Source organism: Olsenella kribbiana, from assembly GCF_036408795.1.
GTDB lineage: Bacteria > Actinomycetota > Coriobacteriia > Coriobacteriales > Atopobiaceae > Olsenella_L > Olsenella_L kribbiana.
Genome location: NZ_JAZGJP010000004.1, coordinates 113984 through 171654 on the forward strand (window position 1 = coordinate 113984; position 57671 = coordinate 171654).

The 57671-nt window shown below is 60.2% G+C and carries 50 protein-coding genes (2 of these 50 running past the window's edge); 24 read left to right on the plus strand and 26 right to left on the minus strand.

The features are described from left to right. A protein-coding gene (locus VXJ24_RS04230; RefSeq protein ID WP_330971673.1) for a vWA domain-containing protein crosses the window boundary here: on the minus strand, positions 1-1412 show its 5' portion. 199 nt of this gene lie to the left of the window's left edge; the window shows 1412 of its 1611 coding nt (coding positions 1-1412); its start codon is at positions 1410-1412; the stop codon falls past the left edge of the window. 6 nt (positions 1413-1418) lie between these two features. Then, entirely contained in the window at positions 1419-2603 is a 1185-nt protein-coding gene (locus VXJ24_RS04235) for a hypothetical protein (protein WP_330971674.1), read from the minus strand. 150 nt (positions 2604-2753) lie between these two features. On the opposite strand from VXJ24_RS04235, the gene VXJ24_RS04240 reads away from it, so the two are divergent. Beyond that, positions 2754-3215, plus strand: coding sequence for a PH domain-containing protein (locus VXJ24_RS04240; RefSeq protein WP_330971675.1), 462 nt, complete (start codon positions 2754-2756; stop codon positions 3213-3215). Positions 3216-3224: 9 nt separating this feature from the next. Beyond that, positions 3225-3710 carry a GNAT family N-acetyltransferase gene (locus VXJ24_RS04245; protein WP_330971676.1) on the plus strand — a complete coding sequence of 162 codons (486 nt, stop codon included), beginning with the start codon at positions 3225-3227 and terminating at the stop codon, positions 3708-3710. Between the two features lie 16 nt (positions 3711-3726). Here the strand turns inward: VXJ24_RS04245 and VXJ24_RS04250 are convergent, their stop codons facing one another. Then, positions 3727-4590 carry an HAD family hydrolase gene (locus VXJ24_RS04250; RefSeq protein ID WP_330971677.1) on the minus strand — a complete coding sequence of 288 codons (864 nt, stop codon included), beginning with the start codon at positions 4588-4590 and terminating at the stop codon, positions 3727-3729. 174 nt (positions 4591-4764) lie between these two features. Here VXJ24_RS04250 and larAH6 point away from each other — a divergent pair, with 174 nt between their 5' ends. From larAH6 to VXJ24_RS04265, 3 genes are all read left to right on the plus strand, one after another. Then, positions 4765-6018, plus strand: coding sequence for a nickel-dependent malate racemase, LarAH6 family (larAH6, locus tag VXJ24_RS04255; protein WP_330971678.1), 1254 nt, complete (start codon positions 4765-4767; stop codon positions 6016-6018). Between the two features lie 226 nt (positions 6019-6244). Continuing rightward, complete coding sequence (locus tag VXJ24_RS04260) at positions 6245-6652, plus strand: helix-turn-helix transcriptional regulator (RefSeq protein ID WP_330971679.1); 408 nt, start codon at positions 6245-6247, stop codon at positions 6650-6652. A gap of 86 nt (positions 6653-6738) precedes the next feature. Next, entirely contained in the window at positions 6739-9327 is a 2589-nt protein-coding gene (locus tag VXJ24_RS04265) for a DEAD/DEAH box helicase (protein ID WP_330971680.1), read from the plus strand. A gap of 100 nt (positions 9328-9427) precedes the next feature. On the opposite strand, the gene VXJ24_RS04270 is transcribed toward VXJ24_RS04265, so the two are convergent. Next, entirely contained in the window at positions 9428-10846 is a 1419-nt protein-coding gene (locus VXJ24_RS04270; protein ID WP_330971681.1) for a PTS transporter subunit EIIC, read from the minus strand. A 214-nt stretch (positions 10847-11060) separates the two neighbouring features. After that, on the minus strand, positions 11061-12047 hold the full coding sequence (locus tag VXJ24_RS04275) for a LacI family DNA-binding transcriptional regulator (RefSeq protein ID WP_330971682.1): 987 nt from the start codon (positions 12045-12047) through the stop codon (positions 11061-11063). A gap of 169 nt (positions 12048-12216) precedes the next feature. Here VXJ24_RS04275 and VXJ24_RS04280 point away from each other — a divergent pair, with 169 nt between their 5' ends. Further along, the gene (locus VXJ24_RS04280; RefSeq protein ID WP_330971683.1) at positions 12217-13647 is read left to right on the plus strand and encodes a glycoside hydrolase family 32 protein; all 1431 of its coding nucleotides are present in this window, start codon (positions 12217-12219) and stop codon (positions 13645-13647) included. Positions 13648-13724: 77 nt separating this feature from the next. Here VXJ24_RS04280 and ettA read toward each other — a convergent pair whose 3' ends face one another. Continuing rightward, the gene (gene ettA / locus VXJ24_RS04285) at positions 13725-15404 is read right to left on the minus strand and encodes an energy-dependent translational throttle protein EttA (RefSeq protein ID WP_330971684.1); all 1680 of its coding nucleotides are present in this window, start codon (positions 15402-15404) and stop codon (positions 13725-13727) included. A 177-nt stretch (positions 15405-15581) separates the two neighbouring features. Between ettA and VXJ24_RS04290 the strand changes: the two genes are divergently transcribed. The 4 genes from VXJ24_RS04290 to VXJ24_RS04305 all read left to right on the plus strand — a co-directional run bounded on the left by VXJ24_RS04290 (position 15582) and on the right by VXJ24_RS04305 (position 20972). After that, the gene (locus VXJ24_RS04290; protein ID WP_330971685.1) at positions 15582-16592 is read left to right on the plus strand and encodes an asparaginase; all 1011 of its coding nucleotides are present in this window, start codon (positions 15582-15584) and stop codon (positions 16590-16592) included. Between the two features lie 223 nt (positions 16593-16815). After that, entirely contained in the window at positions 16816-18492 is a 1677-nt protein-coding gene (locus VXJ24_RS04295) for a putative manganese-dependent inorganic diphosphatase (RefSeq protein ID WP_330971686.1), read from the plus strand. Between the two features lie 143 nt (positions 18493-18635). Then, the gene (gene trmB / locus VXJ24_RS04300; protein ID WP_330971687.1) at positions 18636-19487 is read left to right on the plus strand and encodes a tRNA (guanine(46)-N(7))-methyltransferase TrmB; all 852 of its coding nucleotides are present in this window, start codon (positions 18636-18638) and stop codon (positions 19485-19487) included. A 231-nt stretch (positions 19488-19718) separates the two neighbouring features. Then, the gene (locus VXJ24_RS04305; RefSeq protein WP_330971688.1) at positions 19719-20972 is read left to right on the plus strand and encodes an ATP-binding protein; all 1254 of its coding nucleotides are present in this window, start codon (positions 19719-19721) and stop codon (positions 20970-20972) included. 844 nt (positions 20973-21816) lie between these two features. Here VXJ24_RS04305 and VXJ24_RS04310 read toward each other — a convergent pair. Then, complete coding sequence (locus VXJ24_RS04310; RefSeq protein WP_330971689.1) at positions 21817-23799, minus strand: heavy metal translocating P-type ATPase; 1983 nt, start codon at positions 23797-23799, stop codon at positions 21817-21819. Between the two features lie 551 nt (positions 23800-24350). Between VXJ24_RS04310 and VXJ24_RS04315 the strand changes: the two genes are divergently transcribed. Then, positions 24351-24662 (plus strand): hypothetical protein, encoded by a 312-nt coding sequence (locus tag VXJ24_RS04315; protein ID WP_330971690.1) that lies wholly within the window; start codon positions 24351-24353, stop codon positions 24660-24662. Positions 24663-24732: 70 nt separating this feature from the next. Here VXJ24_RS04315 and VXJ24_RS04320 read toward each other — a convergent pair whose 3' ends face one another. Together VXJ24_RS04320 and VXJ24_RS04325 are read right to left on the minus strand one after the other, a co-directional pair. Further along, entirely contained in the window at positions 24733-26637 is a 1905-nt protein-coding gene (locus tag VXJ24_RS04320) for a hypothetical protein (protein WP_330971691.1), read from the minus strand. 30 nt (positions 26638-26667) lie between these two features. Further along, positions 26668-27144, minus strand: a complete 477-nt coding sequence (locus VXJ24_RS04325; RefSeq protein WP_330971692.1) for a hypothetical protein — start codon at positions 27142-27144, stop codon at positions 26668-26670. A gap of 162 nt (positions 27145-27306) precedes the next feature. Here VXJ24_RS04325 and VXJ24_RS04330 point away from each other — a divergent pair, with 162 nt between their 5' ends. Then, positions 27307-28521: an NADP-dependent isocitrate dehydrogenase gene (locus tag VXJ24_RS04330; protein WP_330971693.1), complete on the plus strand. Its 1215-nt coding sequence runs from the start codon at positions 27307-27309 to the stop codon at positions 28519-28521. 124 nt (positions 28522-28645) lie between these two features. Here VXJ24_RS04330 and VXJ24_RS04335 read toward each other — a convergent pair whose 3' ends face one another. Both VXJ24_RS04335 and VXJ24_RS04340 read right to left on the minus strand, forming a co-directional pair. After that, positions 28646-29449 (minus strand): class I SAM-dependent methyltransferase, encoded by an 804-nt coding sequence (locus VXJ24_RS04335; RefSeq protein ID WP_330971694.1) that lies wholly within the window; start codon positions 29447-29449, stop codon positions 28646-28648. After that, complete coding sequence (locus VXJ24_RS04340; protein ID WP_330971695.1) at positions 29446-29784, minus strand: nucleoside triphosphate pyrophosphohydrolase family protein; 339 nt, start codon at positions 29782-29784, stop codon at positions 29446-29448. Before VXJ24_RS04340 ends, VXJ24_RS04335 begins: the two co-directional genes overlap by 4 nt. A gap of 216 nt (positions 29785-30000) precedes the next feature. Here VXJ24_RS04340 and VXJ24_RS04345 point away from each other — a divergent pair, with 216 nt between their 5' ends. The 6 genes from VXJ24_RS04345 to VXJ24_RS04370 all read left to right on the plus strand — a co-directional run bounded on the left by VXJ24_RS04345 (position 30001) and on the right by VXJ24_RS04370 (position 35176). Next, positions 30001-30513: a nitroreductase family protein gene (locus VXJ24_RS04345; protein WP_330971696.1), complete on the plus strand. Its 513-nt coding sequence runs from the start codon at positions 30001-30003 to the stop codon at positions 30511-30513. 49 nt (positions 30514-30562) lie between these two features. Beyond that, a complete protein-coding gene (locus VXJ24_RS04350) occupies positions 30563-30991 on the plus strand; it encodes an iron chaperone (protein WP_330971697.1) in 429 nt (142 codons plus the stop codon). 9 nt (positions 30992-31000) lie between these two features. After that, positions 31001-31144: a hypothetical protein gene (locus VXJ24_RS04355; RefSeq protein ID WP_330971698.1), complete on the plus strand. Its 144-nt coding sequence runs from the start codon at positions 31001-31003 to the stop codon at positions 31142-31144. A gap of 311 nt (positions 31145-31455) precedes the next feature. Beyond that, positions 31456-32823, plus strand: coding sequence for a dicarboxylate/amino acid:cation symporter (locus VXJ24_RS04360; RefSeq protein WP_330971699.1), 1368 nt, complete (start codon positions 31456-31458; stop codon positions 32821-32823). A gap of 114 nt (positions 32824-32937) precedes the next feature. Continuing rightward, positions 32938-33267 (plus strand): hypothetical protein, encoded by a 330-nt coding sequence (locus tag VXJ24_RS04365; RefSeq protein WP_330971700.1) that lies wholly within the window; start codon positions 32938-32940, stop codon positions 33265-33267. A gap of 79 nt (positions 33268-33346) precedes the next feature. Then, positions 33347-35176, plus strand: coding sequence for an elongator complex protein 3 (locus VXJ24_RS04370; RefSeq protein ID WP_330971701.1), 1830 nt, complete (start codon positions 33347-33349; stop codon positions 35174-35176). A gap of 53 nt (positions 35177-35229) precedes the next feature. On the opposite strand, the gene VXJ24_RS04375 is transcribed toward VXJ24_RS04370, so the two are convergent. The 8 genes from VXJ24_RS04375 to VXJ24_RS04410 all read right to left on the minus strand — a co-directional run bounded on the left by VXJ24_RS04375 (position 35230) and on the right by VXJ24_RS04410 (position 43030). Further along, positions 35230-36531 carry a glutamate-5-semialdehyde dehydrogenase gene (locus tag VXJ24_RS04375; RefSeq protein WP_330971702.1) on the minus strand — a complete coding sequence of 434 codons (1302 nt, stop codon included), beginning with the start codon at positions 36529-36531 and terminating at the stop codon, positions 35230-35232. A gap of 207 nt (positions 36532-36738) precedes the next feature. Next, positions 36739-37908 (minus strand): N-acetylglucosamine-6-phosphate deacetylase, encoded by a 1170-nt coding sequence (gene nagA / locus VXJ24_RS04380; protein ID WP_330971703.1) that lies wholly within the window; start codon positions 37906-37908, stop codon positions 36739-36741. A 40-nt stretch (positions 37909-37948) separates the two neighbouring features. Continuing rightward, the gene (locus VXJ24_RS04385; protein WP_330971704.1) at positions 37949-39124 is read right to left on the minus strand and encodes an SIS domain-containing protein; all 1176 of its coding nucleotides are present in this window, start codon (positions 39122-39124) and stop codon (positions 37949-37951) included. A 25-nt stretch (positions 39125-39149) separates the two neighbouring features. Beyond that, positions 39150-39878: a GntR family transcriptional regulator gene (locus VXJ24_RS04390; RefSeq protein WP_330971705.1), complete on the minus strand. Its 729-nt coding sequence runs from the start codon at positions 39876-39878 to the stop codon at positions 39150-39152. Positions 39879-40036: 158 nt separating this feature from the next. Beyond that, positions 40037-41137, minus strand: coding sequence for a PTS system mannose/fructose/sorbose family transporter subunit IID (locus tag VXJ24_RS04395; protein ID WP_330971706.1), 1101 nt, complete (start codon positions 41135-41137; stop codon positions 40037-40039). Next, positions 41127-41930 (minus strand): PTS mannose/fructose/sorbose/N-acetylgalactosamine transporter subunit IIC, encoded by an 804-nt coding sequence (locus tag VXJ24_RS04400; RefSeq protein ID WP_330971707.1) that lies wholly within the window; start codon positions 41928-41930, stop codon positions 41127-41129. Before VXJ24_RS04400 ends, VXJ24_RS04395 begins: the two co-directional genes overlap by 11 nt. A gap of 121 nt (positions 41931-42051) precedes the next feature. Then, positions 42052-42534 carry a PTS galactosamine transporter subunit IIB gene (agaB, locus tag VXJ24_RS04405; RefSeq protein ID WP_330971708.1) on the minus strand — a complete coding sequence of 161 codons (483 nt, stop codon included), beginning with the start codon at positions 42532-42534 and terminating at the stop codon, positions 42052-42054. 58 nt (positions 42535-42592) lie between these two features. Beyond that, entirely contained in the window at positions 42593-43030 is a 438-nt protein-coding gene (locus tag VXJ24_RS04410) for a PTS sugar transporter subunit IIA (RefSeq protein WP_330971709.1), read from the minus strand. Positions 43031-43426: 396 nt separating this feature from the next. Here VXJ24_RS04410 and VXJ24_RS04415 point away from each other — a divergent pair, with 396 nt between their 5' ends. The 3 genes from VXJ24_RS04415 (at position 43427) to VXJ24_RS04425 (ending at position 47256) form a co-directional block, all read left to right on the plus strand. Continuing rightward, entirely contained in the window at positions 43427-44362 is a 936-nt protein-coding gene (locus VXJ24_RS04415; protein ID WP_330971710.1) for a 1-phosphofructokinase family hexose kinase, read from the plus strand. A 77-nt stretch (positions 44363-44439) separates the two neighbouring features. Beyond that, on the plus strand, positions 44440-45291 hold the full coding sequence (locus VXJ24_RS04420) for a class II fructose-bisphosphate aldolase (RefSeq protein WP_330971711.1): 852 nt from the start codon (positions 44440-44442) through the stop codon (positions 45289-45291). Positions 45292-45498: 207 nt separating this feature from the next. Next, positions 45499-47256 (plus strand): DEAD/DEAH box helicase, encoded by a 1758-nt coding sequence (locus VXJ24_RS04425; RefSeq protein WP_330971712.1) that lies wholly within the window; start codon positions 45499-45501, stop codon positions 47254-47256. A gap of 75 nt (positions 47257-47331) precedes the next feature. On the opposite strand, the gene VXJ24_RS04430 is transcribed toward VXJ24_RS04425, so the two are convergent. After that, positions 47332-47802 carry a deoxycytidylate deaminase gene (locus VXJ24_RS04430; protein WP_330971713.1) on the minus strand — a complete coding sequence of 157 codons (471 nt, stop codon included), beginning with the start codon at positions 47800-47802 and terminating at the stop codon, positions 47332-47334. Positions 47803-48158: 356 nt separating this feature from the next. Between VXJ24_RS04430 and eno the strand changes: the two genes are divergently transcribed. Further along, positions 48159-49448, plus strand: a complete 1290-nt coding sequence (gene eno / locus VXJ24_RS04435; RefSeq protein ID WP_330971714.1) for a phosphopyruvate hydratase — start codon at positions 48159-48161, stop codon at positions 49446-49448. A gap of 104 nt (positions 49449-49552) precedes the next feature. Here eno and VXJ24_RS04440 read toward each other — a convergent pair whose 3' ends face one another. Beyond that, positions 49553-50374 (minus strand): Cof-type HAD-IIB family hydrolase, encoded by an 822-nt coding sequence (locus VXJ24_RS04440; RefSeq protein ID WP_330971715.1) that lies wholly within the window; start codon positions 50372-50374, stop codon positions 49553-49555. Between the two features lie 193 nt (positions 50375-50567). Between VXJ24_RS04440 and VXJ24_RS04445 the strand changes: the two genes are divergently transcribed. Beyond that, complete coding sequence (locus tag VXJ24_RS04445; RefSeq protein WP_330971716.1) at positions 50568-51083, plus strand: ferritin; 516 nt, start codon at positions 50568-50570, stop codon at positions 51081-51083. Between the two features lie 66 nt (positions 51084-51149). On the opposite strand, the gene VXJ24_RS04450 is transcribed toward VXJ24_RS04445, so the two are convergent. Both VXJ24_RS04450 and VXJ24_RS04455 read right to left on the minus strand, forming a co-directional pair. Further along, a complete protein-coding gene (locus VXJ24_RS04450; RefSeq protein WP_330971717.1) occupies positions 51150-52466 on the minus strand; it encodes an ATP-binding protein in 1317 nt (438 codons plus the stop codon). Beyond that, entirely contained in the window at positions 52466-53179 is a 714-nt protein-coding gene (locus VXJ24_RS04455) for a LytR/AlgR family response regulator transcription factor (RefSeq protein ID WP_330971718.1), read from the minus strand. The genes VXJ24_RS04450 and VXJ24_RS04455 overlap by 1 nt, the downstream gene beginning before the upstream one ends. Positions 53180-53330: 151 nt before the next feature. Between VXJ24_RS04455 and VXJ24_RS04460 the strand changes: the two genes are divergently transcribed. After that, complete coding sequence (locus VXJ24_RS04460; RefSeq protein WP_330971719.1) at positions 53331-56153, plus strand: beta-glucosidase; 2823 nt, start codon at positions 53331-53333, stop codon at positions 56151-56153. 268 nt (positions 56154-56421) lie between these two features. Here VXJ24_RS04460 and VXJ24_RS04465 read toward each other — a convergent pair whose 3' ends face one another. The 3 genes in view from VXJ24_RS04465 to VXJ24_RS04475 are tightly spaced (at most 33 nt apart) and all read right to left on the minus strand, a layout consistent with a single transcriptional unit that may run on beyond the window. Beyond that, a complete protein-coding gene (locus VXJ24_RS04465) occupies positions 56422-56784 on the minus strand; it encodes a nitrous oxide-stimulated promoter family protein (protein WP_330971720.1) in 363 nt (120 codons plus the stop codon). Beyond that, positions 56781-57176, minus strand: coding sequence for a YbaN family protein (locus VXJ24_RS04470; RefSeq protein WP_330971721.1), 396 nt, complete (start codon positions 57174-57176; stop codon positions 56781-56783). The genes VXJ24_RS04465 and VXJ24_RS04470 overlap by 4 nt, the downstream gene beginning before the upstream one ends. Before the next feature lie 33 nt (positions 57177-57209). Further along, on the minus strand, positions 57210-57671 hold the 3' portion of the coding sequence (locus VXJ24_RS04475; protein ID WP_330971722.1) for an amino acid ABC transporter ATP-binding/permease protein. 1200 nt of this gene lie beyond the right edge of the window; only the last 462 of its 1662 coding nucleotides appear in the window; its start codon lies beyond the right edge, outside the window; its stop codon occupies positions 57210-57212.

The following is a 57671-nucleotide window of genomic DNA, read 5'->3' on the forward strand; positions in this document are numbered from 1 at the left end:
ACCGTCCCGTCGAGGTGGCGGAACTCGCCTTCGCGGATGAGCCTGTCGATGTAGTCGAAGGCAGGGCGGAAGTCGGTGCCGCCGAAGCCCTTGACCGTGACATGGTCTGACCATTTCGCAAGATCTTCGGGTGTCGAGATCTTCGTATCGGACTCGACGCCGGCATCCGCCTCGATGATGTGGATGTTCGTGCGCTCCGTGAAGGTCGAGTCGGCATGCAGCACATCGAAGGCCGTGTCCACGAAGCGCTGGATCGTGTCCCCTGCGACAGAGCCCGACGTGTCGAGCACGATCGCAAACTCCCGAATCCTCTTCTCGTCGCGATATTCGAGCGGCTCGATCAGAGGGACGTTGCCGTAGAGCGCAAGCCCATACGTATAGAAGACATAGTCGAACTCGTCGTCCGATGTATGCAGGGATTCCTGCATCACGGCAAACTTGCGCAGGAACTCGCGGAAGTCCTGGGGACGGTGCGTCCTGATCTCGAGCTCGTTCGTGAGGTCGCCGAGCTGCTCTCCGCGCTCGCGCGAGAGCGTATGGAGGTCCACATTGATGGACTTTGCGACCTGCTGCCACTTGTCTCGCTCATGCTCGCGCTCACGCTCGCCGAGGCCGCCTGCTTGGCGCACAAGCGCCTCGTTCTCCGCTTCACCGCCATTCCCTGAAGCCTGCTGTGACTGCTGCCGGGTCTTCCGTGCGCTGCCTTCGCGCTCCTCTCCCGAACCCTGGTTGGGGGCATGACGCTCCTCGTACTCTGTCGGTGCATGGGAGGAGGAGCCTTCCTTCTGCTGTCCCCCGTTTTCAGGAGATGAGGCAGGGGCTGCATACCAGAGGTCATGGTTGTCCACATGGAAGATGGATCCCCAGGCACTCATGAGGTCGTGGTAGTAGCCCCGGCGCAGCGCCCTATAGAGCCTGTCTGTGGAAAGCGGCCCACGGAGGTCCTTCTTCAGGTGCTCGAGCACGACCGAGATGGCCTCGCCCCTGTCTCCTTCACGGGCACCGCAGATCTCGGCGGCCAGGCTCTCGGCGATGATGTCAGAGGCAAGGTCCCAGGGGAAGCGCTCCACGCGGTCATCGACGAAAGGATGCATCAGGATGCAGTGCATGAGGACATGCACGATATCGTGGATCGGAGGCTTCCTTGTCTTCGCGAACGTCGCAAGCACGCGTGTCGGCTCGATGTAGAGCGTCTGGCCATCCGTCGCAAACGGCTCGATCATGAGGGCAGGCGAGATATCGCTCTTGAGCTGGCCTATGGCAGGAGCAAGGAAATGGCTGTCGCTCACGACGAGGCCTTCAGCCAGATCGACGACCTTGCGCGCAAGCTCGTAGCGCTCGTGTGTCTTCTGTTCCGCCTCTTCGAAGGCTGCCTTCTCTTCCGGGGTGAGCCCCTCCATCGCATCTGCCATGGCAGCCTACAGGAGAAGATCCGAAAGGTCGCCGAGATCGCCCTCGTCGTCCTGAGGCGCCTCTTTCTGCTCGGGCTCCTCTTCGGCCTTTGCATCCTCGACAGACTTGGCCGTATCGGAGAGGTCCTGCCGAAGCGTCAGAAGCCAGGCTGCAATCTCTGCATGCCCCGCCTCGGATGCTGCATCGATGGCACGGTCGAGGTTTGCGGGCGTGTAGGTATTCTGCCAGCCAAGGAGATCTTCGAGCTGGTCGAAGCAGGCGCCTTCTGCAAGCACAGAGAGAAGCACCCCATTCTGGTACTCCGTCCCCGGTGTGAGGTGTGCGACCATGCGGCGCACGAGCCCGACATTCTTCTTGAGCCAGCTCTGCGAGCACAGCCTGTCATAGAAGACTTCAGGCGCCTTTTCGCAGGTCCAGACAATCAGGCGCTCATCCTGGTTCGGGACGACCATGCGGCCCAGGAGCTCCGGCATGCGCTCCGTGCCGCCAAGATGCTGGCGCCAGAGCTCGAGCAGGGCATCTGCCAGCTCGAGGCAGGACTCTGCCGTACCCGGCACATAGGAGGCCGGATAGGCATAGGCACGCGAGGCGCAGGCAAGCGCCGCGCGGAAGATATCGTCGAAGACGACGGGAATGAAGCTCTGGTCGTTTGCAAGCTTCGCCACGAGCTCGCAGGAACGTCTCACATCGGTGCCGCGCGAGTAGTCTGCGCCGACCAGCTCCTCGGATGGCCCGAAGGTACGGAAGATCTCAGAGGTGACCGAACGTCCCTGCGGGTCTTCGAAGAGCTTGGGAGAGGACCCCGTCATGTCGCCACGCGTCAGGTCGTGCATCAGGAGCGAGCGCTCAGGAAGGCTCTCGGGAATCTCTGGATCTTCGAGCAGGTTCACGCGGCGTGCCTTGAGGTCATAGGCGATGTCCTCGCGGTCGCAGCGAAGGGCCAGGGCAAGTGCCCAGCCGCAGTACGGGATGGGACCGAGGTCTGCGATGATTGCATCGACAACCTCCCGCGATGCCCAGACGCAGGCACGCTCGAGGAAGTCGACAAGCTCCTTCGGCGTGGCATAGCTGCGCAGCGGCACGAGCTCCTTGATGGCAGAGAGAGCCTCCTCATCCGTGCCCGACACCAATGCCATGCGAAGCTCTGCTGCAAGGCGCTTGTAGTGCCTCTTCTCCACGGAGAGTTCCATATCCAACCCCATTTCAAGCCGCTTGGTGCGGCAGACGCTGCCTTCTGTAGAATGGTAGCCAATCCCAAAGTCCTTGGATAGTGATACCCGCTCATGGGCATCCTCATGAGGAAGAGTCGGATGAGTGGCGAAGAAAGGAAGCATGGACACATGGCAGAAGCGAGCGAAAGCACAGGAGCAGCTGTCGTCGTGACCGAGCGCGTGCGCTCGAATCTCATGTGGGCGCTAGGTGTCGCTGCCTCAGGCGCCGTCACGATCTGGCTTCTTCTCTTCCCGCTGTTCTCGAGCTCGGTCTGGCTTGTCTGGATCCGCTGGATCGGCATCCCGCTTGTCTGCGCCTTCGAGGTCATGGCGCTCATCCAGGTCCTCAACTACTTCAACAGAAGGCTCGAAGTCAGAGATGGGGGCGTCTCCTATACGAACTGCCTCAAGCGCACAAGATCCTACAGCTGGGACGAGATCGTGGCCTACGATATACGCGAGAAGTCCCACGCGCTCGAGCTCGTCCTTGGAGGGCACCCCAGGACCTTCCATGAGTCGAGCACGAACTTCGACGCCTTCGTCGACTCCGTAATGGACCACACCGAGCTCATTGCCCTGTCAGACCGTTAGGAGAAGCACGTGCAGATACGCCGCGCCACCGAAGAGGATATCGAAGGAATCATGGAGCTGCTCGTCCAGGTCTGCAATGTCCATGCAGAAGGACGTCCCGACCTCTTCATCCCGGATACGAGGAAGTATACGGAAGATGAGCTCAAGGCACTTATCAAGGACCCTGCACATCCCATCTTCGTCGCGGTGGACGAAAACAGGCAGGAAGGCACCCATGAGCTTCTGGGCCATGCCTTCTGCGAGCTCCAGGATCTGACCAGCGCCCCCAACATGCGCCAGGACCGCGAGCTCTACCTCGACGACCTCTGCGTGAACGAGCGCTGCCGCGGCCAGCATGTGGGAGAGCATCTCTGGGAGGCAGTCTGTGCCTACGCGAAAGAGCAGGGCTGCTACCGCGTGACGCTCCATGTCTGGTCCTGCAACCCGAAGGCAGAAGGCTTCTACGAGCACCTGGGCCTCAAGCCCTACCTCATCGGTATGGAGCACATCCTCTAGCTTCAGGCGCCAAGCTTCAGTTCCTGCGAGCATCCTCTTCGAGCATGAACTCGGGGAGGGTGTTTCTCTCTGCAGCCTGCGCGATATCCTCGAGCGCCACAGCTACCCCGTCATCTGCGCAGGCACCGATATGGTAGCGGGCAAGCGCTGCCACTTCCTTCGTTGCATTCGCGACGGCGACAGAGTTCGTGACCTCGCGGAAGATGGGCACATCGTTTGCGGCGTCGCCGAAGACGACGACTTCCTCGTCGGAAAGTCCAAGCTTGTCCATCAGGACATGGAGGCCCGATGCCTTGCTGACACCGTGGGGCACGATATCGTACCAGTTGGGCGTCGGCGAGACGATATCGAACTCGGGAAAGGCGGGGCTGAGCTTCGTATCGATGAAGCGGCAGGCAGGACGTCCCGATGTGGCGGCAAGCGTCGCTGCGATGAGCGGCACCTCCGGCACCTGCTCTGCCACCTGCGGCGTGAACTTGAAGCGCTCCCGGTATACCGGCACCTGCTCGGGGTCTGCTGCAATGACCCAGACCGGATTCGTCATGTCGGTATCTGCCGGATAGGCCACGAGGAATACATCCGGCACGCTCTTGAGCATCTCGGCCATGCGCTCGAGCGGATCATGCTCGATCAGGGACAGCGAGACGATCTCGCCGTCGATCATGACCTTCTTGCCGCTCGACATGACCCCTGTCTGGAAGGCAGAGGCATCGCCCTGGAAAAAGCGCAGCAGCTCATGGTAGTCACGTCCCGTGGAAGGCCCGAACTCGACACCTGCCGCCCGTGCATCCGCAATCGCCTCGAGCGTGCGCTTCGAGACATGCGGGTTCCCGAAGGGAATGAGGGTGTTGTCCATGTCGGAGAGGGCAAGGCGTATCACGGATGTCTCCTTCGGAAAGCTTCTTATGGTCTTGTTCTTCCTGCATTGTAGCGAGGCCACAGGCCCCGTTTCACGCAGGGCCTGGCAAGCATTCTGTAAACTCACAGCGCATCCACCAGGAAAGCCTCAGGATCGGCCTGTATGCTGGTCGAAACAGGACAGAAGGGATGAGGCATGAGGACGGAGCTCGGAATCGGCACGCGCAGCCAGACCATAGAGATAGATGATGCAGAGCTCATCGAGGTGATGCATGCCAATGCGGTCGAGGCAGAAAAGCCCGGCGAAGGGCTTGTGAGAGACGCCCTTTCCTCCCCTGTCGGCACAGCTCGCCTCAAGGACATCGTCCATCCAGGACAGAAGGTCTGCCTCATCGCAAGCGACTGCACCCGCCCCTGCCCCACGCCCGAGCTCCTCACTCCCGTCATGCAGGAGCTCCACGAGGCAGGCATCCCCGACAAGGATGTCTTTGTCGCAATAGCGCTTGGCTCCCACAGGCCCCAGACCGAGGAAGAGCTTGCCCACATCATGGGTCCCTGGAAGGGAAAGCTCGCTGTCGTGAACGGCAGCACGTCCTTCAGGCACTTCGGCACGACCAAGGCGGGCACCCCGGTCGACATTATCGAAGAGGTCGCGGATGCCGATGTGAGGGTCGGCCTCGGCAATGTGGAGTACCACTACTTTGCCGGCTACTCGGGCGGCGCCAAGGCCATCATGCCGGGCTGCTCCACCTTCGAAGCCATCCAGGCAAACCATTCCTTGATGCTTAGCCCAGAAGCCCACGCTGGCAACATGGAGAGCCCCGTAAGGCTCGATCTCGAGGAAGCCTGCCGCATGGTCGGCCTCGATTTCATCGTGAATGTCGTCCTCGACGAGGACAGGCACATCGTCTATGCCGCAGCAGGAGACTTCGTGGCTGCCCAGCGCGATGCCTGCCACCATCTCGACGATCTCTACGGGTGCGAACTCCACGAGGAGGCAGACATCGTGGTCGTCTCCCAGGGAGGAGCTCCGAAGGATCTCAATCTCTACCAGCTCCAGAAGGCGCTCGACAACGCGAAGCACCCGGTGCGCGACGGCGGGACGATCGTGCTCGTGGGTTCCTGTCAGGAAGGCTTCGGCCAGCCGACCTTCGAGCAGTGGATGCGCGAAGCAGCGACTCCTCATGAGGTGGTGGAGCGCCTGAAGAAGACGTTCGTGCTCGGTGGCCACAAGGCAGCAGCCGTGGCCCAGATAGAGGAGCGCTGCGACATCTATCTTGTCTCCGACATGCCGGATGCCGAGGTCAGAGCTGCGTTCATGACACCATTTGCAACAGCACAGGAAGCCCTCGATGCAGCGTGTGCAAAGACGCTCCGCGAGCTTGGACGCGCACCCCGCATCCTCGTTATGCCTCACGGAGGCTCGACCCTCCCGCTCATGCGCCTCTAGCCACACCATTCAAGGCAACGAATGCGGCCGCTCTGGATTCTCAGTCCGGAGCGGCTTTTCATGCGGCTGCTCTTTCTTGCCACCTCTCCTATTCATATGCCTACTTTGCGTATGCTTTGCAGCATATTTATGCGTTTGCCTACTCTGCGTAGGCTTTTGTTCTGGCGTTCGCTCATCATTTCTGGTCTTCTGTGATTGAAATTCCAGATTCGGTACAGGAGCGGACATGGCAGAAGGCGGGGCACAGGAAGACAAGAAGGAGCCGATCGCCCCGGCGAAGCAACCGAACAATCTGCGTGAAATCAGGAAAGCTCGCAACCTCTCCACGACGCAGCTCGGGGACTATATCGGTGTCACCAAAGGAGAAGTGGAGCACTGGGAAGCCGGCCGCCGTGATATGAATGCAAGCCAGCTCGTGAAAGCTGCCGAGCTGCTGGGCTGCACACCAAACGATATCCTTGGATACAGCAAAGAGGGGGATCTCCCGGGCATTCTGAGGGTCGTGAAACCTGAGGCCGAAGAAATCATCGACCTCTATCTCGACAACGACCTTGTCGTGCAGGCGGATGTGAAGAACATCCTTCTCCGCCATGCCAAGCACCCGCAGAAGTTCGAGAAGCGCCACAAGGACTAGGCTGTCCCCCCACCGGCAGACTCCAGACCCCTTAGAATGGAAGGGCTGAACAAATCTATTCCATCCAAGGAGCTGCAACACCCCTGATGTCTGACATGAATATTCCGGTCGAAGAGGCCGATGAAGGACCGAACGGACCTGGCTCTCTCGGCAGGCTCGGACCTGACTGGTCGCAAGAAGACCCCCATATCCCGACCGATGAATCCCTCGAGACCTTCCTTTCCTGGGTCGAATCCCGTGGCATGGAGCTCTGGCCTCACCAGGAAGAGGCCCTGCTCGATATTGCCGCAGGCGACCATGTGATCCTGGGCACGCCCACAGGCTCCGGCAAGTCCATGGTGGCACTCGGCATGTGCTTCATGGCATTATGCGCTGGAGAGCGGAGCTACTACACCGCCCCTATCAAGGCACTTGTCTCTGAGAAGTTCTTCCAGATGGTCGATATCTTCGGGAAGGACAATGTCGGCATGATCACGGGCGATACCGTGATCAATCCCGAGGCGCCAATCATCTGCTGCACGGCAGAGATCCTCGCACAGGATGCCCTGCGCTTCGGCGAGGACGCCGATATCGGCTATGCCGCGATGGACGAGTTCCACTTCTATGCCGACCGCGATCGTGGCTGGGCCTGGCAGGTGCCGCTCTTGACCCTCCCCCATGTCCACTTCCTCCTCATGAGCGCGACGCTCGGCGATGTGACGGCAATCCACGACAAGATCGAGGACCTGACCGGACGCACCGTCGACGTTATAGCCAATGCGCCGCGTCCCGTGCCTCTCCACTACCAGTTTGTGGACACAGCACTCGAAGCCACCGTCGAGCTTGCCCTCAAGAGCGGCGATGCGCCGCTCTATATCGTGCACTTCGCCCAGGATGCCGCCTTCAAGAGCGCCCAGGCACTTGCGAGCTACGGCGTCAGCACGAAGGAGCAGAGGGATGCCGTAAAGGATGCTATCAAGGGCACCCGCTTCACGACGAACTTCGGCAAGGCGCTGAAGCGGCTTCTGCTCTGTGGCGTCGGCGTCCACCATGCCGGCATGCTCCCGAGATACCGTCTCCTTGTGGAGAAGCTTGCGCAGCAGGGCCTTCTTCCTGTCATCTGCGGCACCGACACCCTCGGTGTCGGCATCAATGTCCCGATCCATACCGTGCTTCTGACACAGCTCACGAAGTTCGATGGACGCCGCATGCGCAGGCTCAATGCGCGCGAGTTCCACCAGATTGCAGGCCGTGCCGGACGTTCTGGCTTCGATACGAAAGGCGTCGTCCTCGCCGAGGCGACCGAATACGATATCGAGAAGGCACGCGCGCTCCTCAAGGCGGGAGGTGACCCGAAGAAGGCCCGCAAGATCAAGACGAAGACACCTCCTGAAGGCTTTGTCGGCTGGAACGAGCAGACGTTCAAGCGTCTCATCGACGCAGAGCCCGAGACGCTCGTGCCGCATCTCAGAATCACGAACTCCATGGTGCTCGCAGAGATAGAGCAGGGCGGAGATGCGCTTGCGCGCATGCACAAGCTCGTCGAAGATTCTGCCCAGACGCCGGAGCAGAAGGAGAAGCTCTCCGAGCGCACCGACGAGATCTTCGCGACGCTTCTCGATGCCGGTGTCATCACCTGCACCACAGAAGACGGCCATGATTCCTACTCGACGCTTGTCGACCTGCCGGACGACTTTGCACTCGACCAGCCGCTCTCGCCGTTCCTGCTCGCAGCGCTCGAGCTCCTGGATCCCGAATCTCCCACCTACGATATGGACCTCATCTCGATGGTCGAGGCGACGCTCGAAGACCCGCACCAGATTCTCCGTGCCCAGGAGCGCGAAGCAAGGGCACACGCAATCGCCGAGATGAAGGCCGACGGCATCGAGTACGAAGAGCGCATGGAGCGTGTCCAGGAAGTGACGTATCCGAAGCCTCTGGAAGATCTCCTCTCCCAGGCCTTTGCCGAGTACTGCAAGAAGGTCCCCTGGGCTGCCGACTACGAGCTCTCGCCGAAGAGCGTCCTGCGCGACATGATCGAATCTGCCTCTGACTTCAAGAGCTACATCCAACGCTACAACATCGCCCGCTCCGAAGGCACGCTCTTGCGCTACCTCTCCGAGGCCTACCGTGCGCTTGACCGCACCGTGCCGCTCGACAAGCGCGACGACTATCTCAAGGACATCATCAGCTGGCTTGGTCTCATGGTCCGCTCCATCGACTCCTCCCTCTTCGACGAATGGGAGGCATCAGGAGCACTTCCCGAAGAGGAGGCTCCCGAGGCCCCGGACGAGATTGTCCACGACCGGCGCGGCCTCACGCTGCTCGTGCGCAATGCGCTCTGGCAGCGGGTGCGCCTGGCCCAGGCGGGAGACGCCGAAGCGCTGGGAGCGCTCGATGCCGACTACGGCTATCGCGAGGTCGTATGGCGACGCATCCTCGAAAGCTACCACGAGCAGCACGAGGACATCCTCCTCGATGCAGATGCCCACTCCTCGAAGTTCTTCGAGCTCTCAGAGGACAGGGAGAAGTCCGACCACATCTGGCAGGTCCATCAGATATTCAGCGACACCGAAGGCGACCACGACTTCGGCATCCTCGCCGATGTAGACCTCGACCTCACGCAGGAGGAAGGAGAGGTCCGCTTCAGGGCCTACAAGGTCGGCTTCATCGAGGACCTGCTCCAGGAAGGATAGGCCCTCATCGGCACGCATGCCCAAAGACAGCAGAAGAGCTGCTGCCCCTTCTGGGACAGCGGCTCTTCCATGCGTACGTTCTGGTAGGAAACTGCTGGTCTTAGGCCTCTTCCTCCCGGTAGATGGCCGAGGTGAGTCCGAAGGCAACGCCGAAGGCGACAGCGAACATGATGATGTACTGGACAGGCTGCGTGATGCAGAGCAGGATGCCGAAGATGCCCGTGACGCCCGTGCCGGATGCGGCGAGGTGGAAGATGAAGCAGCAGAGAGCGCCGCATGCAGAACCGATCATGCCGCAGACGAACGGCTTCATCTTCGGGAGGTTGACGCCGAAGATGGCAGGCTCGGTGATGCCGAGGAGGCAGGAGATGCCGGAAGGAACGGCGAGGGACTTCGTCTTCTCGGACTTCGTGCGCAGGGCGACAGCCAGGCAGGCACCGCCCTGGGAGATGTTGGCAGCGCTTGCGATCGGCAGCCAGTAGGTGACGCCGTACTGGGCGAGCATGGAGACATCGATTGCGGTGTACATCTGGTGCAGGCCGGTGACGACAGACGGGGAGTAGATAAGGCCGATAACGATATAGCCGATGCCCAGAGGCACGGAGAGCAGCCACATGAGCAGGCCGAGGATTGCATTCTCGAGCCAGACGAAGATCGGGCCGATGAAGAGGATCGTGATGTAGGCAGCAAGGGAGACAGAGACGAGCGGCGTCACGAACAGGTCGAACATCTCGGGGACGGCCTTGTGGAGACGCTTCTCGAAGAAGCAGAGGATCCAGACGCCGACGAGGATGGGGATGACATGGCCCTGATAGCCGACCCAGTCGATCGAGTAGACGCCGGGGATGACATCGAGGGTGATCATCGTGCCGTTCGCGATTGCCGCGGAGGCGCTATAGGCATTGATGAAGTCGGAGCTGATGAGCAGGGCGCCGAGCGATGCTCCGAGGTAGGGGTTGCCGCCGAAGACCGTGGCCGCAGAGAAGCCGAGGAGAATCTGGAGGTTGCCGAGTGCGCAGGCGTTGATCAGCGATGCGATGCGCCACCAGACGGAGGTGGTGTCGAGCGCGAAGAAGCCGGCGCCGCCGTCTGCGACAGGCGTACCCATGTACTGGATGGCAGACATGACGCCCATGAGCATGCCGGATGCGACGATGGCCGGGATGATCGGCACGAAGACGTCGGAGAGGACCTTGATGGCACGCTGGAAGGCGTTGCCCTGCTTGGCTGCCGCTTCCTTCGCCTCTGCCTTCGAAGCGGCGCTCACACCGGACTGCTTAATGAACTCGTCGTAGACCTTGTCGACCGTGCCCGTGCCATAGATGATCTGGAGCTGGCCGGATGCCTCGAAGTTGCCCTTGGCACCGACGGCGTTCTCGAGCTTCTCCTTGTCGATCTTGTCATTGTCGGCGATGACCAGGCGCAGACGCGTTGCACAGTGGGCGGCAGACACGATGTTGTCTTTGCCGCCAACGGCCTCGAGGGCCTCCTTGGCAGCTTGTGCGTAATCAAGAGCCATGCGTGCTTCCCTTCTCTTCTTCCCTATCCCCAATTGCTTGAGCACGTTTGTGAAATCGTTCTCACATGGATATGAAACCGCACGAACAGAAAAAACACCAGAGCTTCCTGACTGCTGAGCGTGAACGGCATGTTTTCGTCGGCGAGCGGTATCAGTGACAGAAAATCGGTCTTGAAATTGCTTAAGAAGAGCCCAAAAGCTGGGAACGTTAACCCTAGGAGCGGGTGGAATTGCGGATCTGGATGTCGTAGCCCATACGAATCTCGCGCGAGACTTCGGGGGCTCCCTGCATGGCCTGGAGCAGGATGCGGGCGGCTTCCCTGCCGGCCGTCTTGTAGTGGTGATGGATCGTCGTGAGCGTCGGCGTCACGACACGTGACAGGTCCCCATCGCCCACGCCGGTGATCTGCACATCTTCCGGCACGCGCTTCCCGTACTCCTTTGCGCACGTCATGGCGCCATATGCGATGTTGTCAGAGGCACAGACGAGCGTGTCGCACTCAGGGTAGGCATCGAATATCTTCTCTGCGCACAGATAGCCCGAATCGAGCGTGAAGGCGCTCACGGCCTGCGCTTGGGGCGGCACCTCGACCCCGGCATCCCGGCAGGCATCGAGAAAGCCTCTGTGACGGCCCTTGCCTGCGGATTCGTCCTCTTCGAGAACGCCGATATAGGCTGGATGCTCTCCGTGCTTCAGGACCTTCCTGACGAGCCAGTACATGGAGCGATAGTCGTCATTGTAGACAGACGTATGTCCCTCGAGGTCCTGCCCGAGCACGACAAGCGGGCACTTCAAGGCCGCTATTGCATCGAGATGGGCCTGGTCGAAGACCGTGGCGATGAAGATGAGGCCGTCGACCTGGTTCCTGTTCGCGAAGAGCTGAAGATATGACACCTCGGCATCCTTGTTGTTGTTCGTGTCTGCCAGAAGCATCTGATAGGGCGTATCGGCAAAGGAGAGGGAGATGCCTGCCAGCATGCGGCCGACGGCATACGAGTTCACCTTCGGAAGGATCACGCCGACGAGGTTCGTCTTGCCGGTACGCAGCGTCTGCGCCTGCTGGGAAGGGACGTATCCCGTCTGCTCGACGACCTTCGCGATCGTTCGGCGCTTCTCTTCCGAGACATAGCCATTGTTGAAGTAGCGCGACACCGTGGCGCGGGAAACCCCCGCCATCTTCGCGATCGTGTTGATATCCACATGTCCTCCCGCACCGTTCCGAGCGTCCATTCTATGTCCTGAAGGCACCTGCGCCGGAACAATCCGCTTGCAAGATACGTACCACATTTTCATAGAAATATGAGAACGATTTCACTATAGTGTGGATGAACGGTCATAAGCATTGGTCCGACGCAAGGAGAGTGTCCGCATGTCTACTGCACTTGAACGCGATCTCGACAGGCTGCGCCAGGAGAAGGAACAGGGCGCCACGCACGGCGAATGGGGCGAGCTCTTCCACTTGATGCCTCCCGTGGGCTGGCTGAACGACCCCAACGGCCTCTGCCAGTATCAGGGCCGCTACCGTGCCTATTTCCAGTACGCACCCTTCGATGTGAACGGCGGCGTCAAGTGCTGGGGCTACCAAACAAGCACCGACCTGCTCCAGTGGCACTATGAAGGCTGCCCTCTCTACCCCGACCAGCCATCCGATGTCTCGGGCGTCTATTCGGGAAGCGCGCTTGTCCAGCCTGACGGCATCCATATCTTCTATACCGGCAACGTGAAGCTCGAAGACCGGGATGGCTACGACTACATCCGCACGGGCCGCGAGGCGAACACGATCCACACCGTCACGACAGATGGCCTCCATTTCGGGCCGAAGCGCGTCGTGATGAGAAACTCTGACTACCCCGAAGACGACACCTGCCACGTACGCGACCCCAAGGTCTGGCAGGACGGAGGCGGCTTCTGGATGGTGCAGGGCGCAAGGCGCTCCGACGATGTCGGAGAGATCCTCCTCTTCCACGCAGACGACCTCGACCGCTGGGCGCTCGCGAAGCGCCTGACGACCGATAAGCCTTTCGGCTTCATGTGGGAGTGCCCCGACTACTTCGATCTCACAGACAAGGCCGGCGAGACCCACCACATCCTCTCGACCTCGCCGCAGGGCCTTTCCGGCGGTGCCTGGGACAGGCGCAATGTCTACCAGTCCGGCTTCTTCGAGCTCTCCGCTCCCATCCAGGAAGATCTCTCGTTCTCGGGCTTCACGCTCTGGGACGCCGGCTTCGACTTCTATGCGCCACAGACGTTTGCGGCAGATGACGGACGCCGTATCCTGATTGGCTGGATGGGCATGCCCGATACGCCGAGCGTCACGAACCTCACAATCGCTGACGGCTGGCAGCACTGCTTCACGCTGCCCCGCGAGATCTCCTTCGAGGATGGCCAGGTCGTCCAGAAGCCTGTCCGCGAGCTTGCCGCCCACCGCACAGACGAGCAGTCCGCACAAGGCTCCTTCGTCGATATGGGTACCCCTGCCTTCGACTGCGAGATCGAGAATGCAAATCAGCCCTTCACGGCAACCATTGCCCATGAGCTCAAGCTCTCCTGGGACGGACATGTGTTCAGGATGGCATTCGAAGATCCGTCCATGGACTCTGTCGGTGCCGGGAGGGCCGAGCGCTTCGAAGAGCTTCCTGAGCTCTCAGGCCTCCGCATCGTCACGGACGCCTCTTCTGTCGAGGTCTTCCTCGAAGGCGTCCCGTACACGTTCTCGACGCGCTTCTATCCGAAGCAGCATTCCTTCATCGTGGACGCAGCACCCGAGGTGAAGACCACCTTCTGGAGCCTCTCCTTCTAGATTCTGTCCAGAGACGCGCAAAGGCCGGCATCCCTCCAGATGCCGGCCTTCTTCATTCTTGAAGCTGTCCTCGACGCCTAGTCGCGCGTGAGCTTGCGGTGGATGCAGTGCGGGCGTGAGGCGTCAGGCCCGAGCCTCTTCTCGCGGTTCTCCTGGTAGGCCTCGAAGTTGCCCTCGAACCAGTACCAGGCACCCGGATTTTCATCCGTGCCCTCCCAGGCAAGGATGTGCGTCGCGACACGGTCCATGAACCAGCGGTCGTGGCTCGTGATGACAGCGCAGCCAGCAAACTCCTGGAGCGCCTCTTCAAGGGATTCCAGGGTCTCCGTATCGAGGTCGTTTGTCGGCTCGTCGAGCAGGAGCAGGTTTCCGCCCTGACGAAGCGTCAATGCAAGATTCAGGCGGTTCCTCTCGCCGCCCGAAAGGACGCCGGCACGCTTCTGCTGGTCCTGGCCCTTGAAGCCGAAGGCGCTCACATAGGCACGGCTCGGCACCTCGGTCTCGCCGACGATGATCGTGTCGTTGCCATCAGAGACGACCTCCCAGACATTCTTGTCAGGATCGATGCCTGCGCGCATCTGGTCGACATAGGAGAGCTTCACGGTCTCGCCGAGCTCGAGCGAGCCCCCTGTAGGCTGCTCCTGCCCGACGATCATCTTGAAGAGCGTGGACTTGCCGACGCCGTTCGGACCGATCACGCCGACAATGCCATTCCGGGGAAGGCTGAAGGTGAGATCGTCGATCAGCACACGGTCGCCGAAGGACTTCGAGAGGTGCGTGGCCTCGAGGACCTTGGAGCCGAGGCGCGGGCCTGCCGGGATATGGATCTCCGTGAAGTCGACGGTGCGGATGTTCTTGGACTCTGCCTCCATCTGCTCGTAGGCAGCAAGACGTGCCTTGCTCTTGGCCTGTCGGGCCTTCGCGCCGGAGCGCACCCACTGGAGCTCGCTCTTCATCTTCTTGGCACGCTTCGCGTTCTGCTTGCCTTCCATCTCGAGGCGGGCTGCCTTCGTCTCGAGGTAGGTCGAGTAGTTGCCCTTGTAGGGATAGAGCGTGCCACGGTCGACCTCGCAGATCCACTCGGCGACGTCGTCCAAGAAGTAGCGGTCATGCGTGACGGCGAGGACTGCTCCTGGATAGTTCTTGAGGTACTGCTCGAGCCAGAGGACAGACTCGGCATCGAGGTGGTTTGTCGGCTCGTCGAGAAGCAGCAGGTCCGGTGCCTCGAGAAGGAGCCTGCAGAGGGCGACACGCCTTCTCTCGCCGCCGGAGAGATGCGTGACCGGCTCGTCTGGATCGGGGCACTGGAGGGCATCCATAGCCTGCGAGAGCTGGCTTTCGAGGTCCCAGCCATTCGCCGCGTCGATCTCGTCCTGGAGGCGTCCCATCTCGGCCATCAGAGAATCGAAGTCGGCATCAGGCGACGCCATCTCCTCGCCGATCTGGTTGAAGCGGTCGATCTTTCCGAGCAGGTCGCCGTATGCCATCTTGATGTTCTCGATCACGGTCTTGTCTTCGTCGAGCGGCGGCTCCTGCTCAAGAAGTCCCACCGTGTAGCCCGGCGTCAGGCGCGCCTCGCCGGCAGACACGTCCTCAAGCCCTGCCATGATCTTCAGGAGCGTGGACTTGCCCATGCCATTCGGGCCGACGACGCCGATCTTGGCGCCCGGGAAGAATCCCATCGTCACGTCGTCCAGGATGACCTTGCCCTGGAATGCCTTGCGGGCCTGATGCATCTGGTAGATGAACTCTGCCACAGGACCATCACGTCCTTCCGGTTCTGAGGAGCGCACCGCTCCCTTGTCTATCGATATCCATTTCATTGTACGGGAGCCATACATCCAGCCTGAAGCGTCTGCTCCCGAATGCGCAGAAGGCACGCAAGAGGGAAGCAAACCCGCTAGAATGGGCCCGGCTCTACCAGAAAGGATGCTATGAAGCGCATACTCATCGTCGCGACCGGCGGCACCATCGCCTCGCTCCCCCACGACACGGGACTTGCCCCGGGACTCACAGGCACAGAGCTCGTCGAGCGTGTCCCGCAGCTCGCAGAGCTGGCAGAGCTCGATATCGTGCAGCCCATGAACATAGACAGCACGAACATGCGCCCGCGCGACTGGCTCCAGATTGCAGACACGATAGCTGCGCACTACGAGGAGTATGACGGGTTCGTCGTGCTGCACGGGACCGACACGATGGCATACACGGCAGCAGCGCTCTCCTATCTGCTTGAGGACTCGCCGAAGCCGATCGTGCTCACCGGCTCCCAGCAGCCGATGGCAGCGCCCTTCACAGATGCAAAGCTCAACCTCTACCAGTCCGTCCTCTTTGCCACAGACGACTCGGCCCGAGAGGTCACGATCGTCTTCAATGGCAAGGCCATCGCCGGCACGCGTGCCCACAAGCAGCGCACGATGAGCTACAACGCCTTCACGAGCATGAACTATCCGACACTTGCCTACATCCGGCAGAACCGGGTCATCTGGAGCGGCCTTGCAAAGCCCGCCTCGAAGGAGGGGCTCCACCTCAGGCGCTACTTCGCGCTCGACGAGCGTGTGCTCGTCTTGAAGCTCACGCCCGAGCTCAGGCCTTCGATTTTCCATCTTCTCGAGCGCGACTACGACGCTGTGATCTTGGAGACCTTCGGCATCGGCGGCATCCCCGACTACGACGGAGACGCCTTCCAGGAAGCGATCTTTTCCTGGGTAGCGTCCGGCAGGACCTGCGTGCTCACGACCCAGGTGCCCGAAGAGGGGCTCGACCTCGGCGTCTACGAGGTTGGCCATGCATTCCAGGACCGACCAGGAATACTGCTCGGCGGGGACATGACGACAGAGGCGCTTGTCGCAAAGACGATGTGGGCCCTGGGCACGGGAACCTCGACCGAAGAGATCGCACAGCTCTTCTATCAGGAAATCAACCACGACCGGACGCCTGCTGCCTAAGCCCCTTAACAGATGCACGTTCTGCATGAACAAGTTGTGATAATTGGTCCTTCCTCATCCATTTGAGACGCACGCCGACCCGCTCGCGGGCAGTTGGTGCTAACAATGGAGCACACACATATACTGAGCCTTGAATCATGTGCCTTCTGGAAAGCAGCAGAGCAGGGCTGAGCATATGCCATCTGCCTACCCGCTCCGCACAAGACGACAAGGAGTCACGCACATGTCCGAACCCGAGACCATCCGCAAGGTCAATGTAATCGGCCACCTCCATCCGGATACGGACAGCATCTGTTCCGCAATCTCCTACGCCTACCTCAAGAACCAGCTTGGAGATACGTACTACGAAGCACGCCGCGCCGGAGCCGTGAACCGCGAGACCGCCTTCGTGCTCGATCACTTCGGCTTCGAGGAGCCGCCTCTGATCACGAGCGTGCGTCCGCAGATCAAGGACATCTCCTACCAGAAGGTGCCCGGCATCGACTCCGAGATGTCGCTGTTCGCTGCCTGGAACACGATGGGCACGGGCAAGGTCGATACCCTCTGCATCACGGACGACGAGAAGAAGATGCTCGGCATCATCGCCGTCAAGGATATCGCCAACGCGAACATGGACATCTTCGACACGCTGGTCGTGAGCAATGCGAAGACGAAGTATGCCAACATCGTCGAAACGCTCAAGGGCGAGCTCGTGCTCGGCGACCCCGAGGGGGAAGTGACCCGGGGCAACGTGCGCGTCGGCACCTCCCCTGAGATGATGGAAGGCCTCATCGAGCCGGGCGACATCGTGCTCGTCACGAACCGCTACGAGACCCAGCGCTTCGCCGTCGAATCTGGCATCGGCCTTCTCATCATCTGCAACGGCGCCCAGGTGAGCCACGTCGTGCAGCAGGCAGCAGCGGCAAACAGCTGCGCCATCATCACGACGCCGTATGACACCTATGCAGCAGCACGCCTCGTCTCCATGTCCATCCCGGTCCGCGCCAAGATGCTTCCGGCCGACAAGGTCCTGCGCTTCAGCGTGAACACGACCGTCGACGACGCCCGCAAGGCAATGTCCTCCTCCCGCCACCGCTACTTCCCGGTCCTCGACGAGGACGGCTGCTATTCCGGCATGGTCTCGAGCTCCAACCTCCTCTCTGCGCGCAAGAAGCATGTGATCCTCGTCGACCACAACGAGCGCAGCCAGGCGGTCGACGGCCTCGAGCAGGCCACGATCATGGAGATCATCGACCATCACCGCATCGGCACGATCGAGACCGAGGCCCCTGCCTACTTCAGGAATGTCCCGGTGGGCTGCACCTGCACGATCGTCTACGACATCTACCAGGAGAGGGGCATCGATATCCCGGCCAACATCGCTGGCCTCATGCTCTCTGCCATCCTCTCCGACACGCTCGCCTTCCGCTCCCCGACCTGCACGCCGAGGGACGTCTATGTGGGCAAGGAGCTCGCAAAGATTGCCGGTGTCGATATCGACACGTATGCTGACCAGATGTTCGATGCCGGTGCCGACCTCACGGGCCGCACGGCAGAGGAAGTCTTCGGCTCCGACTTCAAGGTCTTCAGCCGCGGCCATGTCCGCTTCGGCGTCGGCCAGGGCTCGTTCATGACAGAAGGATCGAGGAAGGCCGCAGAGGCCCTTGTCGGACCGTACCTGCCGGATGGCGCCTCCGCCAACGATATCCCGATGGTGTTCTACATGTTCACGGACGTGAAGTCCCAGACGACGGAGCTCCTCTACTCCGGCCCGAACACCGAGGCCATCGTCTCGCGCGCCTTCGGCGTGAAGCCCGTTGACGGCATTGCCACGCTTCCGGGCGTCGTCTCCCGCAAGAAGCAGGTCATTCCTGCCCTCATGAGCACGCTCCAGGCCATGCAGGAGGAAGACGGCGAGTAGCTGCCGCATTCGCATATGCCACACCAGAACCCCGCAGCAGCCGCTGCGGGGTTCTTTCTCTGTACGTTCAGGAACAAGAAGCTCAGGCACTCCTCCGTGCATTAGCATGCAGAAGGAAAATCGCGTTCCAGACAAGGAGTCCCATGCACAAGCTTCACAAGGTCCATGCCCGCATGCCCAAGCACTTCGTGCTCGAGGAGCGGCTTGCTAGATATGCCGACGCAATCGAGACCGAGCCCCGGAAATATGCCGGCAGATGGGCAGAAGCCTGCCATCCGCTCGACGAGAGCGGACTTGGGCGCTTCAGCAAGGTAGAGCTCGACCTCGGCTGCGGCAAGGGCGCCTTTGCCTGCGGGATGGCAAAGATGCACCCTGATACGCTCTATATCGGCATCGACACCGAACCTGTCTGCATCGCCTATGCCGCGCAGCTTGCCTTGGAAGAGAAGCTCCCCAACACCCTCTTCGTGCCTGGCATGGGAAACGATGTGCCTGAGTTCTTTGGAGAAGGCGAGCTCTCCTGCATCCACATCAACTTCCCGACACCCTTCCCGAAGAAGCGCTTCGCCGAATACCGCCTCACGATCCTGGACCGCCTCATGGACTACCGCCGTGTCCTTGCTCCCGGCGCCCCGATTGTCCTCAAGACCGACTCCCAGCCCTTCTTCGACTTCACGCTCACGCAGTTGCCGCTTGCGAACTACCGCCTCGTCTGGAAGACAGACGATACGAGAAGCAAGCTTCCCGACGAGCCGGTGACAGGCTATGAGGAGAGGCTCACGGCACAGGGCGCGAAGGTCCTGGGCCTCTGCGCCATCCCGGAAGATCCGGCACCCACCAATCCTGTGCAGACCGCGGAGCTCTCCCTCTCGAGATACCTGCCGCATGACCTGGAGAATATGAACTACGTGCCGTATGGCATGGAGAACACGGTCAGGAACATGAGAGACTACAAGAAGAAGCACGGCGAGGGCTACTATGTCCACAACAGGTAGCTGAACTGGCAGCAATCATTGCCCGAAGCCCGCACCGGAACGCTTCCGATGCGGGCTTTGCCTTGACCAGGCAATGTCATAGATTCCCATTTTGCAAAAGTGGCGCATATACCGTTTTCATTAAATAGGCATCTTTGTTATCGTCTGGCATTCAGCTTGCCCATATGTTCCTGTTATGAGGTATATTTATCGTAACTGGCACATGTTCCACTTTTATGAAATAAGGCACGGATGGAAATCAGAAGAGACCGGTACCTCAAACGTCTGCAGGTCCGCATGCACAACGGCATGATCAAGGTGATAACCGGTGCCCGCCGATGCGGCAAATCATACCTAGTCTTCAAACTCTTCCGGAACTGGCTCATCGATCAAGGCATTCCTCAAGACCACATTGTCGAGATGGCATTCGATATGCGCGAGAATGCAGCATTCCGCAGCCCTGATTACTTCCTGTCCTGGGCAAAGGAGCAGATGCAGGGAGAAGGTTTCTATTACCTTCTGCTCGATGAGGTGCAGATGCTCGATAGCTTCGAGGAAGTCCTCAATTCCTTGCTGCACATCGACAACATCGATGTATATGTCACCGGCAGCAATTCAAAGTTCCTTTCAAGCGATGTGATTACCGAATTCCGTGGCCGCGGTGATGAAGTACGAATTCAGCCACTGAGCTTCTCCGAGTTCATGCAGACCTATAGCGGAAACAGATATGATGCCTGGGCGGAATACCTCATGTACGGCGGGATGCCGCTGGCAGCTACCATGCAGACGGATGAGCAGAAAGCATCCTATCTGCAGGCACTTTTCACCGAGACGTACCTCAAAGACATCCTCGACCACAACCGAATCAAGAACAGCGTCGAGCTCGATGAGCTTGTAGACGTGCTTGCCTCTTCCGTTGGCTCGCTTACCAATCCCACCAAGATTGCAGCGACGTTCAGGAGTGTCCATGGATCAACACTCAGTCCGAGCACCGTGCAGGCATACATCGGGTATCTCGAAGATTCATTCCTGATTGAAGAGGCAGTCCGCTTCGATGTAAAAGGACGTCACTATATCGGTTCCCCCAAGAAATACTATTTCGAGGACGTAGGACTTCGCAATGCACGCCTTGGCTTCAGACAGGTCGAAGAGACTCATCTGATGGAAAACATCATCTTCAACGAACTGCGTTCGAGAGGAATGCTTGTAGATGTCGGCGTCGTTCCCGTGCGCGAACGAAATGATGCAGGCATTCTGAAACGCAAGCAGCTTGAAATAGATTTCGTCGCCACCCGGGGCAGCAGCAAGTACTACATTCAGTCAGCCTACGCACTGCCTGACGAGGAGAAACGTCATCAGGAAGAGGCTTCCCTTGTAAGAGTGCCAGACTCCTTCCGCAAGATCATTCTTGTAGGGACGCCGACCAAGACGTGGCATGATGAGCAAGGAATCACTTTCATGAACGTGCTCGATTTCCTGCTGGATGAGAAGAGCCTTGAGAGATAGGGATTTTATTTATCGAAACTGGTACACGTGCCAGTTTCGTGAAGTGGCATCGAGATAAACAGTATCCGCCCCGTCAAGAGGACAGGGTGGACACAAGATATGCTTCCATCGACCATCTTCAAACGGATTCTCAGAACAGAGGCAGCGTTCTTGCCATAGCCGCAGCACGTTCATGACGGAGCAGGGACGCGCACGGATCCATGCTGAACAGCCTCGCAATACAGGCCGACACCGGCAGCGGCGAGACCGTCTCAAGAACCGCCAGCACCAGATGGACAACCATTGCTATCGCCCATCGGGGGAAGCGTCTTCATCGCTGCGTCCTTGCGGTGCCACCGGCAGCATTGATGAGGACTACGACCTCCTTCTATATTGACGGCGTATATTCCTGCTTGAATTCGGTGCCTTGGTTCTCGAATCGCACCATGCTTCTATCTTTCTCTTTCTTTCCCCATGTGAGAAAGAAAGAGAAAGAAACGTCAAGGCCGAGCTGCATAGACTGGCACATGCTCCTCTTCGTGGGACAGACTACGGCAATGGATGCTCTGTGGGCTAGCAGGACGGACGCAAGACCAGCTTCATGCACCGCTGTGCCCTCCCTGTACCTTTCTGCCTGAAGGCAAGTGTCCTCTGGGCTTCGTTTCACGAAAGCGGCACTTGTTCTGCTTTTGTGAAATAGAAGCAACCAAGCTGCCAGAGCTGCTCCGCATGCCAGCAGATTCACCGATGTCTGCCATCGAGCGATACCGGCACCTATGCCACTTTCAATAAATGGAGAAGCGGCAAGACAATGCCCGCCCTGCCAGAGCAGCAGGGCGGGCATCTTGCGGCTAGGATCTCTGTGCTACTTCAGGGCCCTGGTCGCATTGAGGACGCAGAGCACCATCACGCCCACGTCGCCGAAGACGGCAAGCCACATCGGGGCGAGACCGAAAAGAGCAAGGATGAGGATCGCGATCTTCACGGCAATCGCGAAGACGATGTTTTCGCGCGCAATCTTGATGGTCCGCCGTGCGATGCGGATGGCAAGGGCGACCTTCGACGGCTTGTCATCCATAAGGACGACATCTGCCGCCTCGATGGCAGCGTCAGAGCCGAGAGCGCCCATCGCGATGCCCACATCGGCACGGGCAAGCACCGGCGCGTCGTTGATGCCGTCACCGACGAAGGCAAGCGAGGTGCCTTCCGGCTTCGCAGAGAGGAGCTTCTCCACCTCGGCAACCTTGTCCTGCGGAAGAAGGCCGCTCCGGTATTCGTCGAGCCCGAGCTCTGTGGCCACATCATGCGCCACTTCCTCGCGGTCGCCCGTGAGCATGACGGTCTTGAGGACGCCTTCTGCCTTCATGTCACGGATGGCTTCTGCTGCATCTGGCTTGACCTCGTCGGAGATCACGATATGTCCCGCATACCTATGGTCGATTGCGACATGGATGCACGTTCCCATGTCATGCTCGCACACATGCCACTTCGCACCTTCGGCGTCCATGAGACGGGTATTGCCGACCGCGACCCTCTTGCCTGCGACCGTGGCCACGATGCCCTGGCCGGCAATCTCGGTCGTGTCCTTGATCTCGCAGCCATCGCCGACACAGGGGAAGGCAGAGCGCAGCGCTGCCGCAATCGGGTGCGTCGAGAACTGTTCGACATGCGCTGCCAGATGCAGGAGCTCCTTCTCATCCACCTTGTCAGGGTGCACGGCGCTCACGACGAACGTGCCTTTCGTGAGCGTGCCGGTCTTGTCGAACACGATCGTGTCAGCCGTCGCAAGCGCATCCATGAAGGTGGAGCCCTTGATCAGGATGCCCTGCTTCGAAGCGCCGCCGATGCCGCCGAAGAAGGTGAGCGGCACGGAGAGCACAAGCGCACAGGGGCAGGACACGACGAGGAACGTCAAGGCACGCAGGAGCCACGTCGCGAAGTTCGCGCCGAAGTCTCCCGAGAAGAGGGGCGGCAGGAACGCGACAGCGATGGCAGCATAGACGACAATCGGCGTATAGACCTTCGCGAAGCGGGTGATGAAGTTCTCAGAGCGCGACTTGCTCTGGCCTGCATGCTCGACGAGGTCCAAGATCTTTGCAGCCGTGGACTCGCCGAAGGCCTTCATGACCTTGACGCGCAGGACTCCCGAGACATTGACGCAGCCGGAGATGATAGCATCGCCGGGGATGACATCGCGCGGAGCGGATTCGCCCGTGATGGCAACCGTGTTGAGGCTCGAGGAGCCCTCGAGGATGACGCCGTCCATCGGCACCTTCTCGCCCGGACGGATAACGATGGTCTCGCCGACCTCGACATCATCAGGGTCGACGACCTTGACCTCGCCATCGCGCTCGACATTGGCCGTGTCGGGGCGGATATCCATGAGCTGGGAGATCGAGCGGCGTGAATTGCCTTCCGCGATGCCTTCAAAGAGCTCTCCTACCTGGAAGAAGAGCATCACGAAGACGGCTTCGGCGAACATGGGCTCGCCACCCGGAATGAAGCCTATCAGAAGCGCTCCGACCGTAGCGACTGCCATAAGGAAGTCCTCGTCGAAGGGATGGCCCTCTACGATGTTCTCCCCTGCCTCCTTGAGGACAGACCCTCCAGCGACAAGATAGGACGGCAGGAAGAAGATGAGCTGGACGATGAGCGGGAATTCCCAGACCTTGGTGACGATGACGGCAGCGACAAGAAGCAGTGCCGAAATCAGGATCTTCTTCTTGAGGACAGCTGGGTCCTCATCATCGTCGTCCTCGTCCTCCTCGTCTGCCTCGCAGCACGAGCAGGGCTTCTTCTCGTCTTCGTCGTGGTCGTGAGCGTCATGTCCGCAGCAGCTGCATCCCATGGCCCTCTCCTTTCTGGAAAGCGTGGCTTTCCCGGCCCAGTGCCCTTTGGCACTGTCTCTTTCCTGTGCATATGAATGTCTGCTCATATGTTCAAGAAGAAGTATAGAAAATGCCGATTCAGCGGTCAATGAGAGCCGAGCCACATTTTCTGCTCTGGCGACACATCAGCTCCGAATGGTCGGAAACGAGCGAGAAGCTCATGCAGAGCACGCATGGATTCCTGCAGAAACAGCAGGACCACAGCTCGTCCATACGGGTCAGGAACACGAGAAAGACAAGGCTTCTCTTCTGGACAGTTTCTCCATAGCATGCAAGGCACTGGCAAGAAGGGTCACCCGCGGCAGATGGCTTCATGCTCTTATCCATGCTCCGGCAAAGCCCTAGCCTGCACGGAAGCGGTAACACGCCGGCTCGAATCCCCTGGCCGAAAAGATCTGCCCGAACTTCTGCATGAGACAGTGCCAGGGTATGAGGAGATCGCAGCATCGCTGAGGCTTCTGGTCGAGCAGCATCTTGGCTGGCTCGTACCAGATGAAAGAGAGGAGGGATAATGTCAGGAGGCGTGAAGGAATCTGACTGGAAGCTCTTCCGGAAGCTGCTTCCCCAATGGCAGGCACAGGCAATGGAGCGGCTCTGCCATGAGTACCAGGAGATCCTGTCTGATGATTCCAAGCCAGCATCCGAGCGCTTCTGGAAGCTCGACGGGCGCATCAGGAAGGACCGGAGGATGGCATGCGTGGAATGCACCCTCTCGCGCTCGACCATGGACAATGTGCTCCACGAGCTTCTTGCCGAAGGAGCGATCACGCTCGAAGACCTTGACGGCATGAGCGAAGAACTCCAAGAGCGCATGAAGCGGTAGGCAGAGATAATCCTCGAGTAAGGCAGAGCGGGCAGGAGACAAGCCCTTCTGTCTCCTGCCCGCATTCCCATCAAACGATCCGCGTCGTATCCATCTGAATGTCTGAGTCCTTTTCCGGATTGCGATGGAACAGCTCATTCGGCGACCAGCCATTGTTCGGCCAGATCGGCACCGCATTCATCATCTTCATGATCCTGTTCAGGAGCTGCGTAAGCACCGCCTCGGTCGGCACGAATCCGTATTCATCAAGGATATTCAGGTAGTGCTGGATGGAATTCGTGCCAGGCATGCCGAAGCGCATATCGTAGAGGAACTCCTCTACCACATCGTCCGCGAAGAAATAGTCATCTGCATCGTCTGGCACATGGGCGTCGAGATAGCTCCTGAGCTCCTGGACCTCAGGAATCCTGAGCATCCATTCCTCGACATCTGCATCATTCTCGACACCTTCTGGAAGCGGCCGGGGCTCTTTGCCCTGCTGGCCGTCCAGGATGTCCTCTATCAGAGGATCCATCTCCTGGTCGAGCAGAAGGCCTTCCGTCCATTCGCTGTCCCCATCAGGCGGATAGCAGCTGTCGCAGAGGGAGCCATCCACCAGATAGAGCTCATCTGGATCTCCTTCGAACGACATGATTGCAAATCCTGCGTAGCCTGCCTGCATATAGCGGGCAATGATATCGATCACCTCGTTGCCGGAAAGGCCCTCGCCGAACTCGTCATTCGCATCGAGAGCCAGCATGATGCCTCTGAGATAGACCGCAGCACCGATATGGTCGAAGATCCGCTGTCCCTGCTGCACCCGCGCTTCGATTCCATCCCAGTCAAGCGATGGCGCCTGAGACATGAACAGATCGGAGAGGGCAAAGCTCGCCTTCGTGCCCGAGACGAAGAGCATGCCAAGACCGACAAGCTCCGGCATGCGGCACGCAGCATGAAGCTCTCTGGGATCCTCGAGATCGAATTCCTTCACGCCGCCCGCAGCCACTGCATCGCGTACTGCCCTGAACTCCTCCGGAAAGCAGATGGAGAGCACCTCATCAAACCGCGGGTTCTGCTCGAGCGCTTCTGCCACAAGCTGCACCAGCTCGTCCTTCCTGAGCTTCGAGAGGCGTGTGAGGTCCAGTGCGCGTCCAAGCTCCTGGAGGCGGGCCTTGCTGAGGCAGGAAAGCTGCTCTGCAAGGGCATGCACCGGCTGGCCCTTCTTCGATAGCTTTCCAAGGAGCTTCTGGCGCAGCTCGTCAGCAGAGGAAGCATCCGCCCTGTCGAAGGCAGCATCGCTTGCGGCTTTCGCAGCACGCTCGCGCTCGTCAGGAGAGAGTCCGGCAAGCGCACCTCTGTGGCAGCCTTCCGGCATCTCATCTTTCTCTTCAAGCTCTTTCTGATGCCTCTCATGCTCCTCGAGATGGCGGTGGGCATCTTCCATCCAGCTCTCCGCGTTCTTTGCAAGTTCGCGCCCATCCCGGACGATAAGCCCCTCCTTCTTGCAGCGTGCCGCCTCATCAGCAAACATGGCCTTTATGCGTTCCGAAAAGCCCATGTCGTAGGTCTGGAGATAGGCGTCGTAGACAATGAAGCGCCCGAAAGGCAGAAGCACCGTATCGACCGCAGCCGGGAACTTGCCCACCACGCTTGCAATCGAATGGGTGATGCCTGCGACGGCGAAAGCGCGATCGAAGCCAAGGAAGAGCGGTTCTGGCCCAAGCTGTACGACCGTGAACTTGCCTGTCAGCGGATGCTGCCAGCTCTGGATAAGGTCTGCGACCTTGCGCGGCGTCTGGGGCGGAAGATGCCCCGCGATGTCCTTGAGCACCTCAGGCGAATGGAAGATAGCATCGAGGAGCTCTGCCTCATCATCCGGTGCAGGAGGCTCGTACTTGATGCTGTGTGGCACGATATGGAGCCGCTTGTTCCCCTCGAACTCGATGAGGGCCATGGCAGCATGGAAGAGCTTGAGTTCGCTGCGGTCGAGAATCATTGGCGCACCTTTCTCGTGCGGATCAGCGTTCTATGCAAAGAAGAAGGACGAGACATGGACGGTCGTGCATCCGGTCTTTCGGGCCACCTCGTCGAGCGTCTTTACCGTGTCCTCGACAAGCGCGACGCGCCGCTCGGACGCGCAGAACTCTTTTGCCAAGGCTCTGAGCTCCGCCACCTTGTCGCTCTTGCTCCGGACGAGCTTCACGTGGTCGGCAGGAAGACCGTAGTTCGCAACGACGAAATCGCGCTTCCCCTCCTCCTCATAGTCTTCTGCGACCGAGCAGGCAAAGACGCGTGTGCGCCCCTTCTTCTCGATGAAGCGCTGGATCTGAGGGACAGGACGGATATGGGCATAGGGGTGCTCTTCAAGCACATAGGTCTTCCAGTCTCCGTCAAGGCAGGCTGCATGAGAAAGCTCGCCGAACTCATAGGGTGCAAGCACTCCATCGATATCGAACACGACGACGGTCTCAGGCTCTGCGAGATAGAAAAGGATATCCGACATGCTGCGCTCCTTGGCTGCTCATTGACCTCTCAAGCATACCTGATGCCTCTGCTGCCTTCGTTTACAGTGCGTATCCATTTTCAGCCCAAGAGATAGGAGCATCTAGACTGGAAGAGATGCAATCTTGAGTTATGGCTTGAACATCCCCTCGAAGGAGAGAACATGGCAAAGATCGAGATGAAGACGCCGCTTGTCGAGATGGACGGCGACGAGATGACCCGCATCATCTGGCAGCTCATCAAGGATGAGCTTCTGGAGCCGTTCGTGGACCTCAAGACCGAATACTATGACCTCGGACTCAAGCACAGGGACGAGACCGAAGACCAGGTCACGATCGATGCAGCAGAGGCAACGAAGCGCCTGGGCGTCGCCGTCAAGTGCGCGACAATCACACCGAACGCAGCCCGCGTGAAGGAGTACGACCTCCACAAGATGTGGAAGAGCCCGAACGGCACGATCCGCGCCATGCTCGACGGCACGGTCTTCCGTGCCCCCATCATCGTGAAGGGCATCGAGCCTGTCGTTTCCAACTGGAAGAAGCCAATCACGATTGCCCGTCACGCCTACGGCGATGTCTACCGCGACGCCGAAATGCGCATCCCGGGGCCGGGCAAGGTCGAGCTTGTCTATACGGCAGCAGATGGCACCGAAACCCGCACGCTCGTCCATGAGTTCACGGAGCCAGGCGTCGTCGAAGGCATGCACAACCTCGACTCGTCGATCACGAGCTTCGCACGCTCCTGCTTCTCCTATGCCCTGTCAGTACACCAGGACCTCTGGTTTGCGACGAAGGACACGATCTCGAAGACCTATGACCACCGCTTCAAGGACATCTTCGCCGATGTCTATGAGAAGGAGTACAGGGAGCGCTTCGAGGAGGCAGGCCTCACGTACTTCTACACCTTGATCGACGACGTCGTTGCCCGCATCATGAAGAGCGAGGGCGGCTTTGTCTGGGCCTGCAAGAACTACGACGGCGACGTGATGAGCGACATGCTCTCGAGCGCCTTCGGCTCGCTCGCGCTCATGACATCAGTGCTCGTGAGCCCGCATGGCTATTTCGAATACGAAGCAGCGCATGGCACGGTGCAGCGCCACTACTACAAGTATCTCAAGGGCGAGACGACCTCGACGAACTCTGTCGCCACGATCTTTGCCTGGACGGGCGCTCTGAGGAAGCGTGCCGAGCTCGATGGCACCCCTGCCCTTGCAGACTTTGCAGACAGGCTCGAGCAGGCAACGCTTGCCACGATCGAGTCCGGCAGGATGACAGGAGATCTCGCCCGCATCACGAAGCTCCCGAACCCTCAGACGCTCGATACGGCAGGCTTCATCGTCGCCGTCCGCCAGGAGCTCGAGAAGCTGCTCGAAGCCTGATATCCCGTCTCTGAGCTGAGACATCCACAGGCCTGCTGCACAGCCGCTGCAGCGGGCCTGTTTCCTTCTTGCGTGCATCGGACCTGTCCCGGCATTCTGGCAGAGCCTGCATGGCAGCTGCGCCTTATGCCCTCTTCCTGAGCACGAGGTAGCAGTTCTGGTCATGGGTCTTCCCGTCGGCCAGATATGAGGCCACAACAGAGGCCTGGCCTCTGACCGCATGGGCAAGCTCCTGCGCCTCATGTTCCGTGAAGCTATGGCAGTAGCGCCAGACGCCCGGCTTTCCCTGCCAGCCCAGAAGATAGTCTCCCGGCTCCAGCGCATCCCGGGCAAAACCAAGCTCCTGGCAGGCTCTCCGTGTCGCTGCCTCCGCCTTCTGTGCCCCTGCCGGACTGTCCGCAAAGCGCCAGAGGGCAAGCGCGACGATGCCGCCTGCTGCCGTGGCGTCCACCAGCTCCTGCACGAAGCGCAGGCGCAGCCCCGCGCCGGGTACATGATGCAGGAAGCCGAAGCAGCAGAGAAGGTCTGCCGACTCGATGCCAGAAGGAAGGGCTTTTGCTCCCTCGAGGAGCGGCGTGATGAGATCTTGCTCGAAGCAGGCAGCTTCGATCGAAGCAGGCCAGCCTGGCGCCTCGTCCATCAGCGGCGCACAGGAATCGATGGCCTGATAGCGTATGCGGACCTGCGGAAGCGCCTCTGCCAGCGCACGGCCGAAGCGTCCATTGCCTGAAGCTACATCGGTCACGGAAAGCGACGGCCTTCCTTCGGCTGCCAGAAGGCTGAAGATCTTTCTCCAGCCTTCCCAGGCAGCTTTTCTCGTACTGGAGAAAGACTGCGCTTCCTGCGCATAGAATGCCTCGGTCAGCTGCACCAGGCGTCTGGCAAGCGCCGGATCTGCCTGGTCTCGGGACAGAGGATCCTCGCTCATGCGCCCTGTCCGCTTCTGTCCGATGCGCCCAGCAGCGCTTCTTCCCGCTCTGCCAGAAAGCCGCCCACGCAGTCTTCGATATCGAGGTCCATGCGCTCTGCCAGCACGGCAAGCCACCAGACACATTCGCCTATCTTGGCAGGGAGCCTGTCTGCCTCGGCGCTGGGCCAGCGCCCTTCATGGTCCATCGCAAGGCGTCCGACGATGCCGGCATCGGTCAGGAAGGCAAGCGCATCCTCCTCGATGCTCCACACCGAGCCGTGGAGCTCCTGCTCGAGCTCGTGATAGCGCCTCCTCAGGGCGCAGGAGCGCTCCTCGACCTCTTCAAGATCCATATGCATGGCCCCTTTCTGGTTTCTGGCCCGCTCCATTATGCCAGCCTGCCTCGAAGCGGACCTTCAAGAATTGCGAGGAGCGGGCCGTCTCATGGTCCGGCTATGCAGGCAGCATCTTCTGCTCTCCTGCCGCATGCTTCCTGCTGCACACCCGGAATGCCACTACACTGGGCATAAGCGCCCGCACGGGCCCGCCTAGTACGAAAAGGATTGCCCATGGAATTCACTGACACGATCAAGAACCGCTATTCCTGCAAGAAGTACAGCAGCCGCGCCGTTGAGGAGGACAAGCTTACGCAGATCCTCGAAGCAGGACGCGTAGCGCCGACCGCAAAGAACCTGCAGGAGCAGCACATCTACGTGCTGCAATCCAAAGAGGCCCTCGAGAAGCTCGATAGCCTCACCCCCTGCCGCTATGGAGCGCCGACCGTCCTTCTCGTCGCGTTCGACAGCAGCAATGTCTATACCTACCCCGGAAGCGAACGCACTTCGGGCGTAGAGGATGCGAGCATCGTGGCGACACACATGATCCTTGCAGCCGCAGCCGAAGGCGTCGACTCCTGCTGGGTGAACCGCCTCAATCCCGAAGAGGCCGCGCGTGTCTTCGGACTGCCGGAGAACGAGAAGGTCCTCTGCGCAATCGATCTGGGCTATGCAGCCGAAGGCACGCACCCGCTTCCCAACCACAACTCGCGCAAGGAGCTCTCCGAGACCGTCACGCGGCTCTAGGGAAAGCCGGCTGCTGACGCCGGCATCGAACATGTGAAAGGAGCAGCCGATGTGGACATGCCCCAAGTGCGGGCGGACCTTTGCCCGCACGAACCAGTCCCACTGGTGCGGCAAAAAGCCCCTGAGCGTCGATGAATACCTTGCCCGGCAGCCAGAGGACATACGTCCGGAGCTTGAGCAGATGCGCGGCATTCTGAGAAGGGCGCTGCCCGACGCCGAGGAGAGGATCTCCTGGAGCATGCCCACCTTATGGCAAGGACACAATCTCATCCACTTCGCTGCAGCCAAGCACCATATCGGGCTCTATCCGGGGGATGCTGCCGTCCGTCACTTCAAGGACGAGCTGGACGGCAGATATGTCTCGAGCAAAGGCAGCATCCGGATTCCCTACGGCGCAATCGATGCCGACCTTGTCACACGCATTGCCCTCTGGTGCCTTGAAGAAGAGCAGCAGACAGGACCTGGAATAAGGTCATAAGGAGACCAGGTGCCAGCCTGCCGAATCGATTCCGAGCTCTTTGGATCCGGAGACGATGGCCTTGCCGGCATCGAGCCCATAGGCTTCTTCCGCTTCCTGGTCCGCAAGGCTACGCATGCAGGGCACCGGCATCTTCGGGACGTCTCCCGCTAGCGGGAAAAGAGATTCCTGGCCCTCTGCAATTCCTATCACGATGCTCGGAATTTGTTCTTGCAATCCATGGGAAGAAGCGCTTTACTGTGTAACACCAAGCAGTTAAGTAGGAATTGAGAGACCCGGAGAGGAGACACACCATGCTTAACGCACGTAGCATCATGGCGAGCTCGATGTGCATGTGCTGTGACAGGTGCCTGTCCGGGACCTCTGCGCGATGTCGGCGCTAGCTGCTGGCATGCACAGATCGGCTCTTTCGGGCAGGCCCTTATGGACCTGCCCTTTTTTATTGACGCAGAAAGGAACCTGATATGGAATTCGATGCATCGGCCTTTGCCGCCCTCATTGTCGCCGCAGCCTTCTTCGCGCTGCTTGCTGTCCTGAAACGGCGCTTCCGGTGGGGCTTCGGCGCACGCGTCCTTCTGGCAACCGGCCTGGGCGTCGTGCTCGGCCTTGCCTTCGGCGGATCCTACACCTACTACGCTCTCGTCGGTACTATCTATGCCAACGTGATCTCTGCCATGGTCGTGCCGCTGCTCTTCTTCTCGATCATCGCGTCGATCACGAACCTCTCCGACCTCGTGCACATCAAGGCCATCGGCTGGAAGTCCGTCCTGTTCCTGCTCCTCAACACGCTGACAGCAACGCTGCTCACGCTCCTCATCGCGCTGCCGCTCCACATCGGCCAGGGCTTCTCGCTTGACGCTGTGAGCTACGACGCAAAGACCGTGCCATCCGTCACGGACACAATCGTCGGCCTCTTCCCGCAGAACCTCGCCACTTCCTGGACGAACAACGCCGTCGTCCCCATCATCGTCTTTGCCCTGATTGTCGCTGCCGCCTACAACCGCCTCGTTCAGAAGCAGAAGGAGGCGCCGTCCGAGAAGGCAGTGGACGTGAAGCCGTTCAAGGCCTTCGTCGATGCCACGAACTCCGTCCTCGGCAACGCCGTGAGCTGGATCGTCTCCTTCACGCCGTACGCTGTCGTCTCCCTCATCGGCCGTGCAGTCGGCCGTGCCGATGTCGCGACGCTCCTGCCCCTGGTCGGCGTCCTTGTCGTCGCCTATGTGATCCTCGCAATCCAGTTCTTCGGCGTCGAATCTGCCTTCGTCGCCCTCATCGGCAAGCTCAATCCTGCCCGCTTCTTCCGTGGCATCGCCCCTGCGGCCGTGACCGCCTTCACGACGCAGAGCTCTGTCGGCACGATTCCTGTCACCGTCTCCTCGCTTACCAAGAACCTCGGCGTGGATGAGGACGTGGCTTCCTTCACGGCCGGCCTTGGTGCCAACCTCGGCATGCCCGGCTGCGCTGGCATGTGGCCAACGCTCGTTGCCCTCTTTGCCCTGAACGCCACCGGCACTGTCTTCACGCCTGGCCAGTATGTCCTGCTGGTCCTGCTCACCCTCGTCGTCTCCATCGGCACGGTCGGCGTCCCTGGCACAGCCACGATCACGGCGACCGCCCTGCTTGCGGCACTGGGCCTGCCCGTCGAGACGATTGCCCTCGTCGCCCCCATCTCCTCCATCGTCGATATGGGCCGTACCGCCACGAACGTCGTCGGCGCTGCCGAGGCATCGCTGATCGTTGCCCGCACCGAAGGCCTCGTCGACGAAGAGGTCTACAACGGAGGCGAAGCCTATAGCCTTCCTTCGAACAAGAAGGCAGAGGCTGCCGCATAAGGTCCAGCGACTCGGATCTTTGCCTCCTCTCCAAGGCGCACAGAGGCACCTGCCCCTGTGCGCCTTTTTCCGTTAGAATATTCTCCATTCAGACGTCTGCTCAGGGAGGCCACGATGGAAGTCACAGCAGGATGCATCGTCAGCATCATCGTCGGGGCCCTCATCCTGGGTATGGCTCTCTGGCAGATGAAGACAGGATCGGTGCGTCTGCTCCACAGCTACCATACAGTGAACGTACCTGAAGAAGCACGTCCGGCGCTTGCGCTCGAGAGCGGACGCTGGCTTGCCGCCACAGGCATCTCGGTCATCCTCCTGGGACCGACGCTCCTTCTGCCTGCACCGTACCAGGAAATCGCCACCGCCATCCTGGTGACCGTGCTTCTTGCATCAACGGCTCTTGCCTGCCGCGCCATCGTGAAGTACAACGGCTCGCTCTTCGGCTGACAATTCCCTCTTCCGCTTTCAGGATGGAAGTGCGCATCCATTCCCTTCCGCCCTGCTCCTGCCCCTATAATGCAGAGCCATGGAAGAGCTGATACATGACATAATCGAGCACCTGCGTGCCATCCCCGGCGAACGCCCCTTATCCCCGGCCGAGCTGGACCGCATCATGCGCCGCCACAGCAGGGAGCTTCCTGGGAACCAGCGCTTCAGCAAGAGGAGCCTTCTTCCTGCCTGCATCAGGATCGAGGAAGAGAGGCCCGAGCTCTGGGCAGGCTGGCAGGTCGACTCTGCCCTCAAGGCGCGCCTCCATGCAAGCCTCCAGATGAAGCCAAGGCGCACCGCGTCGGGTGTCGCCACGATCACCGTGATTACCCGTCCCTGGCCCTGTTCCTCGAACTGTCTCTACTGTCCGGCAGACCTGAGGATGCCGAAAAGCTATCTCTGCCACGAGCCGGCCTGCCAGAGGGCAGAGCAGAACTTCTTCGACCCGTATCTTCAGGTGGCGCTGCGCCTCAAGGCCCTGGAGCAAATGGGGCATGCGACCGACAAGGTCGAGCTCATCATCCTCGGCGGCACCTGGAGCGACTATCCCAAGGCTTACCAGCTCTGGTTCGTGTGCGAACTCTTCCGCGCTCTGAACGAATGGCCCGCACCCGAAGAGGCGCTCCGCCGCCGCTACCAGCGCTACCGTGACCTCGGCTATATGAACTCGGACGCCGCCCTCGAGCGCTTCGTCGCACCTGAGCAGGAACGGGTCTGGCAGGGGGAAGAGATCTACAACACGGCCTGGCAGAAGCTCTATGGGACAAAGGAAGCCCAGCTCTCCTGGATGTCTGCCACTGAAGGCGAGCTGCACGCTGTCCAGAAGGCAAACGAGCACACCGCGCACCGCATGGTCGGCCTTGTGATCGAGACAAGGCCTGATACCATCACGCCAGAGGCCCTGCACTCCTTCCGCGCGCTTGGCTGCACGAAGGTACAGATCGGCATCCAGTCCACCCGCCAGGACATCCTCGATATCAACCGCCGTGCCACGACGACCGAAGAGATCGCCCGCGCGATGCTCCTGATCCGCCTCTTCGGCTTCAAGATCCATACGCACCTGATGGTGAACCTCGAAGGATCGACGCCTCAAGAAGACATCGAGGACTTTAGGACCTTTGTCGAAGATCCGCGCTTCCTACCCGATGAGATCAAGCTCTACCCCTGCGCCCTTGTGGCAGGAACGGCCCTTGTGAAGGAATACGAAGAGGGCAGATGGCGCCCCTACACCGAAGAGGAGCTTCTGCATGTGCTGGTCGCAGACACGCTCGCGACCCCTCCCTATGTGCGCATCAGCCGCATGATCCGCGACATCTCAGCAGACGATATCATGGCCGGCAACAAGAAGACGAACCTGCGCCAGATGGTAGAGCAGAAAATCATCTCTGCAGGCGAGGCGGGACTTGTGCACGATATCCGCTTCCGCGAGATTGCTGGGCGCGAGGTAGACCTCTCGACGCTTTCCCTGGGCGATGCTGCCTACGAGACGCTTGGCACCGAAGAGCACTTCCTCCAGTGGGTCACGCCCGATGGGCACATTGCGGGATTCCTGCGCCTGTCGCTTCCGAAATGGAAGAGACTCAAAGAAGGCATCCTCGGAATAGATGCAGCAGCTCTGCCAACTGGTCCAGGCGAAGCCATGATCCGCGAGGTGCATGTCTATGGACAGGCAGCGCATCTCGGCAGGACCGATGCTGCAGCCCAGCACCAAGGCCTGGGCCGTGCCCTTGTGAAACGCGCCGAAGAGATTGCACATGACGCCGGATATGAGTGGCTCAATGTCGTGAGCGCTGTTGGCACCCGTGAATACTACCGCATGCTCGGCTTCGAGGATGCAGGGCTCTACCAGAGAATCTCAGTGGAATAGCATCCATCCAAAGCAAGGTCCCCGCAGCATGCACGCTGCGGGGACCATTTCTGCTAGTCCAGCTCGTGGAAGTGGAACTGGCGCACGCCCGTCGCATAGTCTCCGACGATGTGGCCTTCTCCTTCGAGCAGGTACTTGTAGGTCTCGAGGCCTTCAAGGCCGACCGGTCCCCTTGCATGGAGCTTGCCCGTCGAGATGCCGACTTCGGCGCCGAAGCCATAGCGGAAGCCATCGGCGAAGCGCGTCGAGCAGTTGCGGTAGACACCAGCAGAGTCGACCCTTTGCTGGAAGCAGGCAGCTGCTGCATCATCTGTGGCGACAATCGAGTCGGTATGGTGCGAGCCCCAGCGGTTGATGTGGGCAACCGCTCCCTCGACGCCGTCCACAACCTTGCAGCTCATTACATAGTCGCCGTACTCGGTCCCATACTCATCCTCGCCCATAGGCTCTACCTCAGGAATACCTGAGACTTTGGAGAGGATAGCAAGGGCTTCGCCTGACGCCCTGAGACGTGCACCTTTCTCGGCAAGCGCACGTGCCGCCTTGGCCAGGAACTCCTCCGCAATCGGTGCATCGACGAGAAGCGTCTCTGCGGCATTGCAGACGGCCGGATACTGCGTCTTTGCATCGACGACAATCCGTGCTGCCATGTCCTGGTCAGCCGAACGGTCCACATAGACATGGCAGACACCTGCCGAGTGGCCCATCACAGGAATCTTCGTGTGATTCATGATGTAAGAGACGAAGGCATTGGAGCCACGCGGAATCAGGAGATCGATGTCTCCTTCGCACTCCAAGAGCTCATCTATCTCCTCGTGCGATTCTGCCAAGGCAAGCACATCCTGCGCAAGCCCTGCCTCCCCGAGCGCTGCCTGCACAAGCGCAAAGAGCGCCCGGTTCGTGCGCTGCGTCTCCTTGCCGCCCTTCAAGATTGCCGCATTGCCGCTCTTGATGCAGAGCGAGCCGATCTGGATCAGGGCATCGGGACGCGCCTCGAAGATGACGCCGATGACGCCGATGGGGCAGCTCACGCGGCGAAGCACGAGCCCCTCATCGAGCTCGCGCGCAAGCTGAGTCACACCGATAGGGTCGCTCAACTGCTCGAGCGATGAGAGCTGTGCCCGAGACTCTTGAAGCTTGCCTTCGTCGTAGCGAAGGCGCTTCTGCACAGTGGCTGCAAGTCCCTGCTTCTGGGCATCTGCCATATCCTCTCTGTTTGCAGCAAAGACCTCGTCCTTGTGGATCTCGAGCTCTTTGCCGAGCGCTGCGATGAAGGCATTGCGCACATCGAGCGCAGAGGCAGCGAGGGCAGGAGAGGCAAGGCGCAGGACGTGGGCTGTTTCGCGTATGGTCATGGACACTCCTTCAGATCAGTCTTTTGATGCGAGTCTACCAGCCAACCATGTCCGATATGTTGCTTTATCTGTTACCGGCATACTCATCTTTCGTTTTCTGCATCCATTTGCAGAACTCCCCTATATGAAAGCAGGCACCCCGATACGGGATGCCTGCTTCCAAAGGAGGGATGAGACTCAAGCGCCAGAGGGAATGATGGGGAGCGCCTAGGCCTCGACTTTGCGGCCAGCAAGATAGGTGGCCTCGAGGGTCATATCAGGAGCGAAGACATTGAAGTCGGCTTCGCGTCCCGGGAGGATGAAGCCGCAGACGTTATCGACATGTGCCGAGCGTGCTGCCACCTCGGAGCCCATGCGGAGCGCCTGCTCGGGAGAGACGATGCCCCAGTCGACCATGTTCTTCACGCCGAGGGCAAGCGTCAGGACAGAGCCTGCAATGGAGCCCGTCGTGCCATCCTCGTTCAGGAGGTAGCAGAGGTTGTCCTTCATGATGACAGGAAGGCCGCCACTCATGTACTCGCCTTCGGGGAGTCCGCCGCAGGCGAGGCAGTCGGTAATCAGCACGACATGCTCCCAGCCCTTGGCACGGACGAGCGCCTCGCAGGCAGCAGGAACCACATGGTGGCCATCGCAGATGAGCTCGGCGTAGGTGTCCTTCGTGACCATGGCGGCACCGACGACACCTGGCTCGCGGTGATGGAGGCCGCGCATGCCGTTATAGGTGTGGACGAAGCAGGTAGCACCGGCACGGACGGCGCGGAGTGTCTCTGCATACGTTGCATCGGAGTGGCCGATAGCAGTGACGACACCTTCGGCAGCGAGCTTCGAGATGTACTCTTCCGCCTCGTCGTACTCGGCAGCAAGAGCGCTCTTCACAATCATGTTGTCGGAGCTCTCCTGCCAGCGCTTGTAGGCAGCGTAGGAAGGCGGAACGAGGTACTTCGGGTTCTGGGCGCCCTTGTGCTTGTAGGTGAAGAAGGGGCCCTCGAGGTAGATGCCCGGCATGCGTGCGCCCATGAAGTCGGCGTCGCGGCTTGCGCGGGCGTCGTGGATGGCCTTGCACTGCTGGGCGATGTTGTCCACGGAATCCGTGAACGTCGTCGGAAGCCAGGCGGTCGTGCCGCGGCGGGCAAGCTCGAGCGATGCGGCGTTCAGGCCTTCTGCATCGCAGTCGGTCGTTGCATGGCCGAAGAAGCCATGGATATGGGTATCGACAAGGCCCGGGGAGACGATTGCATCGCCGAGCTCGACGATATCTGTGTCCGGCTTCTCCTCGGAGAACCTGCCGAACTTGCCGTCCTCGACGGCGAGGTATCCCTCTCCCGTCATCTTCGACGGGAGGATGAAGTGCTGTGCATGCAGCGCGTATGCTGCCATGGTACCTCCTTATGAAAACGTGCTCCTCAGAAGCTACATCTTACATCTGGAACGGATGGATGGTGACGCCCTTGACGACACGGTTGACCGTGCCCGTCGGAGAGGGCGTATCAGGGGTGTTGCCGACCTTGACGGAGGTGAGGAGCGAGACCGTCTGGGCAACCATTACGTACGGAAGAGCAAGGTATGCCTCGGGAAGCGGAGCGTAGGCAGAACCGAACGTGAAGGACTCGCCTTCGAACTTGGTCTCCCCTTCCTGCTGGATTGCGATGGTGTGGGCAGCGATCTTGTCGCCTGCGATCTCATTCAGAATATCGAGGTCGTACTGGCGCGTGTAGGGATCGTTGTGGACAAGGTCGAAGACAAGGGTCTTGCCGTCGACGAAGGACTTCGGTCCATGGCGATAGCCCATGGAGGAGTCGAAGGAGGTAGCGATAAGGCCGTGGGTGAGCTCGAGGATCTTGAGCTGGCACTCGCGTGCCTCGCCTGCGAAGGAGCCGGAGCCGAGGTAGGTGATGCGGTCGAAGTCCGTGTCGATCCACTTCTGGATCTCAGGCTCGCGGGCGATGACCTCGCGTCCCATGGCTGCGATCTCTGCGACCCAGGTGCCCTTGTCCTCGCGCGAAGCCGTATCGAAGATGAGGGCCGCCATGAGCTCCATGCAGGAGTAGGAGCCGGTCATGGCGAAGCCCTGGTCATTGGCGCCCGGGATGAGAAGCGTCAGGTTCTCGCTGTCGTCCCTGAACTGCTGGGCAAGGTGGCCCTCAGGTGCGCAGGTGATGTTGAGGTAGAGGATGTTGTTCACGACCTGGCCGGCACGCTCGACAGCAGCAAGGCTCTCAGGCGAGTTGCCGGAACGGGCGAAGGAGACAAGGACCGTCGGATCTTCCGGACGCAGATAGTCGAGCGGTGCCGCCACGATATCGGTCGTCGCGATCGCATCGAAGCGGAAGGCGGAGTTGTCGCCGTGGCGGCGCAGGTACGGCGTCACCGTATCGCCGACGTAGGCGGAGGTGCCGGCGCCCGTGAACACGACATGCGTGCGCTCGTCCGTGCCGCCGAGCACACGCGCGCGCTCCACGAAGCTCTTGATCGCGTCGATATTGTCGTCGAAGATCCTGAGCGTGCCTTCCCAGAGCTCGGGCTGCTGGCGGATCTCGCGCGTCGTGATCTCGGCACCCATCGACTTCAGGGTCTCGGTATCCTTCTCGAACATGGTTCTCTCTCCCTTTCTGAGGATGCTATCCCCGATAGTGCGAAATCTTGTAGCGGAACTGGTCCGCACGTGCAACGCTGCGCGTATATTCGATGGCCGTATTGCGGTCGTTGTACGTCGTGCGATAGAGCCGAAGCACTGCTGCACCTTCCGGTATCTGGAGCAGCTCGGCCTCTTCGGGGCGGCAGATGCTTGCGCAGAACTCCTCTTCCGCCACGCGGATCGTCTGGTGATACGTCTTCTCCATGAGATCGTAGAGCGGCGTCGTCGAAAGCTCTTCCTGGGTGAGTCCTACGAACTCATTCGCAGGAAGGTAGGTTGTCTCGACCATCATCGGCACGTCGTTTGCCCATCTCAGGCGCTTCATGCGGATGACGGGCTCGCCGATGTGCATATCGAGATAGGACGCTACATGCTTCGGCGCTCCCCTAAGCTCGAAGTCGAGGATGGTCGTCTTGGGGACCCTCCCCATCTTGCGCATCTGTTCGGTGAAACTATAGGTGCCCATGAGGTTGGTGGCCTCACGTGAAGTGTCAGCTACAAAAGTACCCTTGCCATGCTTTCTGACCACATATCCCTGGGTCTCAAGCTCTGCCAGGGCAAGGCGTACCGTCGTGCGTGAGAGACCATAGGTCTCGCAGAGCTCGCGCTCTGAGGGGAGCACGTCCCCCGGTGACATCTCGTTCTCGATCTTGCTCTGGAGCAGGTCGACAAGCTGGTCATATAATGGCTGCCTTTTTGCTGCGCGGCCCATGATCCCTCCCCAGAATGGAAAAGCGCGGATACGCCTCAAAGCGTACCCGCGCTTTCGTGCAGTAGCGTATCCTTAGGCGCAAATCTGCAGAGCTTCACGGGAAAAGCGGCTGCAGCGCGCCCAGGCCTGCCGGAGGTTTCCCTCCGGCGTGCCAGATCCTAGCCCCAGATGCTCGGGAACAGGCCGAAGGGGCCAGCACCAACGATACCGATGATGAGGACCAGGACGATAGCCTTGATCGGGGTGAAGTTCTTCTTTGCGAAGAGGTAGTAGAGAAGCATGACGAGAGCAAGAGGAACGAGCTTCGGGCAGATGCTGTCGAGGATGCTTGCGATGTCGATGGTGACAGGAGACGTGACGGTGTCCATGTAGGTGACTTCGCTCATGCCATTGCCGAGGTCGGTTGCGCCTGCGGTGACCTTGCTGCCGTCAGCGTCGATAGCGGTGAGAGGAGTCTCGCCGTCGGCGGCGTACATACCGGAGAGCGTGGTGCCGTCGTCAGCGGAGGAGATGATAGCGAAGTCGTCGACATTCTCGGTCGGAACGACAGCCGTCTTGGCGACATAGGCCTGCGTTGTGCCGTTGGGGATGACAGCCTTGATCTGGGTGCCGCCCATGGTGACGGTCAGGCAGCCGACGATGAAGACGCCAAGGATGGAGGCGGCGCGGGTGAAGGCCTGCATGTGATCCATGAGGGAATCAAGCGCTGTCATGCCCATCTTGTAGGACCAGTTCATGAGGCCGAAGCGCAGTGCGAACTGGACCGCATTGAAGATGATGAGGAACAGGATCGGGCCGAACACGTTGCCAGCGATGGCCATGTTCGAGCAGATGCCTGCGGTGATCGGCACGAGCGTCATCCAGAAGAGAGCGTCGCCGATGCCGCCGAGCGGGCCCATGAGGGAGACACGGACAGCACGGATGGTCGGGATGTCGACCTTCTTCTGCTCCATGGACAGGATGATGCCCATTGCGAACGTGACGAGGAACGGGTGGATGTTGAAGAACTCCATGTTGTGCGTCATGGACAGGGCAAGGTCTTCCTTGTCGTCCGCATGGATCTTCTCGAGGCCCGGGAGGATGGAATAGAGCCAGCCAGCGGCCTGCATGCGTTCGTAGTTGAACGATGCCTGCAGGAAGCAGGAGCGCCATGCCATCTTGTTGAGGGTCTTCTGGTCGAGATCGGGAGCCGGCGTGAGGTTCTGATAGTTCGTAGCGCCCTCAAAGCGGTTGATCTTTGCCTGCTCGTTAGATGCCATCTTCCTCACCTCCGTCGAGTTCTGCTGCAGCTGCGCCCTTGAGCTCAGTCTGCTGCTGATAGTCCCAGTAAGCGATGCCGAAGCCGATAAGAGCGAGGATCAGCAGGCCCGGGGTTGCAAGTGCTTTGATGTTGGAAACGATGATTGCGAAGCCGAAGCCCATGAAGTAGAAGCCCCACATATCCTTGTTCATCATGAACTTCAGAAGGACGGCGAAGCCGACGAAGCGCATCATGCCGCCAGCTGCAGAGAGACCAGCCGTGAGCCAGGTCGGGATTGCAGCGACGACAGCGCCACCGACTGCAGCACCGCCGACGAAGAAGAGGGTGACGACGACGCCGAAGATGAGGCCGAGCAGGCACATGGAGAGGTAGTTGATCCTCTCGATGCCCTTCGGGTTGGCATCAGCTGCGTACTGATCGCACTTGGACATGAGCGGGGACATGAGGGTGAAGATAAGGGTGACGCCATACTGTCCCAGAAGGGAGAATGGGATTGCGGTCGCAACCGCCACGTTAGGCTCGAGATTCAGCGTGATTGCCAGAATCGCTGCCATGATGCCGCCAACAACTGCATTGGGCGGCTGAGCACCGCCAATCGGCATGTTGCCGATTGTCATGAGCTGATACGTGCCACCAACAATAAGGCCGGTCTGCACGTCGCCAAGGATGATGCCGATCACCAGGCCGGTGACGAGCGGCTGATACAGAGACTCCAGGAAGCTGAACTGGTCGATAGCCGCGATGAACGTGACCACGAAGACCAGGAAGACCTGCAATGCTGAGTACTCCATCCTTGTTCCTCCTTTCAAGAGTTACGCTGACCAAAACGTACGCTATCGCCAGCACCCTTCCCCCAAAGGGCGACTCACGATCAAGATAGGTTGTCTGCGCAGCTGCGCAGGAGCGGAAAGGCTACTCGAAGAGCTTCTCGACGTTCTCCTTCGGCGTGGACGGAACACGCTGGATGAAGAGCTCGACGCCGGCAGCCTGGAGATCCCTGAAGGCCTGGACATCCTCGTCGTTCACGGCGACAGAGGTTGCGACCTGGCGCTTGCCCTCGCTCATGTGCATGTTGCCGATGTTGAGCTTCTTGATGGGCACGCCGCCCTTCACGAGACGGAGGGCATCCTCAGGGTTCTCGACAATCAGGAAGATGTGCTGGCGGGCAGCAGCCTTGTGGATGACATCGATGGTCTTCTGGATGGAGAAATAGCGCGTGGCAACACCCTGCGGGGCTGCCATGTTCATGAGCTTCTGGCGCATCGTGTTCGCCGCGACGTCGTCATTTGCGACGAGCAGCAGGTTGGCGCCAATCGTAGAGGTCCACTGGGTAGCGACCTGCCCGTGGATCAGGCGGTTGTCGATACGCGTGAGGACAATGTTTGGTTCAGCCATGTTTGATCCCTTCTCCTTCAATTGCGCATGCGGCACTTGACTCTCATATATGCCGGACTTACAGGCCGTCTCCGTCGTCTTCTCCGTCCGGCTCATCGACATCGAGCGTCGGATGGATGACGCCGGTCTTGCCCGCTTCCAGCGCCGTAGCAAGAAGCTCGTCGACCGTCGAAGCATCGCTGCGCTCGGCCACGACCTCGAGCAGCAGGGGCAGGTTCACGCCCGCAACGACTTCCACATTCGCACCCATCTCGGCGGAGAGGACCATCGTCTGGTTGAAGGGCGTGCCTCCCAGAAGGTCGCAGAACGCGATAGCGCCGTTTCCGTCGGCAGAGGCACGCTCGAGCGCCTCCGTGAGCTTTCCGGGGAACTCGCTCTCCTCCCCCTCATGGAACGGAACGACCTCGAAGTGGTCCTGCGGTCCTGCAATCATCTCGAGGGCGCTTGCAACACCAGTCGCGAAGTCGCCGTGTCCTGTCAGAACGAAACCTACCATCGTGTGCTTCTCCTCTGCACTCGGATTCGCTTTCTGGAACACAGCCTAGAATCCGTCTGTAACGTTCACGCATCTTGAATGTTTCGGAAAGCATTCGAGTCTGCAACTTGTTGTAACCACGTACCACGCCTTGTACTTTATCGAAGTCTTTGCCACCTGGGGCTGACTTTGCGAAAAATGTGTCCTAGTAGCCGTTTGCGTCAGAATTCATACCACTCGCACCACGTTTTCCCTGTTAATGGTCACTTTTTTGAAATACCACCCATAAATCTGGTGCTACCGGGTCCCATTTATTGGTATCTTCTAACTCAGCGCATGGAAGACAGAAACTGGAATCGCTTTCAGTAACTTTCAGCAACTGGTATCTTTTTATAGTGCCTTAACGAGGAGCCGTACATGATTGCTTGCGTCACCCTCAATGCGTCGATTGACAAGGCCTACCGTCTTGGCCATGAGATAGAGCTCGGGCACGTCTCGCGCGTCGCCCAGGTGCTCGACTCGGCTGGCGGCAAAGGGCTCAACGCTGCCCGCGCTGTCGCCGCTTCGGGCGAAGAGGTCCTGGCGACAGGTTTTGTCGGCGGCAACAATGGCCGCTATCTTCTCGACCTCCTGGCCAAGGACGGCATCGCCGAGGACTTCGTCCAGGTGGCAACAGAGACCCGCTGCTGCGTGAACCTGCTCGAGCCTGATGGACGCTCGACCGAGTTCAACGAGCCGGGACGTCCCGTCACGGCAGAGGAGTTCGAGACCCTGCGCAGGAAGCTTCAGGAGATTGCCGAGAAGGCAGATGTCGTGACCCTGAACGGCAGCCTTCCGGCAGGCCTTCCCAAGGACGCCTATGCCACCCTCATAGAAGACATCCACGCAGCAGGCACGCCGGTGATCCTTGATACATCGGGAGCCTCCCTCACGTGCGGCATCGAGGCAGCGCCGGACATGGTGAAGCCGAACACCGACGAGATTGCCCAGATTCTGGGGCATGAGGTGGGATCTGTCGAAGAGGCTGCCAAAGCGGCCCATGAGCTCCATGAAAAGAAGGGCATTGCCTATGTGGTCGTGTCCTTGGGCGGCGATGGCTCGGTCATGGCATGCGATGAAGGCATCTTCCGCGGACGTGCCCCCAAGATCGAGGTCGTGAACCCGGTAGGAGCAGGCGACACCCTTGTCGGCTGCTTTGCCGTTGCGCTTGCAAGGAAGCTTCCCGCTCCCGAGTGCCTGCGTTTTGCGATGGCGCGCGCCACGGCAAACTGCCTTTCGCCTTCGACCGGCCGCTTCGACCCTGCAGCTGCCTCCTCCCTCATGAAGAAGACGGCTGTGGAAGCTCTGTCCTAGCCCTTCTGGGGCATGCGCCCCCTCTGCCATCTATGCAAACCGTTTGCATCCCGAAAGGATGCAGGAAGGAGTACGAAATGCTCGTCACCACCAAGCAGATGCTTCTGGACGCGCAGGAAGGCCACTACGCCGTAGGTGCCTTCAACGTGGAGAACCTCGAGTTCGTCATGGCTGTCATCCGTGCAGCCGAGGAGAGGCGCTCTCCTGTCATCATGCAGACGACACCGGGCACGATCAAGTACGCAAGCCTCGACTACTTCGCCGCTATGGTCAAGTGCGCAGCTGACGCCGCCACGGTGCCGGTAGCCCTCCACCTCGACCACGGCGATGGCTTCGACCGCTGCATGCAGGCTCTCCGCGCTGGCTACACCTCTGTCATGATCGACGGCTCCCATGTCCCCTTCGAGGACAACATGGCCCTCACCGAGTCCGTCACGAAGGTCGCCAATGCTATGGGCGTGCCCGTCGAGGCAGAGCTCGGCAAGGTCGGCGGCAAGGAGGACGACGGCCCGGCTGTGAAGGGCGAGAACCCCTTCACCGATCCTGACGAGGCAAAGGAGTTCGTCGAGCGCACGAAGTGCTCCTCCCTTGCTGTCGGCGTCGGCACGGCACACGGCGTCTACAAGGGCACCCCGCACATCGAGCAGGAGATCCTGAAGGAGATCCGCTCCAAGGTCGAGGTCCCGCTGGTCCTCCACGGCACGTCCGGCGTGCCTGACGACCAGGTCGCAGAGGCCATCCGCAATGGCATCTGCAAGGTCAACTATGCAACCGAGCTCCGCCAGGCCTTCACCCGTGGCTTCATGGGCTACATGGCCGAGCATCCGGAGAACTTCGACCCGAAGAAGCCGTCCGGCCCCGGCATGGACGAGATCGTCGCCGTCGTGTCCTCCCACATGGACAATCTCGGCTCCTCCCACAAGGCATAGAGAGCCTCAGATCCAGCGCTTTCCCGAAGGCGGCATCCCACACGGATGCCGCCTTTTTCCTGCGTCTGTTTGCGTTCTTTTGGCGTACACACCGAACCGCCACACACCGAAAGGCAAATACTTCTAGTGTGGTATCGATTCCGCGCACATATGCCCGCACCAAGCGCTCGGCATTCGTCCAGGTGTGCGCCATACCATGGAGCGTGCATGACTTCCACATCATCCAAGAACAAGGCCCCCAAGAAGGGCGCTCTTTCTCCTGCATTCGCAGCGCTCGGCCTTGATGAAAGACTCCTCCGGGCAGTCTCCGACCTCGGCTACACCGAGCCGAGCCCTGTGCAGGCCGCTGCCATCCCTGAAGTCCTGGCTGGCCACGACGTCGTGGCGGCAGCACAGACCGGCACAGGCAAGACCTGCGCCTTCCTCCTTCCTGCCATGCAGATGCTGGGACACGCCCAGCGCGGACATGGCCCCTTGATGCTTGTCCTCACGCCGACGCGCGAGCTTGCCCAGCAGATCGAGACCGCAGCATCCCAGATTGCAAAGAGGACCCGTCACATCTGCACGTCTGTCGTGGGCGGCGTCTCCTACGAGCCTCAGAAGCGCGCGCTGGCCGACGGCACTGACATCCTCATTGCCACACCGGGACGCCTCATGGACCTCATGAAGCAGGATGCCTGCCATCTGGATGAGGTCCAGATGCTCGTCCTCGACGAGGCAGACCGCATGCTCGATATGGGCTTCCTGCCCGATGTGAAGACAATCGTCGCCGACATGCCGGAAGAGCGCCAGACACTCCTCTTCAGCGCAACGCTCGACGAATCCGTCTTGAAGCACACGAGCACGCTCGTGCATGACCCCGTCTCCATCGAGATTGCCCACAAGGGCACCGCCGCCAAGACGGTCGAACAATATGCCCTCGCTGTGAGCCATGAAGCAAAGACGCAGGTCCTCATCGATATCCTGAAGAAGCGCGGCCAGAAGCGCGTCATCGTCTTCTGCAATGGCAAGCACCGCGCCGATACCCTCTGCAAGAAGCTCAGGAAGGCCGGCATCTCCTGCCTTCCGATCCACGGCGACCGCAGCCAGAACCAGCGCCAGCGTGCGCTTTCCCACTTCGCTGATGGCATGGTCGACGTGCTTGTGGCCACCGACGTCCTTGCCCGTGGCATCGACGTCTCCGATGTCTCCTACGTGATCAACTTCGACGTCCCCCACGACGATATCGAGAACTACATCCACCGCATCGGCCGCACGGGCAGAGCCGGCGAAGAGGGCTGGGCACTTTCCCTCGTCGAGCCGGACGACTACCTCTATCTGCGCGATGCCGAGCAGCTGATGGACTCTGTCATCCCCGACTACCCCGACACCGAAGGCCTCGATCTCGGCGAGAACCCGGGCTTCCTCGACCCTGAGCGCAATCCGCAGGACAAGCTCATGCCGAAGAAGACCCGCCGCCGCATCGAGCGCCAGCATGCCCAGGCACGCCATGCCGAGTCGAAGCGCACCCAGTCCGAGCGTGTCCAGGACGAGGAGGCAGCGCCTGCCGAAAGCACAGGCAAGAAGCTCGAGCACGAGGCAAAGCATGTCGCCGCCAGGAAGCCGAAGAAGGCAGAGCATGCTGCAAAGCCGGCGCATGCCCGCAGCGAGCGCACGAAGGCAGAGGCATCCGACGAGCGCCGTCCCAAGAGCCAGAAGAGGGACCAGAAGAAGGACCAGAAGCGCGACCAGAGGAACCACGAGCGTCGTCCGAAGAACGCCAATGCGTCTTCCAAGCGCCAGAAGCCGCGCCAGAAGAAGCGTACGGACGAGGAGAGGGTCTACGACGGATCTCCCAAGTCCTTTGGCATGCGCAAGCTCGGCAAGCGTGGCCTCGATCTCGCCAAGCCAAAGAAGAAGCATACGCGCCGCCCGGGAGACCACGGCGGAGCCCGTGCCAAGGCAAAGTCCAGGGCGCACGCCTAGCCCCAAAACATATGCTCATGGCAGGAGCGCCGCACCCAGAAGGATGCGGCGCTCCTCTTCTCTGCCTCAGACTTCTTACTCCGTGACCTCGACCTGGCGGTACTTGATGCCGCAGGAGTCGAGCACGCGGCAGCTGATCTGGTTGTCGATCGTACCCTCATACTTGTTGTCGAGGTAGACGACCTCGCCGATGCCTGCCTGCGCCAGGAGCTTTGCGCACTCATGGCAGGGGAAGAGCGTCACATAGACCGTCGCGCCCTGCATGTCCTTCAGGCTCCCCCTGAAGTTCAGAATCGCGTTTGCCTCGGCGTGCACGACATAGCTGTGCTTGTCATTCAGAGGATCGTCCGAGGAGCCCCACGGGAAATCGTCGTCGTTGATAGCAGAAGGAGTGCCGTTATAGCCGACGCTCAGGATGCGATGGTTCGTGTCAGCGATGCAGGCACCGACCTGGGTATTGGGATCCTTGCTGCGGAGCTTTGCCGCGATAGCGACCCTCATGAAGAACTCGTCCCACGAGATGACATCCCTGCGCTTGTCCGGCATGGCCAGCCCCTCTCCTGCTCTGACTATCTATATAAAGGAACTGTGGCGCTTGAGCGACTATTGTGCAAGAGATGCGGCGACACTTCCACAAAAGGATGCTCCGACAGGCCAAGATGTCATGCTTCTGTAAATGCTACTAATTTTATAGGAATTAGCGACTAAAGGGGCCTGGGCGGGGTAAGGTATGAGTCGTACAGAAAAGATCCCCCGGCAGGACACCATGAGCTCTGCTGAAGGAATGAAGATTGTTCGTTTTGTCAAACTTATCTGCCCCAGCACCTTCCCCATCAGCTAGGGTAGAGACAATAGTTTCCCGTTTCTAACTTTACGGGATGCAGAAGAAAGGATGGTCTGCCATGAGCAAGATTGCCAGCGTCTACGGCCGCGAGGTCCTCGACTCCCGCGCCAACCCGACCGTCGAGGTCGAAGTCACCCTCGAGGACGGCTCCTTCGGCCGTGCCATCGTCCCGTCCGGCGCCTCCACCGGCGAGTTCGAGGCTGTCGAGCTCCGTGACGGCGACAAGGACCGCTATCAGGGCAAGGGTGTCCAGAAGGCTGTCGGCCATGTGAACAACGAGATCGCAAAGCTCCTCGTCGGCCGCGAGGCCACAGACCAGCGCGGTGCCGACTTCGCGATGATCGAGGCTGACGGCACCCCGAACAAGGGCAACTTCGGCGCCAATGCAATCCTCGGCGCTTCCCTTGCTATCGCCCGTGCAGCAGCAGTATCTGCACACGAGCCGCTCTACGCCTATCTCGGCGGCGCCAACGCACATACCCTGCCGGTGCCGATGATGAACGTGCTCAACGGCGGCGTGCACGCCGACAACAACGTCGACTTCCAGGAGTTCATGATCATGCCGGTCGGCGCTCCTGACTTCAAGACCGCCCTTCGCTGGTCGAGCCAGGTCTACCACACGCTCAAGGACGTCCTGAAGTCTGCTGGCCTCTCCACCGGCGTCGGCGACGAGGGCGGCTTCGCACCCGACCTCAAGACGAACGCGGAGCCCTTCGAGTACCTGATGCAGGCAGTCGAGAAGGCAGGCTTCAAGCCGGGCAAGGACTTCATGTTCGCAATGGACCCCGCAACCTCCGAGCTCTACAACAAGGAGACCGGCCTCTACGAGCTCAAGGGCGAGGGCAGGACGCTCTCCTCTGACGAAATGGTCGACTACTGGGAGAAGCTCGTTGCCACCTATCCGATCATCTCCATCGAGGACGGCCTTGCTGAGGAGGACTGGGACGGCTGGAAGAAGCTGACCGAGCGCCTCGGCAAGAAGGTCCAGCTCGTCGGCGACGACCTCTTCGTCACGAACACGAAGCGCCTCAAGAAGGGCATCGAGCTCGGCGCAGCCAACGCAATCCTCATCAAGGTCAACCAGATCGGCTCCCTCACCGAGACCCTCGAGGCCATCGAGATGGCAAAGAGGGCAGGATATGCCGCTGTCGTCTCCCACCGTTCCGGCGAGACCGAGGACACGACGATTGCAGACCTTGCAGTTGCCACGAACGCAGGCCAGATCAAGACCGGCGCCCCTGCCCGCACCGACCGTGTCGCGAAGTACAACCAGCTGCTCCGCATCGAGGACAGGCTCGGCTCCTCTGCAGAGTTCCTCGGCAGGAACGCCTTCTACAACATCGCTTAATCAGAAGCGATTGCAGAGATGCTGCCTAAGAGCCGGTGCACCCGCACCGGCTCTCTTCTTGTGCAGGCACGAGCGATATCCATGGCAAGGAGACATGCGGCAGCCTAGACGTCGAAGAGCCTCTCTGCCGCTTCCGCTATCCCGTCGTGGTCGTTGTCTGCCACGACGAGATCGGAAATCTCCTTCACTTCGGGAATGGCATTGTCCATCGCGATAGCGCATCCTGCCACGCGGAGCGCTTCCAGGTCGTTTGCTCCATCCCCTGCAACTGCCATCTCCGAAAGCGGGATGCCAAGCTCGCGCGAGAGCACCTCGAGCCCCTCTGCCTTGCTGATGCCTTCCGGCGAGCACTCAAGCGAGGTCGTCTCTGCATCTGCGAGGCACACCTCGAGGCCTTCGATCCGCTTCCTTGTCCGGCCACGTGCAGCCGTATCCCGGTGATAGACGAGCACCTTCACGATATCTCTTGGATGGACCTCGATATAGCCTGCAAGATCGTCCTCGAAATGGTAGATGCTCTGGTACATGCTCTGATAGACGCCCATATGGAACGTGTCCATATGGTCTGCATCCTCTTTCCGGCAGAGGCAGAGATCCGGATAGAACACTACCGCCATCGCCTCTTCTGCCTTGGCGGCACGCACGATCCGGATGGCAGCAGAAGCATCGATTGCATGGGCATCGAGGATGTCTCCCGTCCCGAAGTCATACGTGAGCGCACCCGATGCAAGGACGCCGTAGCGGATGGGACCTGTCGCCCCTCCAAGAGACCAGCGCGCCTCGAGCGCATTCCTTCCTGTGCAGAGTGCCAGGGTCACGCCTTTGTCGGCAAGCCGGCCCAGTGCCGCCCAGGTCGCATCCGATACGGTCTTTTCGGATGTCAGAAGCGTGCCGTCCATATCGAGCGCAAGCAGCCGGAGCCCCACGATATTCCCCTTCCAGACGTTTGCCAGATACATCGTATCAGCACCTGTCCGCAGAATGCTGCAGGCTCCTATCTGGCATGACGGTGTCATTTGGATGCAGCTTCCTCCATTCGGGCGCATCTCTGCACACTCTCAGGAATTGCGGGTACAAGTCACTATGCAATGTGGAAAAGCAATCGAGAGGGGTTCGATCATGGCGCTGAATGAAAAGGTTGCAGACATCCTGAACAAGCAGATCAACAAGGAGCTCTACTCCTCCTATCTCTATCTGACCTTCGCAGACTACTACGAGGACAGGAATCTCAAGGGCTATGCGAACTGGTACATGATCCAGGTCCAGGAGGAGGTTGCCCACGCGAAGATCCTGCGCCGCTACCTGCTCGACAACGACGCAAAGATCACCCTCGAAGCTATCGACAAGCCGACGAACGAGTATGCAAACGACCTCGAGCCGATGGAGGCTGGCCTCAAGCACGAGGAGTACATCACTTCCTGCATCAACGAGTGCTACGCCGCTGCCTATGAGATCCATGACTTCAGGACCATGCAGATGCTCGACTGGTTCGTGAAGGAGCAGGGCGAAGAGGAGACGAACGCCCGCGACATGATCAACGACTACAAGCTCTTTGCTGGCACGCCGCAGGGCCTCTACAACCTCGACCAGAAGTATCTGGCCCGTACCTTCATCGCACCGACGATGCCAATGTAGGAGAAACGGACATACAGTCTTTCAGGGAGGATCCGGAAGGATCCTCCCTTTTTCGTAGCAAGAAGCCTACTTCGCGTCCTCTTCGGGCTCCTCGAAGAGAAGGTCGATCCGGGACTTGCCCTCTCCTGTCGCACAGGAAAGCGTCCCGCCATAGCGCTTCGCGACGAGAGGGATAGCGTCGTCGGCGAAGTCCGTCTTTCCCCAGAGCTCGATGTGCACAGACACCGTCCCCATGGCGCGGCGGCAAACAACGGAGATCGAGCGGCGGTGCGCATCCGTGACAGCTGCTGAGGCCGCTATCGCCTCGTCGAGCGCCGCTCCCATGAGGACATAGATGTCCTCTCCTGCCATGAACCCCAAGGCAGCCCCGTCCGCTATGCAGGAGAGCGTGATGCCCTTGTCCTGGCAGATGAGCCGCTTCTCCGAAAGCACGGTATCAAGCGCTTCATTGCCTGTGTGCACGACCGCATCATACACGCTGACCTCGCGCAGGAGCTCTTGAGCCGTCTCCTCGCCGAGCTCGGTGCCGGCATCGGAGAGCGTCCGGAACACCCGGTGGCGCAGCTCGTGCATGCGCATGTTCACCGCATCCATCGTCTGCCGGCTCGTGAGGTACTGGCGCTGGCGCTCTGCCAGGACATGACGGGCCGTATCGCGCTGGGCGGCAAGGCGGCTATTGATGAGAAGCTCGTACTCCATAAGGACCGTGAAGACGCAGATGAAGCCATGGACGGACCGCAGCGCCAGGACGTAGGCCACCGAGATGCCGTTATCCGAAAGGCTCTTGATCACCAGGTCGAAGCCGATGACCATGAGGATCACGACAGCCATCATGAGGATCATGGCAGGGTTGCTCACGCCTGCAAGCCCCTCTTCATCGGACTTCCTGACGAAGAAGTACCAGACTGCAAGATAGAGGATGGCAGAGATGATGAAGTTGAGGAGCGTGTAGGGACCGAAGAGCATCCGGCGCCCCGTCTCCGTCTCAGGCCCCGTGCCCAGAGCAAGCACCCAGATGAGCTCCGAGGCACCCGAAGCGAGGTTCTGGAGCGCATAGCCGCAGGAGCAGCAGAACAGGCACGCCCAGATGCCTGCATCCGAAAGGAAGCGCACGACGGCGACAGAGCCCACGAGGAGTGCCGAAAAGGCAAGGAACTGGAGGACGTACCCTGCAGCCCCCTCAGCGCAGATCGGCATGGCAGGCACGAATGTTGCCTGCCAGGAAATGAGAAGGACAGCTGCCATAGCCACCGCGAGGGCGGCAAGAAGCCTTCCCGCGAAGCCTTCCTTCGGCTTCAGCGCCACGGCGAAGACGGCGATGCCGAAGGCGACACGCACGACGATGTCCGCGAGGCTTGCCGCCGCCCAGAGCCAGGCAGGCACTAGATGCCCCTTCCAACGTAGGCGGCAAGGCGCTCGAGTGCCGGCTTCTTCTGCGAGCGACTGAAATAGAGCTCCGTCCCATCGGACATCACGACAGAGGCTGCCCGGATGCGGGCGACCTGGGCCATGTTGATGACGCAGGAAGCAGCAATCTTCAGGAAGCCCTTGTCCTCGAGCTCCTGTGCGATGGCACCGATGCTGCCACGCCTCGAGAGCGGCTCTTCCTCGCCTGCAAGGTGATATTTGAGGTTGTGCTTCACGATATCGATGTAAAGGATGTCGGAGAGGCGCACGACACGGATGCCTTCTGCGGTGGGAAGCGCGACCGTCTCTTCGCTCCTCCTCTTCACCATGCGCATCACGCGGTCCATGCGCAGAGCGAAGTCCTCATAGGAGACCGGCTTCACCATGAAGTCGACGGCGTCGACCGCATATCCTTCCACGGCGTACTGTGCGAGGTTCGTGACGAAGACGAGCGGCGTCTCGGGGTCGTAGCTGCGCAGGATTTCCGCCGCCTCCATGCCGGAGATGCCCGGCAGGCTGATATCGAGGAAGATGATGTCTGCCTCATGTTTCGAGTTCACGAACTCGAGGGCGCTGGGAAGGACCTCGATCGAGAAGTCGTATCCCTTCCGCTCGCCATAGGTCCTGAGATGTCCCGTGAGGCGCTTGGCCTCTTCTGGCGTGTCCTCTATGACCAGCACCCGATACACTCCCGACCCTCTTCCTTTCGACCGGCTTCGTTCCCGATTATGTCGCAGACCATCCACGATTATGCCACGGGCCCCAAGGCATGCCCCTCCCTCCCTAGTCTTCAAGGCGTTGGATAGCTAGCTCAAAGCATTCTGGGAAGGGAGACCATACATGGCAGATACGCACAAGTTCCACCTGCCGGAGAAGAAGGGAAAGGACGGCAAGGCAGCAAAGCCCGTGAAGCGCCCGAAGCGCGTGCTCTTCGTCTTCATGTGCATCCTCGCGGCACTCGTCGCTACGGTCACGCTCGCCGTCGGCATCTTCGTGAGACCGTATTTCGATATTGCCGTAACCTTCACCTCGAAGCCTGACACAAGCTCAGAGGCCGTGACACAGGCATCCGACGCCACGCGCGACGTGACCCAGGAAGTCGAGTCAGAGGGCATCATCCTGCTCAAGAACCAGAACAATGCCCTGCCGCTTGACGGCACGCAGAAGGTGAACGTCTTCGGCTCCACGGCCGGCAACAACTTCAGCTACGGCGGCACGGGCTCCGGCTCGGGCGACAGCTCGAAGAACGTGACGTTCTATCAGGGCCTCGAGGACGCAGGCCTCCAGGTCAACCCCGACCTCGAGTCCTTCTACGACGAGAACGCCCTGAGCTCCGAGAACAAGGGCCTCGTCGGCACCGACTGGAACCTCTATGAGCTGCCCCAGTCTACCTACACGCAGGATGTCATCGACAACGCGAGGGCCTACTCCGACACGGCGCTCGTCGTGCTTACCCGCAAGGGCGGCGAGGGCTTTGACCTCCCGACCGACATGGCAGACTACGAGGGATCCGAGGCTGGCAGGAGCTACCTTCAGCTCACACCGAACGAGGAGGATCTCCTCTCGATGGTGGAGTCGAACTTCTCGAAGGTCGTTGTCGTCCTCAACAGCCCGAATGCTATGGAGCTCGGCTTCCTGGATTCTGACAGCATCGACGCAGCGCTCTGGGTCGGAACTCCTGGTTCCACCGGCTGCGATGCAATCGGCCAGGTGCTCACCGGTGCCGTCAACCCCTCCGGCCGTACGACCGATACCTTTGCCTACTCTCTTGCCTCTGCACCGAGCTACTACAACTTCGGCGCCCATGACTACTCGAACGTCCAGCACACGAACCAGGCACTCTTCGCAGGCACTGGCGACGCGACGTCCGGCACCGAGAACGTCCACTATGTGGACTACGCCGAAGGCATCTATGTGGGCTACCGCTACTACGAGACGGCAGCCGAGGATGGCTACATCGACTATGCCTCGACCGTCCAGTACCCGTTCGGCTATGGCCTCTCCTACACGACCTTCGATGAGAAGATCTCCGGCTTCACCGACAATGGCACGAACATCACGATGAAGGTCACGGTCACGAACACCGGCTCCGTTGCCGGCAAAGATGTCGTGGAAGGCTACTACTCCGCTCCCTACACGAAGGGCGGCATCGAGAAGAGCGCCTGCGTGCTCGGCGACTTTGCAAAGACGAAGCTCCTCGACCCCGGCGAGAGCCAGGAGATCACGCTCAGCTGGACGCATGAGGACATGGCCAGCTACGACTACCAGGGCATCAAGGCCGAAGGCGGCGCCTACGTGCTCGAGGCAGGCGACTACCAGGTGAGCCTGCGCACGAACTCCCACGACATCGTCGACACCCGCACCGTGCATGTGGATAGCGACTACATCTACAACGACGCAAACGACGGCAAGCGCTCGACCGACGAGGTCGCAGCCACAAACCAGTTCGACGACGTGTCGTACGGCGATGGCATCACCTATCTCTCCCGCGCTGACTGGGCAGGCACGTTCCCGAAGATGGCACCGGCTTCCAAGGAGGCCTCTGCCGAGGTGAAGGACGCGCTCGACAACCCCGCCGCTCTCGAGAACGACGATGTGGAAGATGTCACCTACGGCGCGAAGAACGGCCTCAAGCTCTCTGACATGGCAGGACTTGACTACGACGATTCCCAGTGGGACAAGCTCCTCGACCAGATGACCCTCGATGAGCAGAAGATGCTCGTCGGCAACGGCGGCTGGATGACGTTCAGTGCAAAGAGCGTCGACAAGCCGGCACTCGTGGAGTGCGATGGCCCGAACGGCGTCAACAACATCATGGCAGGCTACACCGGCACCCAGCTCACAGGCCAGAGCGTCCTAGGCTGCACGTGGAACACCGAGCTTGCCAACAAGGTCGGCAGCCTCTTCGCCCAGGAAGCCAACGCTCTCGATGTCGCAGGCCTCTATGCACCGGGTGCAGACACCCACAGGAGCCCCTTCGGCGGCAGGAACTATGAGTATGTCTCCGAGGACGGCGAGCTCACCGGCAAGATTGTGGCCGCAGAGATCGAAGGCATCCAGGACAACGGCGTCTACTGCTACCTCAAGCACTTTGCCCTGAACGACCAGGAGACGCACCGCTGCGATGCAGGCGGCCTTGTGACCTGGGCAAACGAGCAGGCCATGCGCGAGATCTACCTCAAGCCCTTCGAGATTGCCGTCAAGACCGCTGATGCCCACGGCATCATGAGCGCCTACAACAAGCTTGGCACGACGCCCTGCGCCGAGTCCACGGCTCTCCTCACGAACGTCCTCAGGAACGAATGGGGCTTCCATGGCACCGTCGTCACGGACTGCGTCCTCGCTGCCGATACCGTGAACATCAACCGCGGCCTGCGTGCCGGCAATGACCTCTACCTTGCCTTCCTCCAGGACAAGTCCCTCACCTCTGACACCCTCTCCACTGCAGCAGGACACCAGGCCCTGCGCCGTGCTGCACATGACATCCTCTACACCGAGGCGAACTCCAACGCACTCTCTGTCGGCATCTGGCATCAGGCCACGATCGTGACCCTCGTCGAGGTCGTCCAGGCTGCCATCATTGCCCTCATCGTCCTCTACTTTGTCCGCCGCCACATGAAGATGAACCGCTGGCGCGCACAGGAGAAGGCAACAAAGGAATAGAGTAGCCCTTCCTGCATCCCCAGCAGGAGCCAGCGCCCTCAGCGGTCCCCAGCCGCCAGGGGCGCTTTCTTATGCCGACATGCTCTTGGCCAGCCATATGCTGCAGCATTCCTTATTTCGACTTATCGGATAAGTCGAAATAAGGAGCATCCATAATGAGACTTAGGCATCCCTTCAAGGTTGTAAGGACATGCAGACATGAGCGAGAGGCAGTCCGGCTCGAACCGGACTGCCTCTCGCTTGCTTGATAGACCCCGCCTTTCCCGACCTATGCCTTGGCCCTCTCCCGGCTCCGCCTCTTCGCCTCGAGCGTGTCGATAGCGTGATGCACGCACATGACAGGATGGCGGAAGAGGATGCGGGGGTCTGAGTAGCGCATGACCTGACGGATCTCTTCCTGCCGCTTGGGCGCATAGCAATGCACCGAGCACACGGAACAGAACGTCTTTGTCCTCATGAATGGACAGCGCGCGATGCGCTTCTGCGCATAGGCATCGAGCGCCTCGCACTCGGGGCAGAGGCTGCCTTTGGCCGTGTGATGAATTCCACGACAGTAGAGCGCAATCATCTCATGCACGACACGGGACTCGCGGGCACGCTTGCGCTCTGTCTCCTCATCGCTCCGTCTCATTCTGCCTCAGCCTCCTCTGCATCTGCCTCATCTGCAGCTGTCGGGATCTTTGCCCAGAAGAGCCAGATGTGGAAGACCCAGACTGCCACGAGGATCGCCCTGCCCCACAGGATGGCTGACATGAAGATGAAGCCAAGCCCCAGAAGGAGCGTCACTGTGCCGAAGGCCTTTGCCTTCGCCCTGACGGTCATGCCCTTCCCTTCCTGCAGCGGCTTTACATGTGCTTGATAGAAGCCTGTCCCCTTGAACCAGGCATCAAGCTTGCGTGAGCCCTTGCCCAGGAAGAACGCTGCCAGAAGATAGAAGGGCACCGTCGGCAAGAGCGGCAGGACAATGCCCACTGTGCCGAGCGCCAAGAAGAGAAGGCCGAGAACGATATAGAGGACGCGCATCCTGCCACCTTGCTTTCATCGGTTGGGAACCTGCTAGCTGACCCTGCCCTGGTCGAGCAAGATCACTTCATCTGCAATCGCAAGCGAGCTTGGACGGTGCGAGACCAGAAGGACCGTCCGCTTGCCGCGCTGTGCATCGAGGGCCTTCAAGACGGCGCCTTCGTTCAGGGCATCGAGGTTCGACGTCGGCTCGTCGAGAAGCACGAACGGCGCATCATGGAGGAAGGCACGGGCAAGTCCCAGGCGCTGGCGCTCGCCGCCGGAAAGGGTATCCCCGAGCTCGCCCACCTCAGTGTCAAAGCCCTTGGGCAGGCTCTCGATGAAATCGAGGATGGATGCCTGGGCACAGGCGCTCTTCAGCTCCTCCTCTGTTGCATCGGGCTTCGCAATCAGCAGGTTCTTCCTGATGCTGTCATGGAAGAGCACGGTATCCTGCTCGACGGAGGCCTCGAGGCTCCGGAGATGTGCGGTCCTCACCCGCCTGATATCGTTCGG

Coding starts and splice junctions, on each gene's coding strand:
- VXJ24_RS04430 (WP_330971713.1), bottom strand. CDS start 47,802: ATGCCGGACAAGCGCAGGGATGTCATCTCGTGGGACGAGTTCTTCATG.
- VXJ24_RS04325 (WP_330971692.1), bottom strand. CDS start 27,144: ATGTCGGATATCCTTTTCTATCTCGCAGAGCCTGAGACCGTCGTCGTG.
- eno (WP_330971714.1), top strand. CDS start 48,159: ATGAGCAAGATTGCCAGCGTCTACGGCCGCGAGGTCCTCGACTCCCGC.
- VXJ24_RS04310 (WP_330971689.1), bottom strand. CDS start 23,799: ATGGGATGCAGCTGCTGCGGACATGACGCTCACGACCACGACGAAGAC.
- VXJ24_RS04390 (WP_330971705.1), bottom strand. CDS start 39,878: ATGGGCCGCGCAGCAAAAAGGCAGCCATTATATGACCAGCTTGTCGAC.
- VXJ24_RS04425 (WP_330971712.1), top strand. CDS start 45,499: ATGACTTCCACATCATCCAAGAACAAGGCCCCCAAGAAGGGCGCTCTT.
- VXJ24_RS04385 (WP_330971704.1), bottom strand. CDS start 39,124: ATGTTCGAGAAGGATACCGAGACCCTGAAGTCGATGGGTGCCGAGATC.
- VXJ24_RS04320 (WP_330971691.1), bottom strand. CDS start 26,637: ATGATTCTCGACCGCAGCGAACTCAAGCTCTTCCATGCTGCCATGGCC.
- VXJ24_RS04315 (WP_330971690.1), top strand. CDS start 24,351: ATGTCAGGAGGCGTGAAGGAATCTGACTGGAAGCTCTTCCGGAAGCTG.
- VXJ24_RS04365 (WP_330971700.1), top strand. CDS start 32,938: ATGGAAGTCACAGCAGGATGCATCGTCAGCATCATCGTCGGGGCCCTC.
- VXJ24_RS04235 (WP_330971674.1), bottom strand. CDS start 2,603: ATGGAACTCTCCGTGGAGAAGAGGCACTACAAGCGCCTTGCAGCAGAG.
- VXJ24_RS04350 (WP_330971697.1), top strand. CDS start 30,563: ATGTGGACATGCCCCAAGTGCGGGCGGACCTTTGCCCGCACGAACCAG.
- VXJ24_RS04360 (WP_330971699.1), top strand. CDS start 31,456: ATGGAATTCGATGCATCGGCCTTTGCCGCCCTCATTGTCGCCGCAGCC.
- VXJ24_RS04240 (WP_330971675.1), top strand. CDS start 2,754: ATGGCAGAAGCGAGCGAAAGCACAGGAGCAGCTGTCGTCGTGACCGAG.
- VXJ24_RS04445 (WP_330971716.1), top strand. CDS start 50,568: ATGGCGCTGAATGAAAAGGTTGCAGACATCCTGAACAAGCAGATCAAC.
- VXJ24_RS04370 (WP_330971701.1), top strand. CDS start 33,347: ATGGAAGAGCTGATACATGACATAATCGAGCACCTGCGTGCCATCCCC.
- VXJ24_RS04290 (WP_330971685.1), top strand. CDS start 15,582: ATGAAGCGCATACTCATCGTCGCGACCGGCGGCACCATCGCCTCGCTC.
- VXJ24_RS04265 (WP_330971680.1), top strand. CDS start 6,739: ATGTCTGACATGAATATTCCGGTCGAAGAGGCCGATGAAGGACCGAAC.
- VXJ24_RS04400 (WP_330971707.1), bottom strand. CDS start 41,930: ATGGAGTACTCAGCATTGCAGGTCTTCCTGGTCTTCGTGGTCACGTTC.
- VXJ24_RS04420 (WP_330971711.1), top strand. CDS start 44,440: ATGCTCGTCACCACCAAGCAGATGCTTCTGGACGCGCAGGAAGGCCAC.
- VXJ24_RS04465 (WP_330971720.1), bottom strand. CDS start 56,784: ATGAGACGGAGCGATGAGGAGACAGAGCGCAAGCGTGCCCGCGAGTCC.
- VXJ24_RS04305 (WP_330971688.1), top strand. CDS start 19,719: ATGGAAATCAGAAGAGACCGGTACCTCAAACGTCTGCAGGTCCGCATG.
- VXJ24_RS04470 (WP_330971721.1), bottom strand. CDS start 57,176: ATGCGCGTCCTCTATATCGTTCTCGGCCTTCTCTTCTTGGCGCTCGGC.
- VXJ24_RS04260 (WP_330971679.1), top strand. CDS start 6,245: ATGGCAGAAGGCGGGGCACAGGAAGACAAGAAGGAGCCGATCGCCCCG.
- VXJ24_RS04395 (WP_330971706.1), bottom strand. CDS start 41,137: ATGGCATCTAACGAGCAGGCAAAGATCAACCGCTTTGAGGGCGCTACG.
- VXJ24_RS04295 (WP_330971686.1), top strand. CDS start 16,816: ATGTCCGAACCCGAGACCATCCGCAAGGTCAATGTAATCGGCCACCTC.
- VXJ24_RS04270 (WP_330971681.1), bottom strand. CDS start 10,846: ATGGCTCTTGATTACGCACAAGCTGCCAAGGAGGCCCTCGAGGCCGTT.
- VXJ24_RS04415 (WP_330971710.1), top strand. CDS start 43,427: ATGATTGCTTGCGTCACCCTCAATGCGTCGATTGACAAGGCCTACCGT.
- VXJ24_RS04375 (WP_330971702.1), bottom strand. CDS start 36,531: ATGACCATACGCGAAACAGCCCACGTCCTGCGCCTTGCCTCTCCTGCC.
- VXJ24_RS04340 (WP_330971695.1), bottom strand. CDS start 29,784: ATGGATCTTGAAGAGGTCGAGGAGCGCTCCTGCGCCCTGAGGAGGCGC.
- VXJ24_RS04410 (WP_330971709.1), bottom strand. CDS start 43,030: ATGGTAGGTTTCGTTCTGACAGGACACGGCGACTTCGCGACTGGTGTT.
- VXJ24_RS04330 (WP_330971693.1), top strand. CDS start 27,307: ATGGCAAAGATCGAGATGAAGACGCCGCTTGTCGAGATGGACGGCGAC.
- VXJ24_RS04280 (WP_330971683.1), top strand. CDS start 12,217: ATGTCTACTGCACTTGAACGCGATCTCGACAGGCTGCGCCAGGAGAAG.
- larAH6 (WP_330971678.1), top strand. CDS start 4,765: ATGAGGACGGAGCTCGGAATCGGCACGCGCAGCCAGACCATAGAGATA.
- VXJ24_RS04345 (WP_330971696.1), top strand. CDS start 30,001: ATGGAATTCACTGACACGATCAAGAACCGCTATTCCTGCAAGAAGTAC.
- VXJ24_RS04335 (WP_330971694.1), bottom strand. CDS start 29,449: ATGAGCGAGGATCCTCTGTCCCGAGACCAGGCAGATCCGGCGCTTGCC.
- agaB (WP_330971708.1), bottom strand. CDS start 42,534: ATGGCTGAACCAAACATTGTCCTCACGCGTATCGACAACCGCCTGATC.
- nagA (WP_330971703.1), bottom strand. CDS start 37,908: ATGGCAGCATACGCGCTGCATGCACAGCACTTCATCCTCCCGTCGAAG.
- VXJ24_RS04460 (WP_330971719.1), top strand. CDS start 53,331: ATGGCAGATACGCACAAGTTCCACCTGCCGGAGAAGAAGGGAAAGGAC.
- trmB (WP_330971687.1), top strand. CDS start 18,636: ATGCACAAGCTTCACAAGGTCCATGCCCGCATGCCCAAGCACTTCGTG.